The organism is Pseudomonas rhodesiae, assembly GCF_007858255.1.
GTDB classification, from domain to species: domain Bacteria; phylum Pseudomonadota; class Gammaproteobacteria; order Pseudomonadales; family Pseudomonadaceae; genus Aquipseudomonas; species Aquipseudomonas rhodesiae.
In genome coordinates this window covers 169,837-224,715 of the sequence record NZ_VFEU01000007.1, presented here as the reverse complement: position 1 = coordinate 224,715, position 54,879 = coordinate 169,837, and the positions used below count along the sequence as shown (strand labels likewise).

Annotated in this window: 60 protein-coding genes (2 of these 60 cut by a window edge); 37 read left to right on the top strand and 23 right to left on the bottom strand. The window is 65.3% G+C overall.

The window, feature by feature from the left end:
* The 8 genes in view from FIV35_RS13400 to FIV35_RS13365 are tightly spaced (at most 38 nt apart) and all read right to left on the bottom strand, a layout consistent with a single transcriptional unit that may run on beyond the window.
* Positions 1-421 carry the 5' portion of an AAA family ATPase gene (locus FIV35_RS13400; RefSeq protein WP_003116812.1) on the bottom strand. It extends 2,204 nt beyond the left edge of the window, so 421 of the gene's 2,625 nt are visible here — the first part of the coding sequence; it begins with the start codon at positions 419-421; its stop codon lies beyond the left edge, outside the window.
* Between the two features lie 9 nt (positions 422-430).
* On the bottom strand, positions 431-1,156 hold the full coding sequence (gene nucC / locus FIV35_RS13395; protein ID WP_003050273.1) for a CBASS effector endonuclease NucC: 726 nt from the start codon (positions 1,154-1,156) through the stop codon (positions 431-433).
* A 38-nt stretch (positions 1,157-1,194) separates the two neighbouring features.
* Positions 1,195-2,097 carry a CBASS oligonucleotide cyclase gene (locus FIV35_RS13390; RefSeq protein ID WP_003105624.1) on the bottom strand — a complete coding sequence of 301 codons (903 nt, stop codon included), beginning with the start codon at positions 2,095-2,097 and terminating at the stop codon, positions 1,195-1,197.
* The gene (gene cap7, locus FIV35_RS13385; protein WP_003090159.1) at positions 2,097-2,597 is read right to left on the bottom strand and encodes a type III CBASS phage resistance system CD-NTase-associated protein Cap7; all 501 of its coding nucleotides are present in this window, start codon (positions 2,595-2,597) and stop codon (positions 2,097-2,099) included. The genes FIV35_RS13390 and cap7 overlap by 1 nt, the downstream gene beginning before the upstream one ends.
* Positions 2,594-3,064 (bottom strand): type III CBASS phage resistance system CD-NTase-associated protein Cap8, encoded by a 471-nt coding sequence (gene cap8, locus FIV35_RS13380; RefSeq protein WP_003105626.1) that lies wholly within the window; start codon positions 3,062-3,064, stop codon positions 2,594-2,596. Before cap8 ends, cap7 begins: the two co-directional genes overlap by 4 nt.
* Positions 3,061-3,975, bottom strand: a complete 915-nt coding sequence (gene cap6, locus FIV35_RS13375) for a CBASS system CD-NTase-associated protein Cap6 (RefSeq protein WP_003105629.1) — start codon at positions 3,973-3,975, stop codon at positions 3,061-3,063. The genes cap8 and cap6 overlap by 4 nt, the downstream gene beginning before the upstream one ends.
* Positions 3,976-3,992: 17 nt before the next feature.
* The gene (locus FIV35_RS13370) at positions 3,993-4,568 is read right to left on the bottom strand and encodes a PIN domain-containing protein (RefSeq protein ID WP_003109777.1); all 576 of its coding nucleotides are present in this window, start codon (positions 4,566-4,568) and stop codon (positions 3,993-3,995) included.
* Positions 4,565-5,035 (bottom strand): helix-turn-helix domain-containing protein, encoded by a 471-nt coding sequence (locus FIV35_RS13365; RefSeq protein WP_003050245.1) that lies wholly within the window; start codon positions 5,033-5,035, stop codon positions 4,565-4,567. Before FIV35_RS13365 ends, FIV35_RS13370 begins: the two co-directional genes overlap by 4 nt.
* A gap of 203 nt (positions 5,036-5,238) precedes the next feature.
* On the opposite strand from FIV35_RS13365, the gene FIV35_RS13360 reads away from it, so the two are divergent.
* The 16 genes from FIV35_RS13360 to FIV35_RS13285 all read left to right on the top strand — a co-directional run bounded on the left by FIV35_RS13360 (position 5,239) and on the right by FIV35_RS13285 (position 19,278).
* Positions 5,239-5,622, top strand: coding sequence for an integrative conjugative element protein, RAQPRD family (locus FIV35_RS13360; RefSeq protein ID WP_003120001.1), 384 nt, complete (start codon positions 5,239-5,241; stop codon positions 5,620-5,622).
* Positions 5,619-5,852 (top strand): TIGR03758 family integrating conjugative element protein, encoded by a 234-nt coding sequence (locus FIV35_RS13355; RefSeq protein ID WP_003050225.1) that lies wholly within the window; start codon positions 5,619-5,621, stop codon positions 5,850-5,852. The genes FIV35_RS13360 and FIV35_RS13355 overlap by 4 nt, the downstream gene beginning before the upstream one ends.
* A 16-nt stretch (positions 5,853-5,868) precedes the next feature.
* Entirely contained in the window at positions 5,869-6,228 is a 360-nt protein-coding gene (locus FIV35_RS13350) for a TIGR03745 family integrating conjugative element membrane protein (RefSeq protein WP_003090173.1), read from the top strand.
* Positions 6,229-6,239: 11 nt separating this feature from the next.
* Complete coding sequence (locus FIV35_RS13345) at positions 6,240-6,638, top strand: TIGR03750 family conjugal transfer protein (protein WP_003105639.1); 399 nt, start codon at positions 6,240-6,242, stop codon at positions 6,636-6,638.
* The gene (locus tag FIV35_RS13340) at positions 6,635-7,327 is read left to right on the top strand and encodes a PFL_4703 family integrating conjugative element protein (protein ID WP_003105641.1); all 693 of its coding nucleotides are present in this window, start codon (positions 6,635-6,637) and stop codon (positions 7,325-7,327) included. Before FIV35_RS13345 ends, FIV35_RS13340 begins: the two co-directional genes overlap by 4 nt.
* Positions 7,324-8,235 carry a TIGR03749 family integrating conjugative element protein gene (locus FIV35_RS13335; protein WP_003105643.1) on the top strand — a complete coding sequence of 304 codons (912 nt, stop codon included), beginning with the start codon at positions 7,324-7,326 and terminating at the stop codon, positions 8,233-8,235. The genes FIV35_RS13340 and FIV35_RS13335 overlap by 4 nt, the downstream gene beginning before the upstream one ends.
* Positions 8,225-9,643: a TIGR03752 family integrating conjugative element protein gene (locus FIV35_RS13330; protein ID WP_003109776.1), complete on the top strand. Its 1,419-nt coding sequence runs from the start codon at positions 8,225-8,227 to the stop codon at positions 9,641-9,643. The genes FIV35_RS13335 and FIV35_RS13330 overlap by 11 nt, the downstream gene beginning before the upstream one ends.
* The gene (locus tag FIV35_RS13325) at positions 9,624-10,073 is read left to right on the top strand and encodes a TIGR03751 family conjugal transfer lipoprotein (RefSeq protein ID WP_003109775.1); all 450 of its coding nucleotides are present in this window, start codon (positions 9,624-9,626) and stop codon (positions 10,071-10,073) included. Before FIV35_RS13330 ends, FIV35_RS13325 begins: the two co-directional genes overlap by 20 nt.
* Positions 10,073-12,964, top strand: coding sequence for a conjugative transfer ATPase (locus FIV35_RS13320; protein ID WP_003105079.1), 2,892 nt, complete (start codon positions 10,073-10,075; stop codon positions 12,962-12,964). Before FIV35_RS13325 ends, FIV35_RS13320 begins: the two co-directional genes overlap by 1 nt.
* Positions 12,965-12,988: 24 nt before the next feature.
* The gene (locus FIV35_RS13315; RefSeq protein WP_003090202.1) at positions 12,989-13,756 is read left to right on the top strand and encodes a DsbA family protein; all 768 of its coding nucleotides are present in this window, start codon (positions 12,989-12,991) and stop codon (positions 13,754-13,756) included.
* A gap of 175 nt (positions 13,757-13,931) precedes the next feature.
* On the top strand, positions 13,932-14,426 hold the full coding sequence (locus FIV35_RS13310; RefSeq protein WP_003090203.1) for a JAB domain-containing protein: 495 nt from the start codon (positions 13,932-13,934) through the stop codon (positions 14,424-14,426).
* Positions 14,427-14,590: 164 nt separating this feature from the next.
* The gene (locus tag FIV35_RS13305) at positions 14,591-15,037 is read left to right on the top strand and encodes a TIGR03757 family integrating conjugative element protein (RefSeq protein WP_003109772.1); all 447 of its coding nucleotides are present in this window, start codon (positions 14,591-14,593) and stop codon (positions 15,035-15,037) included.
* On the top strand, positions 15,034-15,984 hold the full coding sequence (locus FIV35_RS13300; protein WP_034137615.1) for a TIGR03756 family integrating conjugative element protein: 951 nt from the start codon (positions 15,034-15,036) through the stop codon (positions 15,982-15,984). Before FIV35_RS13305 ends, FIV35_RS13300 begins: the two co-directional genes overlap by 4 nt.
* 9 nt (positions 15,985-15,993) lie before the next feature.
* Positions 15,994-17,388 (top strand): integrating conjugative element protein, encoded by a 1,395-nt coding sequence (locus FIV35_RS13295; protein WP_003109770.1) that lies wholly within the window; start codon positions 15,994-15,996, stop codon positions 17,386-17,388.
* Positions 17,385-17,744: a hypothetical protein gene (locus tag FIV35_RS13290; protein ID WP_003090212.1), complete on the top strand. Its 360-nt coding sequence runs from the start codon at positions 17,385-17,387 to the stop codon at positions 17,742-17,744. The genes FIV35_RS13295 and FIV35_RS13290 overlap by 4 nt, the downstream gene beginning before the upstream one ends.
* 13 nt (positions 17,745-17,757) lie before the next feature.
* Complete coding sequence (locus FIV35_RS13285; protein WP_003090214.1) at positions 17,758-19,278, top strand: conjugal transfer protein TraG N-terminal domain-containing protein; 1,521 nt, start codon at positions 17,758-17,760, stop codon at positions 19,276-19,278.
* A gap of 11 nt (positions 19,279-19,289) precedes the next feature.
* Here the strand turns inward: FIV35_RS13285 and FIV35_RS13280 are convergent, their stop codons facing one another.
* The 3 genes from FIV35_RS13280 to FIV35_RS13270 form a co-directional block, all read right to left on the bottom strand.
* On the bottom strand, positions 19,290-19,655 hold the full coding sequence (locus FIV35_RS13280; protein ID WP_003090216.1) for a DUF3742 family protein: 366 nt from the start codon (positions 19,653-19,655) through the stop codon (positions 19,290-19,292).
* An 84-nt stretch (positions 19,656-19,739) separates the two neighbouring features.
* On the bottom strand, positions 19,740-20,372 hold the full coding sequence (locus FIV35_RS13275) for an RES family NAD+ phosphorylase (RefSeq protein WP_003090219.1): 633 nt from the start codon (positions 20,370-20,372) through the stop codon (positions 19,740-19,742).
* A 12-nt stretch (positions 20,373-20,384) separates the two neighbouring features.
* Positions 20,385-21,011 carry a hypothetical protein gene (locus FIV35_RS13270; RefSeq protein WP_003109769.1) on the bottom strand — a complete coding sequence of 209 codons (627 nt, stop codon included), beginning with the start codon at positions 21,009-21,011 and terminating at the stop codon, positions 20,385-20,387.
* Positions 21,012-21,326: 315 nt separating this feature from the next.
* Between FIV35_RS13270 and mobH the strand changes: the two genes are divergently transcribed.
* The gene (mobH, locus tag FIV35_RS13260) at positions 21,327-23,189 is read left to right on the top strand and encodes a MobH family relaxase (protein ID WP_034137614.1); all 1,863 of its coding nucleotides are present in this window, start codon (positions 21,327-21,329) and stop codon (positions 23,187-23,189) included.
* A gap of 55 nt (positions 23,190-23,244) precedes the next feature.
* Here the strand turns inward: mobH and FIV35_RS13255 are convergent, their stop codons facing one another.
* Together FIV35_RS13255 and FIV35_RS13250 are read right to left on the bottom strand one after the other, a co-directional pair.
* On the bottom strand, positions 23,245-23,667 hold the full coding sequence (locus tag FIV35_RS13255; protein WP_034137613.1) for a MerR family transcriptional regulator: 423 nt from the start codon (positions 23,665-23,667) through the stop codon (positions 23,245-23,247).
* Positions 23,664-24,188, bottom strand: a complete 525-nt coding sequence (locus FIV35_RS13250) for a hypothetical protein (protein WP_034137663.1) — start codon at positions 24,186-24,188, stop codon at positions 23,664-23,666. The genes FIV35_RS13255 and FIV35_RS13250 overlap by 4 nt, the downstream gene beginning before the upstream one ends.
* Before the next feature lie 212 nt (positions 24,189-24,400).
* On the opposite strand from FIV35_RS13250, the gene FIV35_RS13245 reads away from it, so the two are divergent.
* From FIV35_RS13245 to FIV35_RS13160, 19 genes are read left to right on the top strand one after another with little or no spacing between them, the layout of a single operon-like run.
* On the top strand, positions 24,401-24,802 hold the full coding sequence (locus FIV35_RS13245; RefSeq protein WP_034137612.1) for a hypothetical protein: 402 nt from the start codon (positions 24,401-24,403) through the stop codon (positions 24,800-24,802).
* Positions 24,803-24,813: 11 nt separating this feature from the next.
* A complete protein-coding gene (locus tag FIV35_RS13240; RefSeq protein WP_034137611.1) occupies positions 24,814-25,053 on the top strand; it encodes a DUF2933 domain-containing protein in 240 nt (79 codons plus the stop codon).
* Positions 25,050-25,700: a methyltransferase family protein gene (locus tag FIV35_RS13235; RefSeq protein WP_003090238.1), complete on the top strand. Its 651-nt coding sequence runs from the start codon at positions 25,050-25,052 to the stop codon at positions 25,698-25,700. The genes FIV35_RS13240 and FIV35_RS13235 overlap by 4 nt, the downstream gene beginning before the upstream one ends.
* Position 25,701: 1 nt before the next feature.
* Positions 25,702-25,860, top strand: coding sequence for a hypothetical protein (locus FIV35_RS29590; protein ID WP_170245403.1), 159 nt, complete (start codon positions 25,702-25,704; stop codon positions 25,858-25,860).
* A gap of 10 nt (positions 25,861-25,870) precedes the next feature.
* On the top strand, positions 25,871-26,734 hold the full coding sequence (ppk2, locus tag FIV35_RS13230) for a polyphosphate kinase 2 (protein WP_003090242.1): 864 nt from the start codon (positions 25,871-25,873) through the stop codon (positions 26,732-26,734).
* Positions 26,735-26,766: 32 nt separating this feature from the next.
* Positions 26,767-29,232 (top strand): heavy metal translocating P-type ATPase, encoded by a 2,466-nt coding sequence (locus FIV35_RS13225; RefSeq protein ID WP_023098532.1) that lies wholly within the window; start codon positions 26,767-26,769, stop codon positions 29,230-29,232.
* Positions 29,233-29,263: 31 nt separating this feature from the next.
* On the top strand, positions 29,264-30,571 hold the full coding sequence (locus FIV35_RS13220; RefSeq protein WP_080761414.1) for an MFS transporter: 1,308 nt from the start codon (positions 29,264-29,266) through the stop codon (positions 30,569-30,571).
* Entirely contained in the window at positions 30,568-31,179 is a 612-nt protein-coding gene (locus FIV35_RS13215) for a LemA family protein (protein WP_023087277.1), read from the top strand. The genes FIV35_RS13220 and FIV35_RS13215 overlap by 4 nt, the downstream gene beginning before the upstream one ends.
* A gap of 1 nt (position 31,180) precedes the next feature.
* On the top strand, positions 31,181-32,086 hold the full coding sequence (locus tag FIV35_RS13210; RefSeq protein WP_034137609.1) for a TPM domain-containing protein: 906 nt from the start codon (positions 31,181-31,183) through the stop codon (positions 32,084-32,086).
* On the top strand, positions 32,022-32,585 hold the full coding sequence (locus tag FIV35_RS13205) for a TPM domain-containing protein (protein WP_249040635.1): 564 nt from the start codon (positions 32,022-32,024) through the stop codon (positions 32,583-32,585). Before FIV35_RS13210 ends, FIV35_RS13205 begins: the two co-directional genes overlap by 65 nt.
* A gap of 25 nt (positions 32,586-32,610) precedes the next feature.
* A complete protein-coding gene (locus FIV35_RS13200; RefSeq protein ID WP_034137608.1) occupies positions 32,611-33,972 on the top strand; it encodes an MBL fold metallo-hydrolase in 1,362 nt (453 codons plus the stop codon).
* Complete coding sequence (locus tag FIV35_RS13195; protein WP_034137607.1) at positions 33,969-35,510, top strand: thymidine phosphorylase family protein; 1,542 nt, start codon at positions 33,969-33,971, stop codon at positions 35,508-35,510. Before FIV35_RS13200 ends, FIV35_RS13195 begins: the two co-directional genes overlap by 4 nt.
* Positions 35,507-36,406, top strand: a complete 900-nt coding sequence (locus FIV35_RS13190; protein ID WP_034137606.1) for a ribose-phosphate pyrophosphokinase — start codon at positions 35,507-35,509, stop codon at positions 36,404-36,406. The genes FIV35_RS13195 and FIV35_RS13190 overlap by 4 nt, the downstream gene beginning before the upstream one ends.
* Before the next feature lie 53 nt (positions 36,407-36,459).
* The gene (locus FIV35_RS13185) at positions 36,460-37,104 is read left to right on the top strand and encodes a DUF6629 family protein (RefSeq protein WP_034137605.1); all 645 of its coding nucleotides are present in this window, start codon (positions 36,460-36,462) and stop codon (positions 37,102-37,104) included.
* A complete protein-coding gene (locus FIV35_RS13180; protein ID WP_009516033.1) occupies positions 37,101-37,355 on the top strand; it encodes a hypothetical protein in 255 nt (84 codons plus the stop codon). Before FIV35_RS13185 ends, FIV35_RS13180 begins: the two co-directional genes overlap by 4 nt.
* Positions 37,352-38,383, top strand: a complete 1,032-nt coding sequence (locus FIV35_RS13175) for a hydroxyacid dehydrogenase (RefSeq protein WP_034137604.1) — start codon at positions 37,352-37,354, stop codon at positions 38,381-38,383. Before FIV35_RS13180 ends, FIV35_RS13175 begins: the two co-directional genes overlap by 4 nt.
* Complete coding sequence (locus FIV35_RS13170) at positions 38,380-40,002, top strand: ABC1 kinase family protein (RefSeq protein WP_034137603.1); 1,623 nt, start codon at positions 38,380-38,382, stop codon at positions 40,000-40,002. Before FIV35_RS13175 ends, FIV35_RS13170 begins: the two co-directional genes overlap by 4 nt.
* Positions 40,003-40,029: 27 nt before the next feature.
* Positions 40,030-41,085: a type II glyceraldehyde-3-phosphate dehydrogenase gene (locus tag FIV35_RS13165; RefSeq protein ID WP_023098524.1), complete on the top strand. Its 1,056-nt coding sequence runs from the start codon at positions 40,030-40,032 to the stop codon at positions 41,083-41,085.
* Positions 41,082-42,344, top strand: a complete 1,263-nt coding sequence (locus tag FIV35_RS13160; RefSeq protein ID WP_023098523.1) for an MgtC/SapB family protein — start codon at positions 41,082-41,084, stop codon at positions 42,342-42,344. The genes FIV35_RS13165 and FIV35_RS13160 overlap by 4 nt, the downstream gene beginning before the upstream one ends.
* Before the next feature lie 8 nt (positions 42,345-42,352).
* On the opposite strand, the gene FIV35_RS13155 is transcribed toward FIV35_RS13160, so the two are convergent.
* A complete protein-coding gene (locus FIV35_RS13155) occupies positions 42,353-43,183 on the bottom strand; it encodes an SDR family oxidoreductase (RefSeq protein ID WP_003090276.1) in 831 nt (276 codons plus the stop codon).
* 105 nt (positions 43,184-43,288) lie between these two features.
* Between FIV35_RS13155 and FIV35_RS13150 the strand changes: the two genes are divergently transcribed.
* A complete protein-coding gene (locus tag FIV35_RS13150) occupies positions 43,289-43,891 on the top strand; it encodes a TetR/AcrR family transcriptional regulator (protein WP_034137602.1) in 603 nt (200 codons plus the stop codon).
* Between the two features lie 175 nt (positions 43,892-44,066).
* Here the strand turns inward: FIV35_RS13150 and FIV35_RS13145 are convergent, their stop codons facing one another.
* The 9 genes from FIV35_RS13145 to FIV35_RS13105 form a co-directional block, all read right to left on the bottom strand.
* Positions 44,067-46,496 (bottom strand): phosphoketolase family protein, encoded by a 2,430-nt coding sequence (locus FIV35_RS13145; protein ID WP_034137601.1) that lies wholly within the window; start codon positions 46,494-46,496, stop codon positions 44,067-44,069.
* 106 nt (positions 46,497-46,602) lie between these two features.
* Positions 46,603-47,931 (bottom strand): SAM-dependent methyltransferase, encoded by a 1,329-nt coding sequence (locus FIV35_RS13140; protein ID WP_034137600.1) that lies wholly within the window; start codon positions 47,929-47,931, stop codon positions 46,603-46,605.
* Positions 47,932-48,085: 154 nt separating this feature from the next.
* Positions 48,086-48,538, bottom strand: coding sequence for a MerR family transcriptional regulator (locus tag FIV35_RS13135; RefSeq protein WP_009516039.1), 453 nt, complete (start codon positions 48,536-48,538; stop codon positions 48,086-48,088).
* 217 nt (positions 48,539-48,755) lie between these two features.
* Positions 48,756-49,985 (bottom strand): acetate/propionate family kinase, encoded by a 1,230-nt coding sequence (locus FIV35_RS13130; protein ID WP_231980862.1) that lies wholly within the window; start codon positions 49,983-49,985, stop codon positions 48,756-48,758.
* 83 nt (positions 49,986-50,068) lie between these two features.
* The gene (locus FIV35_RS13125) at positions 50,069-51,736 is read right to left on the bottom strand and encodes a DUF3141 domain-containing protein (RefSeq protein WP_034137599.1); all 1,668 of its coding nucleotides are present in this window, start codon (positions 51,734-51,736) and stop codon (positions 50,069-50,071) included.
* Between the two features lie 8 nt (positions 51,737-51,744).
* The gene (locus FIV35_RS13120; protein WP_034137598.1) at positions 51,745-52,044 is read right to left on the bottom strand and encodes a heavy-metal-associated domain-containing protein; all 300 of its coding nucleotides are present in this window, start codon (positions 52,042-52,044) and stop codon (positions 51,745-51,747) included.
* Between the two features lie 18 nt (positions 52,045-52,062).
* Positions 52,063-52,389 (bottom strand): DUF2933 domain-containing protein, encoded by a 327-nt coding sequence (locus tag FIV35_RS13115; protein ID WP_034137597.1) that lies wholly within the window; start codon positions 52,387-52,389, stop codon positions 52,063-52,065.
* A gap of 637 nt (positions 52,390-53,026) precedes the next feature.
* Positions 53,027-54,463 carry a heavy metal sensor histidine kinase gene (locus tag FIV35_RS13110; protein ID WP_052198941.1) on the bottom strand — a complete coding sequence of 479 codons (1,437 nt, stop codon included), beginning with the start codon at positions 54,461-54,463 and terminating at the stop codon, positions 53,027-53,029.
* Positions 54,435-54,879 carry the 3' portion of a heavy metal response regulator transcription factor gene (locus FIV35_RS13105; RefSeq protein ID WP_034137596.1) on the bottom strand. It continues 248 nt past the right edge of the window, so the window shows 445 of its 693 coding nt (coding positions 249-693); the start codon falls outside the window, past its right edge; its stop codon occupies positions 54,435-54,437. Before FIV35_RS13105 ends, FIV35_RS13110 begins: the two co-directional genes overlap by 29 nt.

The following is a 54,879-nucleotide window of genomic DNA, read 5'->3' as shown; positions in this document are numbered from 1 at the left end:
CGACCCGCTTGGCCTGCGCTTCGCTGATCGAACCGAGCATCGCCACTTCCAAGGCTTCGCAGAAGCTGCTCTTGCCGGTGCCGTTGGCACCGTAGACCAAGGTGATGTCATGGCTGAGGTCGAACGTCTCCTGCCGCATGAATCCTCGAAACGGCCCGACTTCGAGCTGGTGCAGTCGCCCGAGCGCCGGCCCGTTTTCGGGGCCGCGCGCGTCCCCGTCGTAGGCGACAGGCATCTGCGCCAGATGCGCGATGGCCAGCGGCGCCAAGCGCGTGGAGCGCCCCCGGCGTGCAGCACCGACCTCGGCCAGTGGCTGCAGGTGATCGAGCACCAGGTGCGCCAGCCGGCGCACGTCGTCGTGCACGTGCCGCTGCGTCAAGTGCGCCAGGAACCGGTGGTACTCCGAACGTATGCTTGCCACAGCGACCCCTCACTTGGTCAACCACTGACCGTAAGCCTCCACATCGATCATGGGGACCGTTCCACTGAACTGAAGCTGCGCGATCAGCTTGAAAAGAAACGCGGTCGCCGGCTTGTTTTCGTTGGTGTAGCTGTACGCGCCGCTGGCTTGGTCATAGAAAAAGTGCCCGTGGGCGGCAACGCATCCGATGTCCAGACGCCCCTCGGTGAGGTTTGCGTTCAGCGCCTTGTCCATGGATGGGCCCAATGCAGGACTCCATTCGCTCTCGAAGGTGAGCAAGCCACCCAGAATCGGAATCAACGGCTTCGCTGGGTAGGTCCCGCCAGCGTGCGGGATCGGCAGGCTCGTGCGGTGCAGCCTGCGCACACTGGCGACCTTCTCCTGGGCATAGGCCACAAGCCCCGCGTCAGCCGTCTGCTTGGCCTCGAACACGGCGTACACGCTTTCGGCTGGAATGATCGTCTCGTTCTCGTAGGTGAAGATAAAAGGCGAATATTGCCGATCAAACACCACCACATCGATCTGCTGGCTGAAGTTCCCCAGGCTGTCCACCACATGCGCCTTCGCCGCCTGGTACCGTTTGGGCAGATAGGTATCCAGCATGTCGATCCAGACGTTCTCGCTCGCATCCCCCTTCGTACCCGGGTGACCGAAGGTCTTGCGTACTACGGACAAGCGCTGCTGGATGTCTTCATGCAGGGACGACAGGAGCTGGGAAAGCGACCACTGGGACATGCTGTACCTCGATGGGACGTGTATGGAAGCCGATGGAATCAGGACAGTGGGAACTTGGGGCCAAACAGTGCGCGCCAGGCGCGAAGCGCTTCGATATTGCGACCACGACGCGCGTGGTCGATGGCGATGCTTGCGTCCTGGCTCGCCTGGAACAGCAGCTGCTGCGCGCGCTGCTTGCGCGCGGCATCCATATCGTTGCTGATCGCCGGGCCAAGTCCGGCGGGATCCGGCCACTCGTCATGAACACGATCGGCAAGCGTGGCAAAGAACGACTGGATCTCGCGATCGAACGATCCTCCCCAGCCGCCGTAAAGACACTCAAGGGCCATTACCTCGATCAGGAACGAGGGCTTCACCGGCTTCTGATCGCCGTGCTTGGGATTGTTGTTCCAGTACTTCACCATGCGCACGAGACCTTTCCACTCATTGCCATAGGCTTGGTGCGCTGCGGTCGCCTTGTCCTTATGGATCTCCGGGTCCGTCTTGATCCACTTTCCGGACGCCGTATCGGGGATCTCATACTGGTCGCCGGTGTCGAATGCGGGCACCGCATCCACGCTGACCACCCGGTAGTCCGTGTTGTCCTCCGCGTCGATGTGAACACCGAAATCCACGTTGATCGAGCGCGCCTGTTTGCGCACGGCCGCCGAACCGTATTTCTCCACCAATGCAGAGTGGAAATCATCCAGCACTACCGATGCGGCCTTGCCGTGGTAATGCTTCTCCGAGTCCTTCAGCACGAAGAAGATGTCGATATCCTTGAGCGGCTTCGTCTTCGTGTATCGAGCATAGGACCCGGTCAGGAAGCTGCGCGCAATGCCGAACTTGGTCTGCAGGTAGTCCCGCACTTCGTTCTGGCGTTGCGAGGCATTCTTCTGTTCGCGTTCGTTGAGTTCCAGACGCGACTTGAACTTGCGAAAAGCTTCATCGATCGACAGCATCAGCGTTGCCTCCAATATCCGGCCTGACCCGCCAGGCCGCTGTGTTCGACAGTCGAGCCTAGGCTCTGCTTGACCATTCCATCCGTCGAGCGATAACTTCCTTTGCTCCACCCCTCCACATCAGGCCGCCCTGGCTTTGTATCGAGCATTAACTTGTACTTGGCCTGCGATGGCAGCAGCCCAGCTTTCTTGATCGCGTACTTCAACTGCTCGGTATCTGTCCAGAAGCTGCCGTCGCCATCGGACCACCCATACACGATGTCGATATCCCATCGGGTCACGAGTTTGTCGGTTGCCGGGTTGTAGATCTCCAGAATCACCTTGCGCAGATCACCGGTCCCGAGCCACGTCTTGATGGCTCGGGTATTGCTCTCCCAGCGATCCGCGAAGTGCTCGGGGTCCAGCCCACTGAGCAGGATGATGTCTTTCAAGCTCTTGAGGATGTTGTCGGTCACATAGGTAACCGAGTGCGTGTACGAGTAGGTGGCGACGGTGCTCATGACTTGAGGAAACCTCCGAGGTCGAGCGACAGCGCTTGTCCAGCATCGGCCTGCGCCTGCGTGGCAATTCCTTGGCTCAAGTCCCGTGCAATGATGCGAGAACTGTGCTTTTTGAGCGCGGTTTGCACCCAGCCGAGCTGCTCCTTCGGACACGGCAGCGAGACTCCCCAGTCTCCCTTCAACGGCTCGAACCCCAAGACTTCTTCGTTGGCATCATCACCATCGATCGCGTCTTCGTCGAAGAGGCAGTAGATCCTGGTCCGTGGTCCATCGCATGTCGCAACGATGGGCGCGCTCTTGGGTGCCTGGTCGGCGATCAAGCTGGCGGCCACGCCCGCCACGGCCCTGAGTTCAGAGCGAGCCGTGCCGTCCTTGCCCTGAGTGAGCAGTTCGACAATGGCATCCCACGTCTGCAACGCATCGCGGTGCGGCGAGCTGCGAAACGTCCGGCTGACAACGGTGGTCATTTTTGCTTCCCTCCTTGAAGGCGCATTTGCGTTGCCTGTCGTATCGCACTGCGCAGGTGCTCTACGGAAAGCTTGTTCGGATCGATAGCCACTTGCGGGTCGGCCGCGAGGGCGTTGGCTACGACCTTGCGAATGGCCCGACCATCCAATCCGACGCACTCGCCAGCGCACGCGTCGAACTGGTGAGCCGAGGAAAGCTTGCCAATCCCCGGAAATGTCTTTGCCAGGCCATTCAGGCAGTCCACCAGGATCTGCTTGCAGGCATCCTTGCCGGGCAGTGGCACCTCCATCACCATGTCGCAACGAGATAGGAAGGCACTGTCGACGGCCTGTGGGAAGTTGCTGGTGGCCACGAACAGCAGATGCGGGTTGCGTTCGGCCAACATGTCCAACTGCACCAACACCGCGTCGGTGGCCCGGTGCACATCAACCGGGTTGGCTTCCAGGCTGAGCTTGGCTCGATCAGCCGCAAGCGTTTCGACCTCGTCCAGAAGGACGATCGTCGGGCCCGCCGCTGCGGATTCTGCGATCGATTGCGAGAACAGGTCTGCCACGGCGCGTTGAGTCTTTCCCATTGCAGAGCTCGTCAGCGTGTGAGGCTCTACTTCCAGCAATCGAAACTTCGCAGAAGAAAAAGATTCGGCCACACGATGCGCCAAGCCCCGTGCCAAGGAGGTCTTCCCAGTCCCCGGCGGGCCGACCAACAAGATCACGCCGTGCAGGGGGAGTACCGTGCGCTCCACCTTGGGGCGCACCGTGAAGTTGACGATCGCCTGTGACAGCAACTGCTTCTTGAGAGCTTCGTCCATGACGATGGAATCCCACAGGGCGCCCAGCGACGTGTCCGGCAGCTTCCAGCTTCGATGGATGCCTTTCGGCAAAGTGGCGTCTGATGAAGGATTCTTGGTCATCCGTGGCTCTCGGCGGGTCAGAGAATGGTGCGATAGGTCGCCAGCACCTTGGTCGTTTGCACAAGGCCCTGGCGCAGCAGGATTTCGAGATAGCGGTCCACCTCGATCGGCGGATGCTTGAGTTGGGCACGCTGGCGCTGCGCAGCCGACACCACGGCGGCCGCGTCCAGATCCAGTAGGTTGTCCACAAACTCATCGGGGTGCTGCGATTCGATGCCGTACGGAGCCAGCAGATCGTTCGGGAAATCCCGTTCGTTGAACGTCACAATCACGCTCGCACCGCAGCGAATCGCCGCAGCCAGGACGTGCCGGTCGTCCGGATCGGGCAATGTCAGGCCTGCCACGAGCGCTTCGTAGCCCTCCACCAAGCCGTCCGGAATTGCCCGGTCCATGAGATCCGACGTCCTGTCGACCTGAACCCGGGTGAGATCGGGGCGGTTGATCAACAGGTTGCGTTTCCACTCCTCATGAATGGCTTGGCTCCACCGCGCCCGGAAGCGGCCAGACAGGCCGAGCCACATCAGGAAATCCCGCAGTGGCGCGGGATATAGAACGCACGCGTCGTAGACGGCGGTGAATGGGGAATGCCTCATTCGTATCCCATTCCCAACTCTTGCGACTGCTGAGCGAGTTCGGCCATCGCCTGCTCACTGGCGCGCTCGCGCGCTTCCTTGTACTGCATCAGATCGGCGAACCTCACCCTGCGGTGCTTGCCGGTGCGATGAAATGCCAACACCCCATCTTCGAGCAGCTTGACGAAATGGGGACGGGACACGTTGAGCAAGTCCGCCGCCTCTTGGGTCGTCAGCTCTGCATGGACGGGCACCACCTTTACTGCATTGCCATCGGCCAACTCGGCCAGGATGTCGACCAGCAGGCGTAAAGCCGAGGTAGGCAGTTCCACCTGATGAGCCTGTTTGTGGTCATCAAAGATCTGGATGTGCTGCGTCTCGAACTGGGTTGCGAGGTAAGCCGCCAAGGCACGTTGACCCTGGACGGCTGCCTTCACCTCTCCCGCGGCGGGAAGGGTCATCTTGGATTGGGCAGTGGCGGTGGTCATGGGTAGCTCCTAAGCGAAAACGGTTGCAGAGCCGATCATATTCGAAATACTCGAAAAACGCAATAATCGAAGCGCGACCCGTGCTTTTGTAGGTTCGCTCGCAGCATGCCCAATCCGGTCGTCCGCCAGTTCCTATTGTTTGCGGCCTGAAACAGCCCTGATCTCCACGATCAACCCATTGCTGATCACACAGGAATGGCGCGATGGTGGCTTCGATCTGGCTGCGCGCCGCGCATCGCGGCGTGCCCACTTTTTTCGTGACGGCCCTCGTGCTGGGCCAGTCCCCGATGGCATTGGCCGAGTCCCCGGCGCAGCGCCAGGAGTTGGTCGCCGCGCTGCGCCAGCTCGACGCGCTGGAACGCACCGTCGCGGACAGCGCCGCGCATGCCCCCATCCAGCCGGGCGAGCGCTACCACTTCGATTACCCACGGCTGCTGGCTGACCTGGCGCGCGTGCGCGCCGGCATCCAGTTCCACCTGACGCCATCACGCGCTCAGCCGCGCGACCCCTCCGAACTGGCCGGCGACTACCGCACCGAGCGGGCCGCTTCGCCATCGCCGAAGACGACTGCGGAGGGCGAGCAATGAACGGCGCCCAGGTCTCGGCATTTCAAGCCAACAGCGGTATCGCGCCTTCCGCGATGGCGACCGTCCTGGTCGGCGTCGTGTTCGCGGTCCTGCTCGTGTGGGGCGTCTGGGCCATCCGAACGGCCTATGTGGGGTGGTCCGAGAGCCGCCTCAACCAGCGCCAGTTCCTCGGCGTCTGCATCCGCTTCGTCGCGATGTACCTCGTCCTGAGTTTCTTCCTCCTGTCCTGACATGAAAGGCCCGACCATGCACAACCGCAACCTCACTTCCCGTTTTGCCCAGCGCGCCGCCGTGGCCCTGGGCGCCGCCGCGCTGCCCGCACTGTCGTTCGCGCAAGGTCTGCCGCAGTTGGAGAACCCGACGCGCGGCACCGGCAACGGCATCATGGAGACCATCCGCAACTACGGCTACGACATCATCATGCTCGTGGCCCTGCTGGTGGTGGCGTCGATGTTCATCGGCGTCTGCTACCACGCCTACGGCACCTACGCGGAGATCCACACCGGCCGCAAGACGTGGGGCCAATTCGGCCTCACGGTCGCCATCGGCGCCGTGCTGCTCGTGATCGGCATCTGGCTGCTCACCGAAGCCACCGGCATCCTGTAAGCGAGGCCGGTATGTCCGAGCAGCAGCACGTCCGTGCGGACGGGACGGTCACGTTCCTTCCGCACCGGCTCAACCGCCATCCCGTGGTCGTGCGCGGCCTCACCGCCGACGAGCTGTGGATCTGCTGCGGCCTGTCCGGCGCGGCCGGCCTGCTGGTCGGCGCGCCGCTTTCGTGGGTGTTCCGCACGATCGCCATCGCACCGACGTTCGTTGTCCTGGGCGTGGCCTTGGGCGTGTTCATCGGCGGCGGCATCCTGCGCCGCCTCAAGCGTGGGCGCCCCGACACCTGGCTGTATCGACAGTTGCAGTGGCGCATCGCAACGCGCCATCCGCTGATGGCCGGCTGGGTGGGCGGCCACGTGCTGATCTCGCGCTCGGGCTTCTGGTCCACCCGCAGGAGCATGCGATGAGCCGCTTCAAGAACGAGATCGCCCACCTGCAGGCGCACATCAAGACCTTGCGCCTGGGCGCGGGCGCGCTGGTCATTGTCGCCCTGGTCATGGGCGGCGGCTGGTGGAGCGCGCCGCGCGACCTGACCATCCACGTCCCGCCCGACCTGCGCTCTGGCAGTACCCGCAAGTGGTGGGAAGTGCCGCCCGAATCGGTCTATGCGTTCACGTTCTACGTGTTCCAGACGCTGAACCGCTGGCCGACCAATGGCGAAGAAGACTACTCGCGCAACCTCCATACGCTCTCGCCGTACCTCACCCCGTCCTGCCAGGCCTTCCTGCGGGCGGACTATGACTACCGCCGCTCCACGGGCGAGCTGCGTCAGCGCGTGCGCGGCATCTACGAGATTCCCGGCCGCGGCTATGGCGACGACCCCACGGCGCGCGTGCGCACCGTATCCGATCGCGACTGGGTGGTGACGCTGGACATCACGGCGGACGAGTACTACGGCGCCGAGCAGGTCAAACGCGCCCTGGTGCGCTATCCGATCAAGGTCACGCGGGTGGACGTCGATCCCGCCCGCAACCCGTTCGGCCTGGCGCTGGACTGCTACGAAGGCGCGCCCCAGCGCATCAGTGCACCGGAGCCGGCGCGCCCGGCGCCGAGTGACCTGAATCCGCAAGCGCCTCAAGGAGGAAACACCCCATGAAGCATCCTGTACTCGCGCTGCTGGGGCTACTGGCCGTGGCCGCGGCACCCGTCGCCCAGGCGGTGGAGATCCTGCGTTGGGAACGCATGCCACTGGCAGTGCCGCTGAAGGTCGGTCAGGAACGCATCGTATTCATCGACCGGAACGTGCGCGTGGGCGTGCCCGCAGGCGTGGGCAAACGCCTGCGCGTGCAGAGTGCGGGCGGCGCGGTGTACCTGCGTGCCAGCGAGCCGATCGAGCCCACGCGGTTGCAACTGCAGGACGCCGACACGGGCGCGCTGATCCTGCTGGACATCGCAGCCGAACCGCCCAAGGACGGGGAAGCCGAGCTGGAGCCGGTGCGCATCGTCGAGGGTGACAGCGCACCGGGACGCTATGGCGAGCAGGCCGACAGTGCCGAGGCCCCGGCACGCGCCCAGGGCCAGGCAGGTGCGCGGACCGCGCGGCGCGAAACTCCGGTCCCTGTCGTGCTGACGCGCTTCGCCGCGCAGAACCTCTACGCACCGCTGCGCACCGTCGAGCCGCTTCCGGGCGTCATGCGGGTCAACCTTCCCCGCGACCTCGACCTGGACACACTGATGCCAACGCTGCCGGTGCGCGCGGCCGTGCTCGCGTCGTGGCGCCTGGAAGACCAATGGGTGACTGCCGTGCGCCTCACCAACACCGGCGCCGACTGGGTCGCGCTCGACCCGCGCGTGCTGCAAGGCGATTTCCTCACCGCCACCTTCCAGCACGAGGCGCTGGGCCCGCGCGGCACGACCGAGGACACGACCGTGCTGTACCTGGTCACGCGCGGCCGCGGCCTCGCGCAGTCGCTGCTGCCGGCGATTCACCGCTTCGACCCTGCCGTGCATCTGCCGCAGCCGGACGGCGACGAGAACGCCAAGGAGGCCCGCCATGCGCAGTAACGGCCTGCTCAAGTGGCTGATGATCCCTGTCGCCATCCTGGTGCTGTTCGCCGGTATCCGGCTGTTCTCGGGTGGAGGCGGCACGGCGCCACCCGCGGCGGACAACGGCGCCCAGCTCACGCCCGAGGAAATGAAGGCGCTGGGCATCGAAGGCGACACCCCGCGCGACACCGTGGCGACGCTCGTTGCCCAAGTGAAGCAGTTGCGCACCGAGCTTCAGACCGCGCTCTCGGACAACAAGTCGCAGCGTGAAGAGAACCAGCGGCTGCGCCAGCGCGAGAACTCCATCGACCAGCGCATCAACTCGGCGCTCGAATCCGAGCGGTCCAACCTGCGCCGCGACCAAGAGCAGGCGGCCAGCGCGCGCCAGCAGACCGAAGGGCTGCTCGCCGACCTGCAGCGGCGCCTGGACAGCATCGGCGGGCGCGGCGGCGGCCATGCGGACCTGCCCGTGGGCCTGGGGCTGCAGGGCGGCGACGAGGCCGGCATGGAGGGCGGCGTGCGGTGGGTCGAGCCGGACGACGCAAAGCCCGCCGAGGGGCGCAACGGGGGGCGTGGCGCGAGCGGCGGCATGAGCTTCCCCACGAGCTTCGGCCCGGCGCAGAGCACGCTCGAAACCACCGCTGAAACCGTGGCCAACGCGGGCGCCCGCGCCGCCGGGGTCAAGAATGCCAAGCCGGTCTATACCGTGCCGACCAACTCGACGCTAATGGGATCGGTGGCGATGACGGCCCTGATCGGCCGCGTGCCGATCGACGGCACGGTCAACGATCCCTATCCGTTCAAAGTTCTGGTCGGGCCGGACAACCTGACCGCCAATGGCATCGACATTCCCGACGTGGCCGGCGCCGTGTTCAGCGGCACCGCCTCGGGCGACTGGACGCTCTCGTGCGTGCGAGGTCAGGTGCGCAGCATCACGTTCGTCTTCAACGACGGCACGATTCGCACGATCCCCGAAGACCGCGAGGGCAACCAGCAGAACAACCAACAGCGCGACGGCTTGGGCTGGATCAGCGATCCCCACGGCATTCCTTGCGTCAGCGGCGAGCGGCGCAGCAACGCCCAGCAATACCTCGGCTCGCAGGCCCTGATCACCGCGGCCGGTGCCGGTGTGGCCTCGCTCATCGAGAGTGGCAGCGGCCGCATGTCCTATGTCGGCTCGGACGGCTCCATCGGCACCGTGGGCATCACCGGCCAAGAAGCGGTCGGCCAGATTCTCGCGGGCGGTGTCCGGGACATGTCGGCCTGGGTCAACAAGCTCTACGGCCAAGCCTTCGCCGCCGTCTATGTCCAACCCGGCGCCAAGGTTGCCGTCCACCTCGAAAAGCCGCTCGCCATCGACTTCGATCCCGAAGGCCGCAAGGTCGATCACCGCGCAGGAGAAAGCCATGCCCTTGAACTTGACTAACCTGGCCCGTGGCCTAGCACTGGCCCTCGCCGTCGCGGTGCTCGCCGGCTGCGCCACCAGCAAGGAAAAGCTGTTGACCCACGGTGACCGCACGATGATGGACATCTGGCAGCAGGAGGCCGGCGACGGCGGTGGCGCAGCCGGACGGAACGCCGGCCGCCAGTTGCTCGATGCGCGCCAGAGCCTGCGTCGGCCCCTGACCGACGCCGACGTGCAGGCCGCACCTGTCGAGCAGATGCGCTACACGCGCACCGCGCGCAATGAGGTTCACCGCCAGTTCCAGCGTCTGCCCAATCCCGATCTCGTGATGTACGTGTACCCGCACCTGGCCGGCACCGACCCCGTTCCCGTGCCGGGCTACACGACGGTTTTCCCCTTGTACCAGCGCGTGCAGTACGCGATGCCTGGCGAGAGGACGGAGGACTACTGATGCGGTGGAAACTTCCATGGCCGAAGCTGGCTGCCGTCAGCGCCGAAGACACCGCCGCCGACGAGCAGCCGGACGGCTGGCAGCGCCACGTCGAGGCCTTGCAGCAAGCCGGCATCCCCGAACCCGGCGCCGCGGTCCAGGGCCGCAAGCCGGCGACCGTGGCCGACGAGCAGGCGCTGTACGACGTCGCACCGTCCTTCGTGGAACTGCTGCCCTGGGTGGAGTTCTTGCCCGAGTCGAAATCGATGCTCCTGGAGGACGGCCAATCGGTGGCCGCCTTCTACGAGCTGGTGCCGCTGGGCACCGAAGGCCGGGAACCCGGCTGGCTCGCGCATGCCCGCGACGCCCTGGAAAACGCGCTTCAGGACAGCTTCGATGAACTGGACGAGAACCCGTGGGTGCTCCAGCTCTATGCCCAGGACGAACCGAGCTTCGACCAGTACATGCAGACCTTGCGCGATTACGTGCAGCCACGTGCGCGCGGCTCGGCGTTCACCGAGTTCTACCTGCGCTTCTTCGGCCACCACCTGCGCGCTGTGGCCAAGCCCGGCGGCCTGTTCGAGGACACGGTGGTCACGCGGCTGCGCTGGCGCGGCCAGACGCGGCGCGTGCGCATGGTGGTGTACCGCCGCGCGAGCGGACAGGGACAGGCAAACCGCCGCGGCCAGACACCCGAGCAGATGCTGGGCATCGTCTGCGACCGCCTGTGCGGCGGCCTGGCGAACGCCGGCATCCAGGCCCGGCGCATGGTCGCGGCCGACGTCCACGACTGGCTGCTGCGGTGGTTCAACCCGCGCCCCACGCTGCTCGGGCCTGGGGTGGAGGACCGGGAGCGCTTCTACGCGTTGGCGCGCTATCCGGACAGTACCGAGGAAAGCGAGGCCGGCGAGATCGAGCTGGCGAGCGGGCGGGATTTCAGCCAGCGGCTGTTCTTTGGGCAGCCGCGCTCGGACGTGGCGCAAGGGGCCTGGTACTTCGACGGCATGCCGCACCGCGTGCTGATCACCGACCGGCTGCGCATGCCGCCCGGCACCGGGCACCTGACCGGCGAGACCCGCAAGGGGGACGCGATCAACACGCTGTTCGACCAGATGCCCGAGGACACCTTGATGTGTCTCACCATGGTGGCCACGCCGCAGGACGTCCTCGAATCGGACCTCAACCATCTGGCGAAGAAAGCTGTGGGCGAGACGCTGGCGTCGGAGCAGACGCTCAAGGACGTGCATGAAGCCCGCTCCCTGATCGGCAGCGCGCACAAGCTCTACCGGGGCACTCTGGCGTTCTACCTACGCGGGCGCGACGAGGCGGAACTGGATCGGCGCGGCCTGGACCTCGCGAACGTGATGCTCAACGCCGGCCTGCAGCCGGTGCGCGAGGACGACGAGGTGGCGCCGCTCAACAGCTACCTGCGCTGGCTGCCGTGCTGCTACAACCCCGGCAAGGACCGGCGCCGGTGGTACACGCAACTGATGTTCGCCCAGCACGCGGCGAACCTGTCGCCAGTATGGGGCCGCGCCCAGGGCACGGGGCATCCCGGCATCACGATGTTCAATCGCGGCGGCGGCCCGATTACGTTCGACCCCTTGAACAGGTTGGATCGGCAGATGAATGCCCATCTGTTTCTATTTGGCCCCACCGGCTCGGGGAAGTCCGCCACGCTCAACAACCTGCTGAACCAGGTGACGGCCATCTACCGGCCGCGGCTTTTCATCGTGGAAGCCGGCAACAGCTTCGGCCTGTTCAGCGACTTCGCCAGGCGCCTGGGCCTGACCGTGAACCGGGTCAAGCTGGCCCCCGGATCGGGCATCAGCCTGGCGCCGTTCGCCGACGCACGCCGGCTGATCGAAACGCCCAGCGACGTACAGACGCTCGATGCCGACGCGCTGGACGAAGACCTGCCCCCCGATGCCTCGGCCATGGAAGCGGACGAGCAGCGCGACGTGCTGGGCGAACTGGAGATCACAGCGCGGCTGATGATCACGGGCGGCGAAGACAAGGAAGAAGCGCGGATGACGCGGGCCGACCGCTCGCTGATCCGCCAGTGCATCCTCGACGCCGCCGAACATTGCGTGGCCGAAAAGCGCACCGTGCTCACGCGCGACGTGCGCAACGCGCTGCGCGCCCGTGGCCAGGACCCGACGCTGCCCGAGATGCGGCGCGTGCGGCTGCTGGAGATGGCGGACGCGATGGACATGTTCTGCCAAGGCACGGACGGCGAGATGTTCGACCGTGACGGCACGCCGTGGCCCGAGGCCGACATCACGCTGGTCGATCTGGCGACCTATGCCCGCGAGGGCTACAACGCGCAGCTCTCCATCGCCTACATCAGCCTGATCAGCACGGTGAACAACATCGCCGAGCGCGACCAGTACCTGGGCCGGCCGATCGTCAACGTGACCGACGAAGGTCACATCATCACCAAGAACCCGCTGCTCGCGCCCTATGTCGTGAAAATTACAAAAATGTGGCGCAAGTTGGGCGCCTGGTTCTGGCTGGCGACGCAAAACATCGACGATCTGCCGCGCGCCGCAGAGCCCATGCTCAACATGATCGAGTGGTGGGTGTGCCTGTCGATGCCGCCGGACGAAGTGGAGAAGATCGCCAGGTTCCGCGAACTCTCGCCGGCGCAGAAGGCGCTGATGCTCTCCGCACGCAAGGAAGCGGGCAAGTTCACCGAGGGCGTCATCCTCTCCAAGAGCATGGAAGTGCTGTTCCGCGCCGTGCCGCCAAGTCTCTACCTCGCGCTCGCGCAAACCGAGCCCGAGGAGAAGGCAGAACGCTACCAGCTCATGCAGCAGCACGGCGTCAGCGAGCTGGATGCCGCCTTCAAGGTGGCTGAGAAGATCGACCGGGCACGTGGCATCGAGTCGCCGACCCTGGACCTGCCCTGAATCTGCCGTACACCGGAGAACGCCATGGAACAGAAACGCCCATCCATTCCGATGCAGGTACAGGCGTTCCGCCGTCGGCGCTGGAGGCTCAGCTGGCCCTGGGTGTTGGCCGCCGTGCTGGTAGCGCTGCTGCTGATCTGGCTCGTGTCCCGCTATTCTGGCAAGTCCACTCCCCAGACTTCAACGCCGGTCAGCGTGACGCAGGTGGCCGGGCCTCCGTGGCAGATGGGAAATCCGGAAGGGCGTTTCACGCTGACGCTCTACGCGGACCTCGAATGCCCGTTCTGCCGATCCTATTTCCCAGTGCTCAAGCGTTGGGTGGCCGGCAACGCGGACGTGGCCTTGCAATGGCACCACCTCCCGTTGGCCGCGCATGAGCCGGCCGCGTCTGCCGAAGCGAGCCTGGCGGAGTGCGCCGGCGAATCTGGCGGCCATGCCGCCTTCTGGCAGGCTGTCGAGTGGGTCTATGCCCACACGCGCAGCGACGGCCAGGGCTTGCCCGAGGACCTGCGGTACCCCGACCTTACGCCAGCCATCGAGCAGTGTCTGGCGAGCGAACGGCCCGAGGCGCCGATCCGCACCCAGACGGCGGAAGCCACGAGCAGCGGCGTGACCGCCACGCCGTCGCTGCGGCTGCACGATCGCGAAACCGGCAAGGCGATCCTACTGCAGGGTCCGATCGAGGGCGATGCCTTGCTGTCGGCCATGGACATGCTCGCGGCCGGCGATCCCGCCGCCACACCTACTACATCGGAAATGCCTGCCGACGTCGTCGGCGACATGCCCAGGTAGCCCCGGTCTTCAAGGCTACGGCGCAGTCCACTGCGCTGACCGAAACCCGTTCGCCTCGCATCCTGGCCGCGAACGATCACCGCTGCCGCGGTGATGGATGCACCTTGTTCGTTCCCCAGGAGGGCTTGCCCTCCCAGGGCGCGCGCCCTCCGATCTCACCGTCTGGAGGTTCGCCATGTCTTTCGTCGTCAATGACTCCTGCCTGGAGTCGCTTTCCGCCATCGCTGCCCAACACGAGGACTGGATCATCCAGCAAGCCATTGCACTGCTGGAGAAGCGGGTTTTCAAAGCGGGTGCGAAACTCCTCGACCCCACGGCCGTGCGCGACTACCTGCGCGTGAAGCTGGTCGCCGAGCCCAATGAGATATTCGCCGCGGTGTTCCTGGACAGCATGCACCAGGTGCTGGCCTACGAGCCGTTGTTCAGGGGCACGATCAACTCGACTTCGGTCTATCCGCGTGTCGTCGTGCAGCGTGTGCTGGAGTTGAAGGCCGCCGCGGTGGTCTTCGCGCACCAGCACCCCTCGGGCATTTCCGAGCCGTCGAGCGCGGATCGCATGCTGACCCAGCAACTGCAGGCCGCGCTGGCGCTCATCGATGTGCGGGTACTGGACCACATCATCGTCGGCCAGGGTGCCCCGTTCTCCTTTGCGGAGTCCGGCCTGCTGTAAGGGTTGCACTGCTTCGTTGATCAGCGCGGAGGCTTCGGCCTCCGCTTTTTTCTTTGCGGCGACGCAAGCAGGTATGCGGGGTGGCCGCGATGCGCATTGTTTGTTGGGGCCGCCTGGGGTTCGGCGTTTGACTATGGCCCTGATCAACTTCCGGGGCACATGACATGCCAGCAGCTTTTACCCGGTTCGCACCAGGCTGGCGAACCCTTGGCCTGGCCGTGGCGCTGCCGACGTCTCTGGCGGTGTTCAGCCCGGCCACCTTCGCCGCCGACGTGGTGGTCGTCACCGACAGCCGCCACCCGGTCAAGACCATGGGCGGCGAGCGACTGATCGAGTTGGGCGAAACGCCCCGGATCGAGGCCGAGCTTTCCGCGAATCTTCCAGCCGACCCTGAGCGGGCAGCAGCCATCGTCCGGCAACGCCTGAAGCAAGGCGGCACCGATCTTCAGCGCCGCATCGGCACCGCCTACCAGGGCGTCACCGACGCATGGAGTTTGGGTGTCACGACCATCCCGGCCGTCGTGGTGGATCAACGCTTTGTGGTCTATGGCGAGCCGGACGTGGCCCGGGCCGTCGCGCGCATCGAGCAACACCGGAGGACGCAGCCGTGACCCATCGCCCATTCGACCTGCTGCGCCGCCTGCGCGTCGCCGTGGCCTCGCTGCTGCTGATCAGCGCCACGGGCAGCTACGCCTTGAACACCGCCACCATCGTGTCCTCCGTCATGTCGCCGGACTGCCTGGAGTACCGGGTGGTGGGCATCTGCTACTGGCTCTACTGCACCTGGACGGGCTGCACGGTGCGCACATCCACCAAGGTCCGGCACTACGTGCCCGATGCGGTCGTCTCCAGCTACAGCAACACCGGAGAGAACCCCTGGGTCGAGGTGCAGGCGATGAGCACGCCCAACCCATCCGCACAGGCAGGTGGGGATGGGACCACGAACGAAGACCACGAAAACAACCTCGCCAAATTCAAGAACAGCGATGTCATCGGCCATCCTGGCGGCGAGGTATTCAACCAGTTCGCATCGTCGTCGGGCTATTTCTGCCAAGGCGCGGGCACGGCCTTCATGCCGTATCTACTCAGCACCCTGGACACGCTGGCTTGGCGCTACAACGTGCCTGAAATGGCCTACCCGGAGGCGTTGATTCCGGGCATGCGCGAGGTCGGTGCGCGCACCACGATGAACCTCTGGGGCAATGTCTATCCGCGCGGCGGCTTCCTGCATCAGACCGATGACTACAAATCCGGGGCCGTCGTGGCCCAGCGCGCCGGTGATGTCGTCACGCGCCGCGGGCAGATCCACGTGTACCAGCCGCTGCTTGTCAACGCCCGCGACGGCTACTGGCCGGCCGGCGCGCTGATGGAGGGTGATGCCTCTACGGGCAAGTGGCAGGAGCTGACGCCGCGCCTGTCCAACACCTGCGTGGTGTTCCCGCACAGCGGCACGCTGACCCAGGCCCAACAAGGCGACTACGCCTGGGCGCTGTGGCGTCCCTATGCGTGCTGCGAACGCCGCGGGCAGGTGTTCCTGGGCAGCGTCGATTTCCTCTGAGGTGCCACGATGAAGCGTCCTGAATCGATGAACCTTTCCGCCAAGGCGTGCCGCCTGCTGCGCCCGAAGGCGCTGGCCGGCCCGCTCGCTCTGGTCTGCGGCCTGGCGTGGGCGCAGGTCGGATACCAGAACAGCGGCCCCGTCCTCGGCGATGACGTCATGTACTCGATCGGCGGTGGCAGTGCGGTGTCCATGGGCCGCGCGGCCGGCATGCGCTCCATCGGGGTCGGCGTGGGGTGGAACAGCAACCTGATCTGCGGCGACATGAGCATCCAGACCACGCTGCGCAATCAGCTCAACGGCATCACGAACGGCTTTCAGCAGATCATGAGCAACGTGATCCAGAGCGCGACCAGCGCGGTTGCATCGCTGCCGGCGCTGATCATTCAGCGCGCCGATCCGGGCCTGTACAACCTGCTGACCAACGGCGTGCTGCAGGCGCGGCTGGACTTCGACCGCTCCAAGCTGACGTGCCGCGCCATGGCGGAGAAGATGGCCGAGACTGCGGGTGGCCAGCTTGGCTGGAGCCAGATGGCCGAAGGCATGGCCTTGCGTGACGCGGTTGGCAGCAACGATGCCGTGTCGGCCGTCGAGCAGGCCGAGACGCGCCGCGGCAACGACGGCCTTCCCTGGGTGGGCGGCAGCAATGCCGGTGGCGCAGGCCAGTCCGCCATCCGCGTGGTCGGCGACGTCACCCGCGCGGGCTACAACCTGGTCAACGGGCGCGGCGTGACGGACACATCCTCCATCGCGTCCACCAGTTGCGCGAGCCTGTCCTGCCAGACCTGGACGTCGCCGCAGCAGGCGACCGAATGGGCCACCCGGGTCCTCGGGGAACAGGTGCAGCGCACGTGCGATTCCTGCACCAAGACCGAGACGGTGCCCGGCGTCGGGCTGACGCCGCTGATCCAGGAGGAGTACGAAGCCAAGCTGGAAGTCTTGCAGGAACTGGTTTCCGGCGTGCGCAACACCACCTTCGAGAACTTGCGCGAGGCCGGCAGCACGTCGCTGCCGATCACGCGCGGCGTCATCGAGGCGCTGCGCGACGAGCCGGACCAGGACCTGCTGGCGCGGCGCCTCGCGTCCGAGGTGGCGCTTTCGTCGGTGCTGGAGAAGGCACTGCTGCTCCAGCGCACGCTGCTCACCGGCAAGAAAGAGCCCAACGTGGCAGCCAACGAGTTGGCAGTCGAGGCCGTGAACCACGAGAGCGACACGCTCGACCGGGAGATCCGCAACCTCAAGACCGAACTTGAACTGCGGCGCGAGCTGGCGAACAACTCGCCGATGGCCATCATCCAGCGCCATGGCACGCGCGCGGCAGGCTCGCGCGGCATCTATGAGGGCGATCCGGTGCCCGACCGCCTCGACCAGTTGCAGAAGGGCAATCCGGGAGGCCGGCCATGAGCGCGGAGCGCATGGCCTGGCGCCCCTTGCGCTGGCTCATCAGCCGGCGTGCGGCGAAAGCACTGCTGTGGGCGGCCGTGATCGTCGCCGCTGCGGTGGGCGCCAACATCGCCGGCATCTATCTCGTTGGCAGCGTGGCCGGCTGGGAGCGGTGGCTCGCGGCCGCATCGGGCTACTTCTTCGTGTGGCGGTTGTTCCTGTACGGGGCGACGGCCTGCGGCTGGGTCTGGATGCGGCGGCGGCTGCTGGCGCGCGAGGACAGCACGCTGGCCCGACGCCGGCTGATTCGCGCTGAGGTCGCCGGCATTGTTGCCATCGTGGCGCTGGAAGCCAGCCTGTTGATGCAGGCCGCTTGAGGGGATCGAGGCCATGACGCTTTTCACGACCGACTACCTGGAGTACTACCTAACCCTCGTGTCCTGGATCGTCAACAACGGCATCTGGGCGGTCCTCGTATCCAGCGGGGTATTCGCGCTGCCTTTCGTCGCCATCATCGTGCAGGAGTGGTTGAAGGCCCGTGCGGAAGGCGCCGACGAGGGCAACAAAGGCGTGCTGAGCGCCGCCCGCATCGAGAACCGGGTCTTCGTCGCCATCGTGGTGGTGATGTTCGCCGGCATTCCGTTCATCGACGTGGACCTGAACACCATCCAGTACGACAGCTCGCGCTCGGCCCAGTGCCAGGTCAGCGTGGCGCAGCCCGGGGATACCGGCTGGTCGCAGTCCTTCAGCACCATCAACAACCAGTCGGCGAAGGTGCCGGTGTGGTGGGCGTTCATGCACGCGCTCTCGCGCGCCGTCACGGGCGCTTCGGTGGCAGCGATCCCGTGCGGCACGGACCTGCGGCAGATGCGCATGGAGATCGACGCTACGCGCATCGATGACCCGGTGCTGGCTCAGGAAGTAGCGGATTTCTCGCGGGATTGCTATGGGCCTGCACGGGCCAAATTGTTCATGCAGCGCCCTCAGCTCGATGAGCAGCAGATGCACGACGTGACCTGGATCGGATCGCGGTTCTTCACCGACACGAACGGCTACTACGACACATACCGTTCCAGCACCCCACGCGAGGACTGGCCCTATGACAGCACCCGCGACGCAGGGCTTGCGCAGGTGGCCAGCGGTGGCGGCTACCCGACCTGCCGCCAGTGGTGGAGCGATGGAAGTAACGGCCTGCGGGCACGCCTGCTGGGTCAGGTGGACCCGAGCCTGTTGAGTCGCCTGGCGGGCTGGGCCGGGTTCCTGAGCCGGGCCGAGGTGGACGACTCGGTGATCCGAGCCATCGCGTCACCGCGGCAGCAGAAGTTGAACCAGGGCAGCGTCTATACGGACTACGGAGGCCAGATCGACAAGACCTTGCCGAACATCGTGACACGGGCCACGGGAGACGTTGGGATGGCCGTCGGCGCGATTGCCGCGTTTCCCGCCATGGACGTCGTGAGACAGTCTCTACCCATGGTCCTCGCCTTGCTCAAGATGGCGCTGGTCATCTGCATCCCGCTCGTGCTGGTCGTGGGCACCTATGACCTGAAGACGGTCGTCACGGTCAGCGTCGTGCAATTCGCGCTGTTCTTCGTGGATTTCTGGTTCCAGCTCGCTCGCTGGATCGACAGCACTATCCTCGATGCGCTCTATGGCTGGGGCTTTGGCTGGAACCGGCCACACACGAACTTCGACCCGCTGGTGGGGCTGAACAATGCGTTCGGCGACATGCTCTTGATGTTCGTCGCGGGCACGATGTTCCTGGTGCTGCCAGGATTCTGGCTGGCAAGCCTGACCTGGGTTGGAATTCGGGCGGGACATGCCATTCAGGGGTTGTCGGACGGCAGCAAGAGCGCCGGCCAAGCCGGGGGCAAGGGGGCTGGGGCACTCACGGGAGGCAAGCTGAAGTAGCCCGGAGTCCGTCAGTCGTCGGTGTACAACTCGTGCGACGTATCGTTGTACAGATTGGGATCGTAGCCCGGTGTCTTGCGCAGTTCTGTGAGATCGGTGAAAGGCCACTCGTCCTCGTCAGAGGTATTGGCAGCAGCAGCCCACGCCGCCGCCACGACGCCCAACAACACGAGTGCGAACCAAAAAGCAACGTAGAGCAGCAATCCCACCACAGACAGCTTGACCACCCACACGAGCGCGGTGGCAACGGCCGCCGGCACCCCCTTGGACACCAACCAGTTCGACGCCCGACGTTCGCCGCGCGCGTAGGCGCGCCATCCGCGGCCAAAGGTGCGGCCGAGGCGTTCTGCGGTGCTGATGCGGGTCGTGGTGTTCATGGTCGTCTCCTGCTACAGAGGGATGCCTATTCCAGTTTGGTCCATTTCATTCTGTTTGGGGCTTCAATGTGCTCTCTTGCCGCTTCAGGACGCTTCGTCATCCGGTTCCACCGGCCCGGGATCAGGCTCCACGCCGACGCGATACGTGGCAACGAAGCGCGGCCAGTCCACATGGTCCACCAGGTCGATGTCATCGACAACGCCGACTCTTGCTGCCGCACGCTCGAACAGGGCGATGCTCTTGGCGGGATAGTTGTTGCGCGACGGATAGAGCACCCCGTCGAACAGCGGCTGGCCATCATCGCCGAGCATCGCATGCACCTGGGCGGACACCTGCTGCGTGTGCGTGTAGTCGCGGCTGGCCAACTGTTCCAGGTTCAGGCCGAAGTAACCCGCCATGACACCCTCGGCCGTGAGATCGGCCAAGCGCACGTCGTCCAGGACCCCCACGGCCCGCACGAGCCGGCTCTCGACTTCCTTCAGCGCAATCGAGCGCTTCTCGTCCGCCAGCCACTGGTGCTTGTGAAACACCGACTCCATCAGCGCCGTGGACAGGTCGCGGCCCAGGTAGAGCACGCCGTAGGTCCGCGCCGGGTCGTCGTAGCGATTGGTGCCGCTGCGGCCATAGTACAGCGGGCTGCCCCGATAGACGACGCGGCTCACATGCTGGAGCAGTTCACCCGCATCGATCAAGAACAAGGGCAGTTCGCGGCTCATGGCGGTCTTGCCTCAATGCACCTGGACGCCCAGCACGTTGAACACCGCTTCGGCCACGTCATCGATTGTGCCATGCGTCACCGCATCCACCGGCGAGCGTCCGCCCAAGCCTTCGAGCGGTTCGGATAGTGCGCGGTAGATCGTCCAGTGGTCGATGCCCTCGACCTCTTGAAGCACGGTTTGGGTCAACTGCTGCTTCACCGGGTCGAGCTGCCAGTCGGGCAGCTTCTGGCCGCGCGGCCCCACATTCAGCGCCAGCAGCCGGCGCGCGAGGATGTCCTTGTAGATCTGCTGGCGCGACTTGTCCGCCAGCTTGGCGTACTCGGGGATCGGCAGGTTGTGCGGCTGGTTGAAGGATTCCAGCAACACGGCGCGGCCTCGCTGGACGTCGGTTTCAGTCGGGGTCCAGCGCGTTTCGGTGCGCAGCGCGGCCGCCTTGCGCGCCAGGGCCTGCTCCACCGTTTCGCCTTCGAGGTTGGCTGGCAGTTTTACCGCCTCCACGCGCTCGTGAATGAACGCCTGCAACTCGGCCGCGAAAGCCGGCGCATCCCGGATTTCAACGGTATCCGCGAAACGGCGCACGTCCTCCACGGTGACGCGCGGCAGACGATCGGCAATGAATTCAATGGCGGTGGGCATGGTCATCTCCCAAGCAGGTTTGAGACAGGATTCACTCTAGTCGCCCTTGTCGCATTTGTCAACTTAGTCTCCTGAGCGAGAGCCTACCTGCCGGGGGTAGCGTCCCCGCAGCATAGGCAGGGGCCAGCGCCAGGTCTCCGTCCAATCCATTCGTGCGGGTTCCACATTGACGCTGGAGACGCAACCCAGGCCCGGCTATACCGAAACGGTTAAAGGCCAAAGGGCCGAAACGGCAAGGGAATGGGGTGCAAGGGGAAAGGCCCTACCTCGAAAAGGCGAAAAGGCCTCCCGGCCGGCCCCCCAGAGGACACCCGCATGCTCTCCCTGTTCCAGCGAAAACGGCCCCCGGTCGCTGCCCCGTCGCCAGCGCCCGCCACCGACCTCCCGAAAGGGTTGCTGCGGCCCGAATCGGCCGCATCGCTGCTGGCAACACCGCGCCGGCAGAAGCTGCTGGAACACATCTGGCAGCGCACGTCGCTGTCGCGGCGGCAGTTCGCCACCCTATACCGCACGCCGCTGGAGCACTACGCCGAGTTGGTCCAACAATTCCCCGCATCGGAAAGCCATCACCACGCTTACCCCGGCGGCATGCTGGATCACGGGTTGGAGATCGTCGCCTATGCGCTCAAGCTGCGGCAGTCCCATCTGCTGCCCATTGGCGGCAGTCCCGAAGACCAGGCGGCGCAGTCTGAAGCCTGGACTGCCGCAGTCGCTTATGCCGCGCTGCTGCACGACATCGGCAAGATCGCCGTCGATCTGCACGTCGAACTGTCCGACGGCTCGCTGTGGCACCCCTGGCACGGCCCGCTGCACCAGCCATACCGCTTCCGCTACCGCGACGATCGGGAATATCGGCTCCACAGCGCCGCGACAGGTTTACTCTACCGTCAACTGCTCGACCGTGATGCCCTGGACTGGCTCAGTGGCTATCCCGACCTGTGGGGACCGCTGCTCTACGTCCTGGCCGGCCAGTACGAGCACGCCGGTGTGCTGGGCGAACTGGTCGTACAGGCCGACCGCGCTTCCGTGGCCCAGGAACTGGGCGGCGATCCCGCGCGCGCCATGGCCGCGCCTAAGCACTCGCTGCAACGCAAGCTGGTCAACGGACTGCGCTACCTGCTCAAGGAAGAGCTGAAGCTGAACCAGCCCGAAGCCTCCGATGGCTGGCTCACCGAGGACACGCTGTGGCTGGTGAGCAAGACGGTATCGGACAAATTGCGTGCGCATCTGTTGTCCCAAGGTGTCGATGGCATCCCCGCGAACAACACCGCGGTGTTCAACGTCCTGCAGGATCACGGCATGCTGTGGCCCACGCCCGACGGCAAGGCGATCTGGCGTGCGACCGTGACCAGTTCCACCGGCTGGTCCCACTCGTTCACCTTGTTGCGCCTCGCGCCCGCGCTGATCTGGGAGCCACGCGAGAGGCCGGCGCCGTTTACCGGCACGGTGTCGATCGACGCGGCGGCCACGGCCAAAGAGGCCGATGTGTCCGCCACCATTCCGCCGGCAGAAGCGCAGTCCGCTTCGGAGGGCCAAGAGGTTCCGCCATGGGAGAAAGGTAACTCCTCTCCTTCAACGGAAGGTGAGCCGCTGCCCGACGCGATGGAAGACATGCTTTCGATGGTGGGCATGGGGGATTCACCCGCGACCCGGCAGGATGCTGAAGCACTTTCTGAGCTGGTGTCTGCCGCGCGTACCGAAGCGCCACCCTTGACCACCCCTCAGCGTTCGTCCCCAGCGCCGACGCCCAGGACAACGCAGCCATCCGGAGAGCACTTCATAGCGTGGCTGAAACAGGGCATCGCTTCCCGCCGGCTCATCATCAACGACGCGAAGGCGCTCGTGCATACCGTGAGCGGCACCGCCTATCTCGTCAGCCCAGGCGTCTTCCAACGCTATGCGCAGGAGCATCCGCAAGTGGACGCACTGGCCAGGCAAGAAGAGCAACAGGATTGGCAGTGGGTGCAGAAGCGCTTTGAAAAGCTCCAACTACACGTCAAGCACCCCAATGGCCTGAACATTTGGACGTGCGAAGTCACCGGGCCAAGAAAGTCCCGCCGCCTGCACGGATACCTTCTGGAAGATTCGAGCCTGCTTTTCCCGGAAACGCCTCCGAGCAATCCCTATCTATGCCTGTTGGGTGACACCAAACACGGCGACGAGACTTCAGGAAGGTGACGAGGGTCAACATGAACTTCTCAACTTCGCCGGGACTGGCTCCCACGCCATACCTTCATTCGGAGGGAGTCAAAGGCGCCATCAGCGCAGCGATGATGGGACAAGGCAGCGCCTCTCCCGTCTCTTCGCACCTCACCAGCATGTCCCGCAGAGCGCCTCGCATGCGCTCAAGATCGCCGACCTTCTCATCGATCTGGTCAAGGCGCCGCCGTGTCACCGTCTGAATAGCACGGCGATTCCGCCCATCCTCCAGGTCCAAGAGCGATTTCACCTCGTCCAGCGAGAACCCAAGGCTCTGAGCGCGCTTGATGAAGCCGATCCGCTGGATCATCGAACCGGGGTAGCGCCGGAAGCTGCCGGCGTTTTTCGGAATCGGCAAAAGGCCACGTCCCTGGTAGTAGCGGATTGTCTCCACGCCGACGCCAGCGACCTTCGCCAGCCTGCCGACCGTCATCCAATCACCCAAACCTTCGTTCATCGAGCGATCCACTGTCTATTCACGAGCAACACAGGATAACGCAGTACCGCGTAGTTGACCCTTGCCTCCATTTGATCCAAATCAATTTCCCGCAGCTCAGTTGGGAATATGATCACAGGTGTCAATGGGTCAATAGGCCGCACATGCGCACACTTCTCAACCACCGCAGGATTCGCGCCATCGCGTGGATGGTGCTCGGGGTATGGCTGTTTGCGCTCGGGGCCGGGGTGGCCAATGCCTGCCTTCTGGAGTCTCCGCAGCAACATCGGCATGCTGTCGGATATGAGCATGTCCCATCGTCCGGGCATGGAAATCATGAAGGCCTCCATGGTGAGCACGAAGAAGGTTCCCACGACCCGTCGAAGGCCCCGTGCCTGAAGCTCTGCGGCGACGTCAACCAGTCCGCCATTCAGAAAGCACCAACCTTCGCGTTCGACCTCGTCGGTTTGGCGCCTCCCGCCTATGGAGACCAGCTGCTGGCTCCGACGTTGGCTCTGCGAGCCATCCCATCGAGGGGTCACGAGCGGCCTCCTCCAAAGCAGCCTTCCTGGCTGCTGTTTGAGCGTCTCGCGCTGTAGCGCCTCCTTTTGAGTTGCCGTGTCGGTCACAGCCGGCGCACAACTCATAAGCCTTGACTCTGTACCCGACTACGGAGTTTTCATAGGGCTTTGTCCGCTTGCGGCGACATCGGTTTCGCCCCAATGGCAGGCACCCGCGGCTAAAGGAGAGAGAAATGAAATTCACGCATTCGATCGCGGCCATCGTTGGCGCCGCACTGGTCACCTTGTCTGCGTTCGCGCAGGACAACCATCAGGCCCATCACCCCGCAGGTGCGAGTCCGACTGCGGCCGAGACGCCAAGGGCGCCGACCACCGAGGGCATGGATGCGCAACTGAAGTCGATGCAGGCCATGCACGAACGGATGGTGGCTGCGAAGACGCCTGCGCAGCGCAAGGCGCTCATGGCCGAACACATGCAGGCCATGCGGGCTGGCATGGCGATGATGGGCGCAATGAAGGATGGAGCCGAGTCGGCGCCGACAGCTGAGCGGCAGCAAATGCTCGAAATGCGCATGGACATGTGCCAATCTATGATGCAGATGATGATGGACCGGATGCCTGAGCCGGCGATGTGAGGAGGACAACCATGACAACTTCTCACCGCACCGGTCCAAGGTTTTCGCGCTCGCGATGGTTCCTGGGCTTTCTGGTCTTCCTGGCCGTGAGCATCTACATGCTGCTGACGGAACACCGCGGGCACTACCTGGCCGCGCTGCCACTGGTCCTCTTGGCGACTTGCGTCATCGCTCATGTGCTGATGCATCGCCATGCCGTACCAGGCGACGGTAGCAAGGCGAATTCACCGTACCCGGGAGAGCGCAAATGAACCACGATGCGCCCGCTTATGGGCTTTGGCTGCTCGTCCTCGTGAACTCGGCGGTCTTCATCATGTTCGCCTTCAGCTTCTTCAAACCGCAGACCTCGCGCGACTGGAGAACCTTCGGGACATTCGCAGCGTTCATTGTTGCCTTGTTCGTCGAGATGTACGGCTTTCCGCTGACGCTGTACGTGCTGTCCGGCTGGCTTCAGACCAAGTATCCCAGTCTGGACTTGCTGTCGCACAACAGCGGCCATCTCTGGTCGACCCTGCTGGGCGAGAGCGGCGACCCTCACTTCAGCCCGCTTCATATCGCAAGCTACATCTTCATCGGGGGCGGCTTCTGGCTTCTGTCGAGCGCCTGGACGGTGCTCTACCACGCGCAACGGCACGCCCAACTTGCCGTGAGCGGCCCATACGCCAGGATTCGGCACCCGCAGTATGTGGCCTTCGTGGCGATCCTTTTCGGCTTTCTGCTGCAGTGGCCGACGCTGTTGACGCTGCTGATGTTCCCCTTCCTCGTCGTGATGTATTCGAGGCTGGCAGTCAACGAGGAGAAGGACATGCGCAAGCAGTTCGGCGCCGAGTTCGACGCCTATGCCGCGCGCACGCCGCGCTTCCTTCCCTCCCTCTCGGACACGCGCCAGCGAGGCTGACATGAAGAAGACCCGCTGGCGTCAGCGCATCAATCGACCGTACCTGGCTGCAGCCTACGGACTAGGCGATGGCTGCGGCTCCCGCTCGGATGCGGACATGAGCGCCGCGCCCCGCCGGGCGTCGACACACGCAATGCTGATCGCCTGCGACCAGACCTAACGGAGAACCCATGGCAAAGAACAAGAAGGGTGCCAAAGGCGCCAAGCACAAGGCCGATGTGGACGGCACCGGCACTGCCCACGGCTCAGCGCGCGACGAGACAGCGACACGCTCGATCGGCCGCGAGGACTACGAAGCACAGTTGCACATGCTGCAGATCGAACTGGTGAAACTGCAGCGGCATTTCATCAAATGCAACGACCGTATCCTGATCCTCTTGGAGGGAAGGGACGGCGCAGGCAAGGACGGCAGCATCAAGCGGCTGGTCGAACACCTGAGTCCTCGGGAAACACGGGTCGTCGCGCTAGGAAAGCCCTCCGACCGGGATCGCACGGGCTGGTACTTCCAGCGCTACGTCCCGCACCTGCCAGTTGGCGAAGAGCTCGTGGTGTTCAACCGCAGTTGGTACAACCGTGCGGGCGTGGAACCGGTGATGGGCTTCTGTACCGCCGAGGAGCACGAGGAATTCATGAACTCAGTGCCCAAGTTCGAGGAGATGCTGGTCAACTCCGGCATCAAGCTGCTGAAGTATTACCTCGACATCGGCAAGAAGGAGCAGAGCCGCCGGCTCGGGGAACGCCGCCGTGATCCCCTCAAACAGTGGAAGTCGAGCCCGGTGGATGCCGTCGCGCTGAAGCACTGGGACGGCTATACACGGGCGCGCGACGAGATGTTCATGCGCACCCATACGGCCGCGGCGCCCTGGTCTGTCGTGCACGCCGACAACAAACGGTTGGCGAGGCTCAACCTGATCAGAGACATCCTCTCCCGGCTGCACTACGCCGGCAAGAAGCACAAGGTCATCGCTCCCGACCGGGAGATCGTCTTCGAGTTCTCGCAGGACTGCCTGGACTCGGGCCGACTCGCTCGTTGAGACCACGAACACAGCGAACAGGAAGAACAGCCATGAAGTCGATCAACGTTGAAGTCGGAGGGCTCGTATCGAGCCTGAGCGCGGAGGGAGTACGCCGCAAGCTGCTGCAGCTTCCCGGCGTCCATCATGCAGATGTCAACTATGTTGCGGGAAGCGCAACGGTCCATCTCGATGAGGGACAACTCAGTGTCGAGGATCTGCGCCAGCGCATCGCCGAATGCGGCTATCACTGCCGTGGCGAGCAGACGCCCAAGCACGTGTGCGCGCCCGCCGCTGGCGTCTCTGCCGACCCCAGCCATGCGGTGCACGGCCATCACGGCGCACCCGCACGTCAGGCGCAAGAGATGGGGCATGAGGGGCACCACGCGCATGCCCCCGCCACGGCCGCACGCGCGAAGGCTGCGGCCACGACGCCCGCCGCCCATGCTGCGCACCAGGCCCACGCAGGCGACCCTGCGATGGCCGACATGATGCACGACATGGGCCACGGGTCGGGCTCGATGCAGGACATGGCTCGGGACATGCGCAATCGCTTCTTCGTGGCCCTGGTCTTCGCCATTCCCGTGTTCTTCTATTCCCCGATGGGGAAGATGTTCGGCGACTTCCAGACGCCGTTCGGGCTGGACGACAAGCTCTTTCTTTTCTTCCTCGCAAGTGCCGCGATCATCTATCCAGGTTGGCCTTTCTACGTGGCGGCGTGGCGCGCGCTGCGCAACGGCGTCGCCAACATGGCCACGTTGGTCGTGCTGTCGGTGGGCACCGGCTACCTGTTCAGCATCGGCGCGACCTTCTTCTACGAGGGTGAGGTGTTCTATGAAGCGGCATCGGTGCTGCTGGTCTTCATCCTGCTGGGGCACTGGCTGGAGATGCGCGCCCGCGCGGGCGCATCCGACGCGATTCGCGCGTTGATGGATCTCGCCCCACCCATGGCCACGGTCGTGCGCAACGGGGTGGAGACCAAGGTACCGACCGCCGAGGTTGCAGCCGGGGAACTGGTCGTGATCAAGCCCGGCGACAAGATCCCGGTGGATGGCGAGATCGTCGAGGGCGCGTCGCAAGTGGACGAGTCGATGCTGACGGGCGAGTCCATGCCGGTCAAGAAGGGCGTGGGCAGCACCGTCGTAGGCGCCAGCATCAACAAGAGCGGGAGCTTTCGCTACAAGGCCACGAAGGTCGGCGCGGACACGGCCTTGGCGCAGATTGTCAAGCTGGTCCAGGAGGCCCAGAACTCGAAGGCCCCCGGCCAGCTGCTGGCCGACCACGCATCCCAGTGGCTGGTGCTGGCGGCGATCGTGATTGGCCTGCTGACCTTCAGCGTCTGGTACTGGGTGATGGGACAGACATTACTGTTCGCACTCACCCTGACCATCACCGTGTTCGTGATCGCATGCCCTGATGCGCTGGGGCTGGCCACCCCGATGGCCATCATGGTCGGGACCGGGCTGGGCGCAATGAACGGCATTCTCTTCAAGAATGCGGCCGCATTGGAGAACGCCACCAAGTTGACGGTCGTGGTGTTCGACAAGACCGGCACCTTGACACTGGGGCAGCCCGATGTCGTCGAGATGGTGGCCGCGCCCGGTGTCGAGGAGACGCGGCTTCTGGCGACGGCCGCCGCAGTGGAGAAGTTCTCCGAGCACCCCCTCGCGCTCGCAGTGCTCAAGCGTGCGGGAGACATGCCGACGGAGGTCACCGAGAACTTCACCAACATCGATGGGCAAGGCGCACGGGCCACTATCGGGGGCGAGACGGTGCTCCTGGGCAACCGGCTGCTGATGCAGTCGGAACAGGTGGATCTGGCCCCCCTTGCCAGCGAGGCGGCGCGGCTGCAAGGCGGGGGGCGCACTGTGGTCCACGTCGCGCGCGGTGGCCGGCTGATCGGCCTCATCGCGATCGCCGATGCCGTGCGGCCGACCTCGCGCGAGACGATCGCCAAGCTGCAGGCACGCGGCGTGAAGGTCGCGATGCTGACCGGGGACAACCAGGCGACCGCCGAGCGCATCGGCAAGGAACTGGGTATCGACATCGTGCTTGCGGATGTGTTGCCCGGGCAGAAGGCTTCCAAGATCAAGGAACTGCAGCAGCAGGGTCACAAGGTCGGCATGGTCGGCGACGGCATCAACGACGCTCCGGCGCTGACGCAGGCCGACGTGGGCTTTGCGATTGGCGCGGGGACGGACGTTGCGATGGAAAGCGCCCAGGTGGTGTTGATGAAGAGTGACCCCTACGACGTGGTCGGGGCCATCGAACTGTCCCGGGCGACGCTGCGCAAGATGCACCAGAACCTCTGGTGGGCCGTGGCCTACAACGTGATCGCCTTCCCGCTGGCCGCCGGGGTGCTGTATCCGTTCACCTTGTCGCCCGAGGTCGCTGCATTGTCCATGTCGGGCAGTTCCGCGATCGTCGCGATCAATGCGCTGATGCTCAAGCGCACGCGCCTGCCGGGGATCAAGCGCGTGACGTCGCGTGCCAGTGTCCCAGCGGCCGCGTCAGCCTGAGCGGCGGGCCACCATGGTAGAGAGCCGCGCCATGCGATCACCGCGCGAATCCGGGCCCACCCGCCAGCAAGACCTCGGCGTCGCGCAGCTGGGTTGGCTCGCTGCGGCCGTATTCGTCGTCTCGGCCGGATATGGGGCACTGATGCCCTTGATCCCCGACTGGCTGCGGCCCTTGATGGGCGACGCGGATCCTGCGACGCTTGCGCGCCATGTCGGCTACCTCAGCGGCATCTACACGGCGGGCATACTGCTGGGTGCGCCCCTGTGGGGCATGCTGGCGGACAGGCTGGGGCGTGCCCGCGTGTTGCTGGTGGGCCTGATCGGCTACGTGGCCAGCCTGCTCCCGCTGCTGCGCCCCGAGTCCCTGGGCGTGATCGGCATCTATGCGCTGCGCGGCGCGACGGGCTTTTTTGTGGCCGCGGTCGTGCCGGTGGTGCCGGCGCTCGTCGCGCAGTACACCGCAGAATCGATTCGCGCCAGGCGCTTTGCATGGCTGGGTGCGATGTCGCTGCTCGGGTTCCTGTTCGGCCCCGGCCTGAACGCCGCTGCAGAACGGCTTGTCGGCCTGGGCTTCTTGAGCGTGCTGGTACAGGGCTCATCGACCACGCTCGTGATCGCACTCTCGGCCGCGCTCGGCGCGCTGATGATGCTGGGCCTGGCCGCAACGCTTCCCGCACCTTCCTCCCTTGGAGAGGCGGACGCAGCCGATCACGACGGAGCACCCCGGAGCCGCTCCCTGGCGCTCTGGATTCTCAACGGTGTGGTCATGTTCGTGCTTGCCGGCTTTGAACTCGGCATCGTGCTGCAGGGCCAGCGCCACCCCGATCTCTCCTCCCGAGAGGTGTCGTTGATGTTCGCCGAGTGCAGTCTGGTGATGCTGGGCGTCAACGCGGTGCTGTTCTTCACCGGCCTGCTGGAGCGCGCCGACCCACGCCGCGTACTGGCCTGCGGCATGGTCCTGGGCATCGCCGGGCTCCTGATGCTGGCCCGCCATGGCAGCGAGATGTGGCTGTACGTCGGCGTGAGTTTCACGGCTGCGGGCACGGGTCTTGTGCTCCCCACCCTGGCCTACCTCGCTGCCGGCACCTCGGCGCGGCGGCTCGGTATCGCGATGGGAGGGCTCGCCGCGGCAGCCGGCCTCGGACAAACACTGGGATCGGCCGCCACCGGATGGCTCTTCGGCGCTGTGATGCAGAGCACCTTTGCGTGGCTGTCGATTCCACTGGCCGCCACACTCGCGCTGCTGCTCATTCCGCGGCATTGGTGGCCAGCCAACCCCGTCCTGGTGAGCGCTTCACCGTCCCGCACTTTTCTCACTTCCACGGAAACCGAACCATGAGACTGATCCTGATGTCCCTGCTTGCAGCGCTTGCCCTGTCGCTGAGCGGATGCGGCTACAACGACTTCCAGCGGCTGGACGAGCAGACCAAGTCCGCCTGGTCCGAGGTGCTGAACCAGTACCAGCGGCGCGCCGACCTGATCCCGAACATCGTCGCGACCGTCAAGGGCGAGACCAACTTCGAGCAGGAGACGCTGACCAGGGTGGTCGAGGCCCGCGCGAAGGCGACCTCGATCCAGGCCACGCCGGAACTCGTCAACAACCCCGAGGCGTTCCAGAAGTTCCAGGCGGCACAGGGCGAACTGTCCGGCGCGCTGAGCCGGCTGCTGGTGGTGAGCGAGAACTACCCGCAACTCAAGGCGAACCAGGCTTTTCAAGACCTGCGTGCCCAACTTGAGGGCACGGAGAACCGCATCACCGTGGCGCGTGGGCGCTACGTGAAGGCGGTGCAGGATTACAACGTGCTCACGCGCAGCTTCCCGACCAACATCACGGCCAAGCTGTTCAGCTACGACGTCAAGCCCAATTTCTCGGTCGCCGACGAGAAGGCCATGGCGGCGCCGCCACAGGTCGATTTCGGCGCCTCGGCGCCGGCGGCGCGCCCCTGACATGAGAACGCCCAGAACAGCGGTGCTCTCTCCGGCGGCCCCTCTTCGGCTGGCCCACGCTCTGGCCTGGCTGCTGCTGAGCCTGTTCCTTTCGGTCGCGTCCGCGCAGGAGTTGGTCGCCGTTCCCCCGCTGCAGGCGCGCGTCACCGATCTCACGGGAACGCTCGCCGCCGATCGTGTCGCCGCGCTGGATGCGCAGCTTCGGGCCTTCGAGCAACGCAAGGGCGTGCAGATCGCCGTGCTGATGGTCCGCTCGACGCGGCCCGAACCCGTCGAGCAGTACGCCCTGCGGGTGGTAGAGCAATGGAAGCTCGGCCGTCGCAAGGTGGACGACGGCGCGTTGCTCCTGGTGGCCAAGGACGACCGCACCCTGCGCATCGAAGTCGGATACGGCATCGAGGGTGCGCTGAGCGACGTGGTATCGCGGCGCATCATCGACGAGGTGATCACGCCGCGCTTTCGCCAGGGCGATTTCGACGGCGGCATCGCCGCAGGCGCCGAACAGATCATGCGGGTGATCGATGGCGAGGCCCTGCCTGCGGCGGACCCACGGCGCCAGGGGCAGACCAACGACATCGGGCAGGCCTGGCCCTTCCTGTTCGTCGCGGCCCTGATGCTGGGCGGAGTGCTGCGCAACGCCCTCGGCCGCCTTCCAGGCTCCCTGGTCACGGCTGGCGTGCTGGGTGCCGCTGCGTGGCTGTTGGTGGGCACCTTCGCGGTGGCCGCGGTGGCTGGACTGGCGGGATTCCTCGTCACGCTGCTGGGCATCGGCATGGGTGGCCACGGCGGCCTGCACGGGCGCCACCGGGGAGGCGGCTGGCCGGGCGGAGGATTGGGCGGTGGTGGCGGTGGATTCCGCGGCGGCGGCGGCGGCTTCGGTGGCGGCGGCGCGTCAGGACGGTGGTGAGATGAACATGCAACGACTTCTTCGCCACCTTGCGACCACGGATCGCGCAGTCCGCCGCGCCTTCCCCCCGCGTGCCCTGGATGCGATCGAGCAGGCCATCCGCACGGGAGAGTTCCAGCATGGGGGCCAACTGCGCTTCGTGGTCGAGGGTGCGCTGGACGGATCGCCACTGTGGCGCAACCAATCGCCGGGCGAGCGGGCGCTGGACCTGTTCGCACGCCTGGGTGTGTGGGATACGGCGCACAACAGCGGCGTCCTGATCTACGTGCTGCTGGCCGACCGGGCCGTGGAGATCGTGGCCGATCGCGGCATCCATGCCTGTTGCGGTGCCGAAAGGTGGTCGTCTGTGTGCCAGCGCATGGAAGCCCAGTTTGCGCAGGGACGCTTCGAGGCCGGAGCCCTGGAAGGCATCGTGGCCGTCAGCCACCTGCTGGTGCAGCACTTTCCGCGGGGCGCGGACCACGGCAACGAGTTGCCGGATCGGCCGGTCCTTCTTTGAACGACAACATCCTTGGAGACCTACCATGCAACTTCAGTTTCTGGGTGCCACCGGCACCGTGACCGGTTCCAAATACCTGCTGCGCCATGGCGACGCGACCATTCTGGTGGACTGCGGTCTGTTCCAGGGATTCAAGCAGCTGCGCCTGCGCAACTGGGAGCCGCTGCCGGTCGCGCCCAAGACCGTCGACGCGGTCGTGCTCACCCACGCCCACATCGACCACAGCGGCTACCTGCCACTGCTGGCGCGACAAGGCTTTCGCGGCCGGGTTTACTGCACGTCCGCGACGCACGAGCTGTGCAAGATCCTGCTCACCGACAGCGGCCATCTGCAGGAGGAAGAGGCGAAGTTCGCCAACCGGCACGGTTTCTCCAAACACCAGCCCGCGCTGCCGCTGTACACCCGTGAGGACGCCGAGCGCTGCCTGAAGCTGTTCGCGCCACGTCCGTTCTCTCAGGACTTCGAGGCGCTGCCCGGACTCACCGCGCGGTTGACGCCTTCCGGGCACATGCTCGGCTCGGCCTTCGTGCACCTCAACGACGGCCGGCGATCCGTGCTCTTCTCCGGCGACATCGGCCGGCCTAACGACCCGGTGCTGCGCTCGCCGGTGCAGGTCCCCGGCGCCGACTACCTGCTGGTGGAATCCACCTACGGCAACCGCAAGCATGAAGCGTCCGACGCACTGGCGCAGCTGGAGACTGTCATCAACAAGACGGCCGCCCGTGGAGGGGTCGTGGTCATCCCCGCGTTCGCTGTCGGCCGAGCGCAGAGCCTGATGTACGGCATCTACCAGCTCAAGAAGCAAGGGCGCATCCACCAGCACCTGCCCGTGTACCTGGACAGCCCGATGGCCATCGATGCCACACGGCTGTACCACGCCCATCGCGACGAGCACCGGCTCTCGCCCGAGGAATGCGAGGGCATGTGCCATGCCGCGAAGATCGTCAACAAGGTCGAGGATTCCAAGGCGCTCAGCGCCGGTCGTGGACCGATGGTCATCATCTCCGCCAGTGGCATGGCCACGGGAGGACGCGTGGTGCACCACCTCAAGTCATTCGCGCCCGACCATCGCAACACCATCCTGTTCGCCGGCTACCAGGCGGGCGGCACCCGTGGCGCCGCGATCGTGCACGGCGCGTCCACCGTCCGCATCCATGGCCAGGACGTGCCGATCCGCGCCGAGGTGGCCTCGCTCGACAACCTTTCCGCCCACGCCGATGCCGACGAGATCCTCGCGTGGATGCGCGGCTTCACGCAAACACCGCGCCGAACCTTCGTGACCCACGGCGAGCCGGAGGCGGCCGATGCGCTGCGCGCGCGGATCGACCATGAACTGGGCTGGTCGGTTGCCGTGCCCGAGTACCTGCAGACGGTGGATCTGGTATGACGGCGCACCTGCACGAGACCGGCACCGGAGAGGATGGCGTGAACACGCTGCAGGCGTGGCGCACCGGCATCGACACCCATCAGGAGCCGGTGGTCTACATGCGGCGCGACTGCCCTGTCTGCCGGTCGGAGGGTTTCACGACCCAGGCGCGCGTGCAGCTGACGGCCGGCCGCCGCAGCATCGTGGCGACGCTCAGCGTCGTCGATGGGAATTGGCTGGCCGAGAACGTCGCTGGCCTGTCCGAATCGGCATGGGCGTCGCTGGGGGCGCAGCCGGGCCAGCTGGTCACGGTGACCCATGCACCGCCGCTGGATTCGCTCAGCCATGTCCGGGCCAAGGTCTACGGCAATGCCCTGGGCGATGCCGAGTTCAGCGCCATCATCTCCGACGTCGCGGCGGGCCATTACTCGGACCTGCATCTGGCCACCTTCATCACCGCCTGCGCCGGCGATCGCCTGGACCTCGCGGAGACAGTCTCGCTCACGAAAGCCATGATTGGCGTCGGTGACCGCATCGATTGGGGGCGCCCGCTGGTGGTGGACAAGCATTGCGTCGGCGGCCTGCCCGGCAACCGCACGACCCTGCTCGTGGTGCCCATCGTGGCCGCCTGCGGCCTCACGATGCCCAAGACCTCCTCGCGCGCCATCACCTCGCCGGCCGGGACGGCCGACACGATGGAGGTGCTGGCGCCGGTGAACCTGGATGTGCCGAGCATGCGGCGCGTGGTCGAACGCACGGGCGGCTGCATCGTCTGGGGCGGCTCGGTACGGCTCAGCCCCGCCGACGACATCCTCATCCGCGTCGAGCGGCCGCTGGACCTCGACAGCGAGGGCCAGCTCGTCGCCTCGGTCCTGTCCAAGAAGGCCGCCGCGGGCTCGACCCATGTGCTGATCGACCTGCCCGTGGGTGCCACCGCCAAAGTGCGCAGCGCGCAGGCCGCGGCGGCGCTCGGTCGGCGCCTGCAGGAGGTGGGCAGCGCCATCGGCCTGCACGTGGCCTTGCGCGTCACCGATGGTGAGCAGCCGGTCGGCCGCGGGATCGGCCCGGCACTGGAGGCCCGCGACGTGCTGGCCGTCCTACAAGGGACGCCCGAGGCCCCGGCCGACCTGCGGGAGCGAGCGTTGCGGCTGGCGGCGGACATCCTCGAAATGGGCGGTGCAGCGCCCGCCGGCGGCGGCCTGACGCTCGCCGCGCAGGTGCTGGCCGACGGCCGCGCCTGGGCCACGTTCCAGGCGATCTGCGCTGAGCAGGGCGGCCTGCGCAGCATCCCGGTGGCAACGCATCGGCACACCGTCGCATCGCCGTCCACGGGACGGGTCTCCCGAATCGACAACCGGCTGCTCGCGCGGGCGGCCAAGCTCGCCGGAGCACCGACCGCCGCTGCCGCCGGCATCGACGTGCATGCGCGCCTGGGCGACCAGGTCGAAGCGGGACAGCCGCTCTTCACGCTGCACGCCCAGGCGCCGGGCGAACTGGCCTATGCGCTGCAGTTCGTCCGCTCGCGCCCACCGATCTTCCAGATTTCGGAGAACCTATGAAACCTCTCGTTTTTCACCTGCCGGGCGACGAAGACTTCGCCGATGGACTGATCCGGGCGTTGGGCGCGCAGCGGGCTGCCCTGCAACTGCACCGGTTCCCGGACGGCGAGTCGCTGGTGCGGCTGGACGCCGACGTCACCGGCCGCACCGTCGTGATCGTGGCCAGCCTGGCCCAGCCGGACGCCAAGGCGCTGCCCTTGTTGTTCGCCGCGGACGCAGCGCGCGACCTCGGCGCCACCCGCGTGTTGCTGGCTGCCCCGTACCTGGCGTACCTGCGTCAGGACCGGCGCTTCAACACGGGCGAAGCCATCACGTCCCGCACGTTCGCTGCGCTGGTGTCGACGGTGTTCGACGGTATCGTCACCGTCGATCCCCATCTGCACCGCTACCGCTCGCTCGGCGAGGTCTACCGGGTGCCGACCCGTGTGGTCCAGTCCGCGCCCGCCATCGCGGCCTGGGTCGCAGCCCATGTGGACCGTCCCGTGTTGATCGGACCCGATGCGGAAAGCGAGCAATGGGTCCAGGAAGTCGCGCGCTTGGCTGGCGCGCCGTTCACGGTGTTGCAGAAGATCCGCCGGGGCGACAAGGACGTGGAGGTCAGCCTTCCCGACACCGCGGCCCTGGCAGACCGCCAGCCCGTGCTCATCGATGACATCGTGTCCAGCGCGCGCACGATGATCCAGACAATCGCCAGTGTGCGCAGCGTGGGATTGCCGCCACCGGTGTGCATCGGGGTGCACGCCCTATTCGCCGCCGACGCGTACCACGCACTTCTTGCGGCAGGACCCCAGCGGGTGGTGACCTGCGACACCGTGCCGCATGTCTCCAACGGCATCAGCGTGGTGGCACCGCTGGCGACAGCGGTGCAGGAACTGATGGAAGCCGGCGCGCCATGAGCCGCTGCGCCGCGCTCGCCATGACGCTCACGATCGAGGGGAGATGACTGCCCATGTGCTTTTCCGCACCCGCCAGTTTCACGTCCGCAGCGGTTCTGCTGGGCCTGGGGACCGTCACCATGCGCCGGGCCCGCTCACGGCGCGAACTGCCGTATGCCGCCATCCCGCTGCTGTTCGGGGTCCAGCAACTGCTCGAAGGCATGCTGTGGCTGACGTTCCCCGACCGCGCGCCCTTGCTGAACGTGGCGCTAACGCATCTCTACTCGTTCTTCTCGCACGTCCTGTGGCCGATCTACGTCCCGCTGGCTGCGCTGGCGCTGGAGAGCGTCCGTTGGCGCCGTCGGGTTCTGGTGGCCATTGCAGTCGCGGGCGCGCTCGTCGGTCTGTACCTGCTGGCGATGCTGGTGAAGCTGCCCATCACGGCCCGCGTGGTCGGCCAGCACATCCTCTACGACTCTCCGCACTTCTACGTGATGACCACGATGGCCCTGTATCTGATCGGCACCTGCGCAAGCCTGATGGTTTCTAGCCACCGGCGCGTGGCGGCTTTTGGGGTGGCCGCCTTTGTCTCCGCAATCGCCGCCTACATGTTCTATGCAACCTGGTTCATCTCGGTGTGGTGCTTCTTTGCCGCTGTGCTCAGCTTCATCGTGCTGTGGCAGTTCCGTGAGCCCCGAGCGAGGCTGGCCGTGCCATGACGAATCCTCCGGCCAGATTCAAGCCCGCACTGGCCTACGCGGACTGCGGCCGCACGCAGGGCCCGATGCGCCGCGCGGCGTTCTTCACGGTTCAGTTGCTCGACGGATTCGAGACCATGCGCGATGCGGTCGCCGGCCGGCTGCCGACGGTATTCGCGCAAGCGGAACTCGCGCAAGGCACCAAGACCGGGCACTTCATCGCCGCGTTCTGCATCCTGTCCCTGCACCGGGTAATCGAGGAGGGCTCATGACCGCACAAAACCGTCTGTCCGTTCTGTTCTCCGACATCGCACCGGCGGACCAGGCCGCGCTGCAGCAAAGGCTTCCGACCCACTGGCACGCGCACTTCGTCCAGAACGAACGCCTGGTGGTATCCGATGTCGGCGATGAAGACACCGAGGTGCTGTGCGTCTTCGTGCGCACGCGCGTTGACGAATCAGTGCTCCGGTTGCTGCCGCGCGTGCGGCTCGTGGCAACGCGCTCCGCGGGCTTCGATCACATCGACCTGCAGGCTTGCCGCCGACGCGGCATTGCCGTGTGCCACGTGCCGGACTATGGGTCTGCCAGCGTCGCCGAACATGCCTTCGCGCTGCTGCTGGGCGTGGCTCGCCATCTGACACAAGCCCACGAGCGGGCGCGCCAAGGTTCTTTCGCTTACCGCGGCCTCACCGGCTTCGAGCTGGAAGGCAAGACGCTGGGCATCGTCGGGCTGGGCCGGATCGGGCGCCACGTGGCCCGTATCGCCCTGGGCTTCGGCATGGAAGTTCTCGCGTACGACCCGGCCCTCGCCCCATCGCTCGACATCACGGCAGCACCCATCGCCGGCGTCCGCGTGGTGACGTGGGAGCAGATGCTGCAAAGCAGCGATGTTCTGAGCCTTCATGTTCCGGCCACGCAGGCCACGCACCACCTTCTCGATGGCCAGGCCTTCGCGCGCATGAAACCGGGCATGGTACTGATCAACACGGCACGGGGTGCGCTCATCGACGAGGCCGCCCTGCTGCACGCACTGGAGGCAGGTACCGTCGCCGCAGCAGGACTGGACGTGCTGGAACAGGAAGGGGATCTGTCTCCCGAAGTGCCCACGGGCTGCGGCGGACTGGGTTGCGATACCGGCTGGTCGGCATCCAGCCCACTGCTGACGCATCCGCGTGTGCTCGTGACACCGCATGTCGGGTTCAACACGTCGGAGGCGATCGCGCGCATCCTCGACGAGACCATCTCGAACATCGCAGCCTGGCATGCGGGCCGCCTGCGCAACAGGTTGGATGAGCCATGACGCGACCGAACCGCCCCGTTTCCACCGTGCGTCTTGCGGGCCGCCCAACGCAACGCTCGGCGCTGCGCCGGGCCACGCAGATCGCTATGGCCCTGAGCGGGTTCCTGCTCTGGGTGGCCTGGCACCGGGGCCTGATGCGCTGCGATACCCACCGGGCGGCCGACCGCTTCGCCGAAGTGCTGCAGCGATTGGGCACGACCTTCGTGAAGCTGGGCCAGCATCTCAGCCTGCGGGCCGACATTCTGGCGCCCGATGCGCAAGAGGCTCTGGCCAGCCTGCAGGCCAATGTGGCGCCGTTTCCTCCCGAGCAGGCGGTCCAGGAGGTCGAGGCGGCGCTCGGCCGCCCATGGCAGCAGGTCTTCGCACGCTTCGACATGCACGCGCTCGCCGCGGCCTCGATCGCCCAGATTCATCGTGCAGCCCTGCCGGACGGGACGGAAGTGGTGGTGAAGATCCGCCGCCCTGGCGCGGCCGAGCAGGCCGAGACCGACATGCGCATCCTGCGCCGCATCGTCCTGGTCATGCAGGGGCTCGTGCCCTCGCTGCGTCGCTGGGGGCTGGCAGCCATCGTGGACGAGGTTGCGGCCAACTTCCGCTACGAGATGGATTTGTCGCGCGAGGCAGCTTCCGTGCGACGTTTCGCCGACGCCTGGCGCGGCTCTGCCGACATCGTGATCCCCGACGTGGTGGACGGCCTGTGCACGCCGACCGTCATGGTCCAGCAGTTCAGCCACGGAGCTCACCTGCACGGTCTGCCTTCGTCCACCGCGGTGGCGGCCGCGGGCAAACTCGTGGACAGCTACGTCGCCCAGATCTTCCGCGATGGCTTCTTCCACGGCGACCCCCATCCCGGCAACGTCTTCGTGATGGACGATGGCCGCATATGCCTGCACGACTTCGGCATCGTGGGCCGGGTCGACGGCAACATGCGGCGGGCGCTGGTGGCGTTCGCCCTGGCCTTCGTCGAGCAGGATGCCGAATGGGTGGTCGATGCCTGGCTCGACCTGGGCCTGCTCGGCGACGGCACCGATCGGGCCGTGTTCGTGCCTGTCGTGCGTGCCCTGGTCGCAGACTGCGCACAGAGGCCGCTGAAGGACTGGTCGCTCTCAGGTGCTCTCGCGCAGCTCGTGGCGGCGGGCCGGACCCAGGAAGTCCGGCTGCCCAGGGACCTCCTCGTGCTCACGCGTACCCTGTTGTTGCTCGAAGGGACGGTGCGCCTGCTGGCACCCGAGTTTTCCATCATCGAAGCCATCTCTCGCCACACGACCACGGGCGTCTTCGACGAGCCCAAGTCTGCGGCATCGCAGCGTCTGCCCTATGAACTGGGGAACGCGGCCCACGCCCTGCCCTCCCTGCTGGCGCGGCGTCTGCACAGCGTCTTGCGGCAGGGTGACCTGCTGCAACTGTCGATCAAGCCGGATGCCAGGATGCTGAGCGGGATCGACCGCCTCGGCCGTCGCGTCGCGCTGGCGCTCGTGACGCTCGGCCTGTACATCGCATCGAGCTTGTTGATGCAGCACGGCGTGGGCCCGCGCTGGGGCGACATGCCGGTACTCGCGCTGCTGGGCTATGCGCTGGCGATCCGGTTCACGTTTTCCATCGCGCGCAGCCGCGGCTGAGGCGCCTCATCAAGCAAGGAGTCAGGCATGAACAAGGTCAGAGTGGCGGTGAACGGATACGGTGTGATCGGCAAGCGGGTGGCGGATGCGGTCGCACTCCAGGAGGACATGGCGCTAGCCGGCGTCGCGGATGTGGTGCACGACTATCGCCTGCAGGTGGCCGCGCAGCGCGCTTTCCCGATTTACGCGGCGACCGCTGAAGCCGCACAATCGATGCGTGCTGCGGGGCTTCCTGTCGCGGGCGATCTGGCCGACCTGCTCGCCAACGCGGACGTCGTGGTCGATTGCACACCCAAGAAAGTCGCCGCGGTCAACAAGAGGGCGTACGACGCTGCCGGTGTGAAGTCCATCTTCCATGGCGGCGAGTCCCACGCGTTGACCGGTCATTCGTTCGTCGCGCAGGAGAACTACGCAACCGCGATCGGCCGCACCTCCACCCGGGTGGTGTCCTGCAACACGACGTCGATCGTGCGCACCCTCGGGGCGCTTCGGACAGCGGGCCTGCTCAAGCGAGCCCGCGGGACGCTGATCCGCCGGGCTTCCGACCCGTGGGAGGCGCATGCGGAGGGCATCATCAACACGCTCGTGCCGGAGAAGACGATCCCCAGCCATCAGGGACCGGACGCGCGCACTGTGATCCCGGACCTGGACGTCGTCACGATCGCGGTCAAGGCGCCGCACAACAGCAGCCACCTGCACACCTGGTGGGTCGAACTGACGAGGCCGGCCACGCGCGACGAGGTGCTGGCGGCCTTTCGCGCTGCGCCACGGATCGCGTTCGTGCGATCCTCGGATGGTCTCGTGGCCCTCAACAGCACGGTGGAACTGATGGCCGATCTCGGCCGCCCGCGCGGCGACCTGTGGGAGGTCGCGTTGTGGGAGGACGTGCTTTCGGTCGAAGGCGATCAGGCGTACTACACCTACCAGGTCTTCAACCAGGCGATCGTGATTCCCGAAACCATCGATGCCATTCGCGCCTTGAGCGGCATCGAGACCGATCCCCAGGTGTCGATGGCGCGCACCGATGCTTCGCTGGGACTGCAGCGTGATTTCATCCGCGACCGCGTCCAGGTTCGACGATGAGTGAATTCGATGATCCCGCGCTGGTCGGGCTCGGGCTGGCACTCGCTTCGGGACTTCTGATCGGCCTGGAACGGGGATGGCAGCAACGCGAGCGGCCCGAGGGACATCGCGTCGCGGGCGTTCGCACCTTTGCGCTGATCGGCCTGCTCGGCGGCCTTGGCGGGCTGCTGGCCCAGCGCTGGGGAGCCGGCATGCTCATCGCGCTGCTCGTACTCGTCGGGGTGTATCTGGTGGTGGGCTACCTGGTGACGGCGCATATGCATGCCGTGATGGGACTGACCACGTCCGTCGCCGCCCTTGCGACTTTCGCCATCGGGGCGCTGGCGACCAGTGGCGCTTGGCGCGTTTCGGCGGTCGCCGCCGTGGTCGTGCTGGCGCTGCTGCGTTTCAAGCAGCTCTTGCACGCCGGCGTCGGCAAGCTGTCCGAGGCGGAGATCAGCAGCGGCACGCAGTTGCTGTTGATCAGCGTGGTCGTACTGCCCGTACTCCCTGATCGTGGCTTTGGCCCCTATGAGGCGTTGAATCCCTATCGCCTTTGGTGGGCCGTTGTCCTGCTGGCAGTGCTGTCGTTCGCTGGGTTCGTCCTGATGCGCTCGCTCGGCAGGAAACGAGGGCTGGTATTCACAGCGCTGCTCGGCGGGATCGTGTCGAGCACCGCCACCACGGCCACGTTGGCGCGCTGGGCCGGGCAGACGCCAGGCTGGCGTCCACTGGCAGCGGCGGGGGCGGCGCTCGCCTGCGCAGCCATGTTTGCGCGCATGGCGGCTCTCGTCGCCATCGCAGCCCCCGGCATCGGCTGGGACCCGGTGGTCATCTTCGTGGCCATGGCCGTGGCTGGCGGTGTTCTGGGGACGTTCCTGGCGGCGCGGTCGCCCGCCGACGACTTGCCCGAACTTCAGCTTGGCAACCCATTGCAGCTGCGCTCCGCGCTCCAGTTCGCAGCCTTCCTGGCCGCGGTGATGCTGGCAGGCCGCTTTCTTGCCGATCGCTTCGGGGATGCCGGCGTCATGCTGACCGCCGCTGCCTCGGGTCTGGTGGACGTCGATGCGATCACGCTCTCGATTGGCCGCCTGGTGACCGAGGGCGCCGTCACCGCCGCTTCGGCCACCCTGGCCTTGTTCATCGCCGCATCCGTCAATCAGGTCACCAAACTTGTCCTGTTGATGTCGCTGGCCGGTAGGGCGCTCGCATGGAGAGTGCTGCCGTCGTACGCGGCCATGGCTGCTGCTGGCTTTGCCGTCGCCCTGGGCTTGACCTGAAACAGCGATCAGCTATCGAAGGCCACCGATCGCGCCAGACTCTCCTGCGCTTCAAGAGCAGACAGCCTGCCCTTGAGCGCCGCCTGGATGACGCCGAAGGCGTCACCGCCCAGCGCCACCCGAAGCGGTGGCTTCTCGCTCGTGGCCGTGTCGAAGATCCGGTGCGCGATCTTCTGCGGATCGAGCGTGTACAACTCGTCACCCGCGTTCTCGAACATCGCGCGAATCTGTCCAGCAGGCGTGTCCTGATAGGCGGGGTTCGCCAGCGCGTACTGCAAATTGCGGCTGAAGCTCGTGCGTGCGCCGCCCGGTTCAATGAGTGTGACGAAGACCCCAAACCCCTCCAGTTCCTGGCGAAGGCATTCGCTGAAGCCTTCCAGACCCCATTTTGCGGCGTGGTAAAGACTGCTGGTCGGCAGGGAGCCTTGGCCACTGGCGCTGGAGATTTGGATGATCCGACCGGCTCGCCGTGTGCGCATGGCGGGAATGAAAGCCCGCGTGACGTGCACCGGCGCCAGCAGGTTGAGGCTGATCTGCCCTTCGATGTCCGCGTCGGAAAACTCTTCGGTGGCGCCGATGATGCCACCGCCGGCGTTGTTGACCAGGACATCGACCGGGCGGCGGGCCTCGGCGCGCTGGACCACGGGTGCGATGTCCCCCTTTACGGTCACGTCGAGCCGTTCGACAACGAGCTGGTCACCGTAGCGTGCTGCCAGGTCGTCGAGCGTCTCGGGACGCCTGACGGTGGCCGTGAGGTCATCCCCCGAAGCCAGGATGATTTCAGCAAGATGGCGACCGATGCCGCTGGATGCGCCGGTGAGGAACCAATGTCTGGACATAAATGCACTCCTGTGGTTTACTTACCAACTAGTTTGTAAGTTAATGGCGCCCGTGTCAAGCGATGATGGGTGCTCGGATGAAATGTTGTTGAGGAGTAACGGCCCATGGCCAAGAGACGTCCCGCCGAGACCCAGCAAATGCTGCTGGACGCTGCGCTGGGGGAATTTGCCGAGAACGGGCTGGCGGGGGCACGAATTGACCGGATCGCGGCGGCTGCAGGCATCAGCAAGCCGATGCTTTATGTCCATTTCGGGGACAAGGAGGCTCTCTTCGACGCCGTGCTCAGCCGGGAAATCCTCGCCGCGGCGCAGGACGAGCGCTTCGATGCGGACGATCTTCCCGGCTATGCAGGGCGCACCTACGATTTGCTCACCGAGCGGCCGCACCTATGGCGGCTCATGACCTGGTTCCACCTGGAGCGAGGCCAAGAAGTGCTCCTGCTTCCCGCCGGTCACAGCGTACTGGAAGCCAAACATGCGGCCATCACCGCTGCCCAGGCGGAAGGACGCATCACCGCGGATTTCACGCCTGATGAGATCGTGCGACTGGTAGCGACGGTCGTGCAAACGTGGTGCATGGCACCGGCGGCGAGGGATTCGCAGGAGCACGAGGCGCGCAGACGGGCGATTCAGTTGGCGATTGCGCGGATGCTGTCGCCTGGCGAATCCCCCCTCCAGCGCGGGAAAATGGTTGACGCCTCGCGCTGAACCCGGACAAGGAAGTGCTACTTGGCACGGGAGGACGACATTCAGGCGCGACGTGGCCATCGGTCCCACAGCCATTCGTCAGACATCCGAACCCAGTGCGACCTGGCAACGCACATGCAGGAGCAGAGTGCGTCGGCGCAATCAGCGCATGGTCGTGGGTCGTGCTGGAAGGGGGTTAAGCCGAGACCGTGATGACGCGCGGGTCGCCACGCCCCTGCACGGCCGCCCACTCCTCGGCGCTCAGCAAGCTCTGCGGATCGACACCGAGCCCTTGAGCGGCCTCCGCCGCGACGTGCGCCCACGTGCAACGGTTCGCGAACAGCATGCCGGCCACATCGAGTGTTCCGCCGCGCGCCTGGTAGCCCAAGGCACGGGTCTGCCGCGCCCCTGTATCGATCCGGCGCATCAGGCCCAGCGTCGGCTCGGGTCGCATGTGCGAGACGATGACGCGCACGGCGGCAGTCTCCGGGAACAGGGCGCGCAAGGCCTGGTCGCCGGCCACAAAGTCCTGCTCGCGTTCGTCGCGGGGTGCTCTGAAGCGGCCCGGCTCGATGACGCAGGTCACTGCGGTCCGATGTCCAGCGGCTTCGAGGCGCCGCCCCGCAAGCAGGGCCTGCTGTAGCTGGTATGCGCCGATGGCAACCAGCAACACCTCGGGGGCGTCGCAGGGCTTCACCACCCAACCACCCTGATCGACCAAGCGTTCGGCCTGCTCGGCACTCAACTGGCTGGCGACGGCCCGCTTGGGAACGACCAGCGTCCAGAACTGGCCATGCGAGGCGTAGGCCGCGCGCAGCGCCGCAACGGCACTGTTGGCATCGACCGGGAACAACACGCGCGAGGTGTCGGACATTTCGCCCAACAGCGCTTCGGCCAGCGTCGGATCCTGGTGCGACTGCTCGTTCTTGCCGTTCTCCCAGGTGTGGGACGTCGCAACCGTGACCACCGACAGCCATCCGGGTGGTGTGCCTGCCTGCGCCTGATGTCGCGCGAACAGGATTTCCTGGCGCAGCGCGCCCAGCATCTTGACGGCAAATGCCTCGTAAGAGACGACCAAGTTGATGCCGCCCTTGTTGCCCAGCGCCGCGCTGACCACCGCTTCTTCGTTGAGCGCCGTGATCACGGCGCCATCGACGGCCTCCGCCAGGCCCGGTTCGGGCGTGAAGACGCGGTGTTTGAGCAGGTCCAATGTCTGGCCCATGCGGTTGCTGCGCAGCTCGTCCGGATTGCCCACCCGCGGACGCAGCTGTGGGTTGGCTTGGACGAGGGCCGCGAAGGCTCCGTCGAGTGCCGCCATTGGCGAGACCTCGCCCTGGCCCGCAACATGCCACTGCGGAACCGGAAGTCTGGGGGCCGCCACCTGGCGGTGCGCCAGGGCATGGTCCCGCTCCAGGGGACGATGCTGCACTTCGTGCTGGCACAGTAGTGCCACCGCTTCGTCGAGTTCGTGCGACGGCACGAAGAGAGCGCGAGCACCCTCGTTGAATTGCTGAAGCGCTATCTGGTCGACCCGGGGGTTCCCCTCCAGCGGGAGGTTGTGCGCGGCATTGGTTCCAGCACCGGGGAAGCCGAATCCCTTGGGCGCTTCGGCGATGGTGTAGTGGAGGGGTACCGGGTACTGAACGGTGCCCTGCGAAACTCCAGCCGCGCAGGCCGACAACCGCTCCTCCATCGCGTGAACGGCCCAGGCGAACGCGGCGGGGTCGGTGCCGTCGATCTCCATCGGGTCGAAGCCGTTCAGCCGCAGATGCTGGTGGAACCATTCTCGGCCCCCCTGCTGCTGCATGGTGCTGCGCTGTTCGATGCGGCGACCGTTGAGGATCATGAACGGAGCCACGAAGCCGCTGTCTTCTGCCCGCCACCAGCGCGGCGCCCAGTCACTGCCACGCTGCTCCTCGAAAGCGCCGTCGCTGAGGAACACCACCAGCCGCTCGCCGGGCAAGGGCATGTGCACGTACTGCAGTTCGGCAAAGCCGAGATAGCCGCCCTCGGACAGACCGCCTGCCGTATTCGGGCCGACGTGGCTGCCCAGCGGCGAGGCGGGACGCCCCTGTGCGTCGATCGCGTAGCTATAGAAATCCCGGGCAAAGCGCGTGAGGCCGCTTTCGCTGCGGTCGTATCTCTCGGCGTGGCGCGGCGTCATGTTGCCCACCAGAAGGTTGCAGGCATCGATGCCCGCGACGCAATGGCCCTGGCCCATCAACCAGCCACGCGTCAACCCACTGAGCGCGTTCGCGGCCAGGTAGCCGACATAGGCCGGCACGATGTTCAGCGACCCACCGGTATGCCCCTCCGGCGTCTCCTTGAAATCCTCGGCTCTCATCCCCCGGCCATCGGGATAGACCCGGTCGGCATAGGTCATGTGAACCGTCAACCACATGCCTGCCACGGCCAGGCGGTCCGCCGCCCACAGCGTGCGATACACCGCGGTTGTGTCGCTCGCCTTGCCTTCGGCAACCAGCACCTGTGCGAGATCGTGGACTCGCAGTTGCGTGAGATCGTTGTGGGTGATGGGGCCGTGGCCGCGCGCCCAGCGGGCGAACTCGGGATCAGACTCGCGGAACACGCGGACGCGCTCGGCGACCCAGGGAAGCTCGTGGTTCATGTGGAAAGTCCTTGAGAGCCGGCACGCAGGTAAGCGCGACGGCGAGATTGGGAAGGCTGGCGTCTGCGATCGTCTTTCGCGCGCCAGCGGCACGGCCATCTAGCGTTCATGGCTGGTGTTCTCCATAAAGATCAGAGCGGGTCAAGGGCACGGGCCAGCTTCCGCCGTCGCGTTTGGACGCGACGATCTGGTAGATCCCAGTTCCCCCGGCCTCGAATTCCAGTGCACACGCCGCCATGTACAAGCGCCAGATGCGGAAGGTCACCTCATCGACCTCCCGCAAGGCCTCCTCCCGGCGCGCTTCGAGCCGCTGGACCCAATGACGCAAGGTCAGCGCGTAGTGGGGTCGAAGACCTTCGACGTCATGGATCTCGAAGCCGGAGCGCTCCATCCCTAGCTGGATATTGCTGACGCAGTCCAATTCGCCGTCGGGGAAGACGTAGCGGTTGATGAACTCGGTCGCGACGGTTCGGTTCCAGCCCTCCTCGTCATGGGTGATCCCATGGTTGAGGAAGAGTCCTCCTGGCCGCAAAACCCGCTGGACCACGGCGTAGTAGGCCGCTAGGTTCGCGAGTCCCACGTGCTCGAACATGCCAATGCTTGACACCTTGTCGAAAACGGCCGTGCCTTCGAGGTCACGGTAGTCGCGCAGTTCAACAGTGACGAGATCCTGCAGGCCCTCCGAGCGGATGCGCTCGCGCGCGTATTCGAGTTGCTGTTGGCTGAGCGTGATGCCGTGCGCACGGACGCCATGTTCTCTTGCCGCCCAGCATACGAGCGCGCCCCAGCCGCAGCCGATGTCGAGCAGGCGTTCGCCTCGCTGCAGACGCAGCTTGCGGCAGATGTGCTCCAGCTTGTTGCACTGAGCCTGGTCCAGCGTGTCATCCGTCGCCTTGAAATAGCCACATGAGTAGACCCTCTCGGCATCGAGCCAGAGGCCATAGAACGCGTTGGACACATCGTAGTGAAAGGAGATCGCGGCCTGATCGGTTTGACGCGAATGGCGATGGGAGAAGCGACGTGCGACGCGCGAGGCCAGACTCCGCGAGGGCTTCAACCCGTCCTGGTCGGACACGCGCAGCAGCAGTGCGTCGCGCAACAGGGCCAGTTTGTCGCGCCAAGAGAGCGAAAACTTCTCGAAATGCGCCTTGAGCCCGAGCGCGGTGTACAGGTCTCCCTCAATGTCGATGGTGCCGCGGAAATAGGCTTCCGCCAGCAGCAGCGGATCCGGGCGCAGGACCAAGCGACGCAGCAGGCCCGGGTCACGGATGATCAGGGTGTATTCCGGGTGCGATTCGAGCTCGTGCAAGAGCATATCGCCCAGACGCAACGCCGGCGGGCGCTCGATGCCGGCCAGCAGCCGGCGCAAGATCCGTAGCGCGGCGGCATATCCGTCGGGCGATACGGTTCGATCCCGTGTCGTGAGGTGGCTCATCGGGGGCGCCTCGCTCGCTCGTGTGCAGCGGATGCTGCGAAGTGGATAGACGACTCACACTTGGCGCTGGCGTGATCGGCACGACCACAACCGCTGCACCGCATGTACGTAGAGCGTCGTGATGCCGGGGAATGTCGACGATGATCAGAGCGATTCATGCGCGTACACGACGGGACTTCGCGCGCACCGAATTGCGCTGAACGTCCGCATCCGCTCCTTCGATCAAGCCGCAGACGGAATGGCCATCCGGGACGCCGTCCGGCAGCCGCTTCCAGTCGCGCTCTGCCTGCTGCATGCGGCGATGCAAATCCGTCGCCTCCTTCAGCCGCCGGGCCTGCTCGTCAAGCCGTTCGCTCAGCAGCGCCCGCGCGCGCGGACAAGGCGATGCACCCCGCTGGCTCATCTCGACAAACTCTGCAGCGTCCTTGAGCGTGAAGCCGAGGGCCAATGCATTGCGTATGAAACGCACCCGGGCGACGCTTCGATCCGAGAATGCGCGGTAGCCGTTCGTGCCCCGGCCATCGGGCACCACAAGCCCCACCCGAAGGTAGTGACGCAACGTGTCCGGTGTGACGCCTGCCGCCTTGGCGCATTCAATGAGTTGCATCACCATCCTCCAGCAAGGTTGTCTTGAATCCCTTCACTTTCGAGCGAGTTTGAACCCAGGTGCTGCACATGGGTCAAGGGCCCGGTGTCTGAACCGCTCCGTTTCTTCCTTCAACGTGCGGTTGGATGGGCAACTGGACCATCTTCGGCGCGAGCATCAACGGGCGTGGCTCCCGGCCCGGAGGAAGACTTATCGTGGTCTTGTCCCAGTTCATTGCCTATACCAAACCACTTGCCTGGTCATTCAGCGTTCGGAACGTCTCACGCGCGATCGCTAACTGCTCGCGTGCTTGAACCACCAGCACGGCGACGGCGGATCGGGATGACTGCAACTGGGCGACTTCAGTGTTGGGCGAGTAGGCGCGATTGCGCTCTTCGTCTAGTTCCAGGCCGATGAACTCCAGGCCATCAACGATGCGCCGACGCAACGCGGCCGAATTTTCTCCAGCTCCGCCAGTGAAGGCCACAGCATCGCAACCGCCTATCGCGGCGGCGTAGGCGCCGATGTACTTGCGCACGCGGTACGCGTGTACCTGCAATGCCAGTTGGGCGGCTGCGACTCCTTCTCCCGCGCGCTTCTCCACAATCCGCAGGTCCGAACTCTCACCCGACAATCCTTTGAGTCCACTGTCGCTGTAAAGCGCCGCCTCGATCTGCGCCAACGTCAAACCCAGTGCGCGTGCGACGAAGCCGGGTACGCCAGGGTCGAGGTCTCCACAGCGCGTGCCCATCACAAGACCTTCAAGCGCGGTCATTCCCATCGATGTATCGATCGACCTTCCTCGATCGATCGCGCAGACGCTGGCGCCGCTTCCAATGTGGCAGCTCACGATACGAAGTTCTGACGGCGGCCGTTTCAGCTCGGTGCTGACGGCGGCCAGTACACCCTGGTGGGACAGGCCATGGAAGCCGTATCTCCGTACCCCTGCCGCGCGCCACGATGGCGGAACAGCATAGGAATGGGCGTATTCGGGCATGTCGTCATGGAAAGCGGTGTCGAAGACCGCGACGTGGCGCACGCCGGGCCAACGCTCGCGCGCGAGCCGTATGCCAGCCAGTGCGACGGGATTGTGCTGCGGAGCCAGAACCGCAGCCTGGCCAATCTCGTGCTCGACCTGCTCATCCACAAGAGCTGCGTCGCTCAACAGGGGGCCACCGTGTGCGACACGGTGGCCGATACCATCGAGCGATGTCACGCCAGCCCTGCGCAGCTGGCGCTCGATCTTCTCGAACGCGGCAGCATCAACTGCGGGATGATCGATCGCCGGCTCGATCACGGAGACAGTGGAGTCCGATACGAAGACCCCGAACTTGAGCGTCGCGCTACCGGCATTGATGGCGAGGACGCGCATGTCAGCCCCGGTCAGCGCAGTCGGCGCCAACGCCACCACCATTGGCTGCGTGCGTGCGCTGGAAAGGCAGGACAGCACCCAGCGAGAACGGGACAATGGTCCACCAGCCCAGTCCATCGGCCTGGCGATGGGGCACCGCCGCTGGCGGGGCAGGCGTCAGAACGACGCAACGCGATCGTTCAATTCGCATAGGTCTGCTCGAACACAAGCTCCGCCCACAGATCGCGGACCCGGCGCCACGACTGCATCGCCTGTTCAACCACGTCTGCACCCGCGCGTTCCAACTGATACCAGGGATTGACCGTCCGATGGGGATCCTGCGCCCCCCACTGCTCAAGCCATCGCTGCATCCAAGGTAGCAGCGCGAGAGCTGGCGTCATCTGTTCAGACCAGACCTTGCGGCTGACGCGCATCGGATGCAGCGCACGAAGAGCACGGGCCGATTCGGGGGTGACGACGAAGCGGACCCACGGTGACACCCACTGCGCATAGAAGCGCTCGGTAGCCTCCGAAAGCGCCTCGACCTTGTCGAACCCAGCGGGGATGGCGTCGAAGGGCAGGTCTTCCAGCCGCCGGGGCTCGAACCGCGCGCCGGCGGCCGACTCCGCAGAGGTGCTGTCATCCAGAACCATCTCGTAGAAACCGGGATCGAGCGCCTGGATCGAATCGGCATGATGCAAGATGGCACGATGCTCCCGTCGCGCCACTGCGGCGGAGACGAATATCCCGAGGTGGCCCACGTGCTGGTGCATCAGGTAGACGACGCGCTGGCCTGCAGCGACCAGGTCCGCGGTCGTTGGATAGACTGCCTTGAGCCAGCCAAGCGCCTGATGGGGGGGCGTGATGTTGTCCCCGTTGGAGCAGAAGATCATCAGGGGCGCGCCAACGCGTCTCAGATCCGCGCGGCAGTGGCCATCGACGACGACCTCGCCCTGCTCCAGATGATTGCCGACGAAAAGATCGCCTGCAATCGACAGCATTTCCTCGCGGGCAAGTTGGTAGAAGCCATTCCACCAGCGCTCGAACTCCAGGAAGCGATCGCGCTCGATCTCCGGTTGCGCGAACAGCGTGTCGTATTTATTGAACACGCCCTCGGGCCGCAACGCCTCGAAGTTCTGGACCAGCCAGGCGCCATCGAAGCGCCCGGCACCGAGGTCCGAGACCCAGTGCGCTGGCCAGATGCCGCCCGTGAACCCACCGAGCAGTCGCATGGGGTTGATGCCTCTCTCGCCTGCCCAGTACGACAACGGCGAGCCGTTCAACACCGCCAACGCGGCGCGGTGCTCGCAATGTGACAGTGCCAGTGTGATCGCCCAACCGCCTTGGCAGTTGCCATAGACGATCGGGGCCTTTCCTCGGTGGCGCTTGGCCACGATGTCGATGAACGCAGCCAGTGTCTGCACCACCGCGCCCATCGTCTGTCCCTCGACGGGCTCTGGATCGAACACCACGAAGTACACCGGATGGCCTTCGAGCAGTGCCATGCCAACTTCAGAATCGCGTTTGAAGCCGCCAATGCCAGGGCCATGGCCGGCGCGTGGATCGACGACCAGCACCGGCGCGGCGCCTTTGCGCACATGCTTCTCCAAGGCGTCAGTGCCACAGCGAGTGACGCGCAGGAGCCGGTAGTTGCTCGCCGGTTGCAAGTCGTGGCCGTCAGCCACCTGCTCTGACTCGAAGTGGAGCAGCGGCGGCATACCCGCCGCTTCGTGTTCGGTCATGTTGTTGGCGCGCTGTCTCAGCGCTTCGCCGGACGCGACGGTCCGCCACAGCATGTCGCCCCAGTAGGCAGCAAAGAGCCCAAGCGGTGCGGCGGCGATACCCTGGGAGTTCGTGCGTGCGTCCATGGCGTCGATCAGCGGCAGCAGCAGCCGCCATGCCCCTTTGAACGGGCAGCGGCCGGCGCATGGGAGGCACCGGCACCCGCCGCAATGCCCGGCGAGGAATCAGCGGATGCCTCGTAGCCCGCGGCAGCTAAGGCCGCGATCAGCTCAGGCGTCTTCTGGGCCGTCTGGTCGCCGGTGACACTCGCTGTGCCGCGAGCGAGATCGACATGCACGTCTTGCACACCAGCTACGCGCTTGAGCGCCTTGCTGACCGAGTTCGCGCAGGAGGCGCAGGTCATGCCGGCAACCTTGAGTTCGATGGTTTCCATGATGATGCTCCGGTGGTTTCAGTGGTGGTGCCCGGACTGGCCGACGGATTTCGGGCGGCTCCGGTCGTCTGATTGGCGCGCAGGCGAACCCTCTTCATCGCCCCGAGGCGGCTGATCTTGATGGTCATGACCACCATGTGCGCCGTGACTGCCATGGCCGAAGATGTGCATCAACGGACAGGCGAGGATGAAGAGGAAGGGAAGCAGTTGCAGAAGATGGGCGTTGTGGCGGTAGAACATCCAGGCAACGGCGGCGGCGAGGCCGAGCCACAGCAGCCACTGGTTGATACGAGACCAGTTCGGGCTGTTTCCTGTGCTCTTACTTCGATCGGGCGGAATATTCATGGCGATGCTCCTTCGTGAAGTTGACCCTTGTCGATTGGCGAGATTCCCGCATTCGAGTGCCGTGCAGGGCGCTGATCAGGCCCATCCATGAGACATGGTATGCCAGAAGAATGGGGCTGAACACCGGAGATTTCCATGGCCCCGGGCTAGAAAGTCCTCGATAGTTTCTGAGCATGATCGACCCGTGCCAAATGTGGCTTGTTAAGCTCAGCATAGAGCTGAGGTAAAGGCAGTACCTTGATCTTGATCAAAAAGACTCTCTGTACCCAGCTACGGGGTACATACCCCGCGCAGCGAACTAGCAGACCAGCTCACCTCAGGGGCTCAGCGCACACCGCCAAGTGAGCGCGCGACAGATGTGCCGAGCAGGCAGACGTTCGGCACCGATCGGAGGCTATCTACGAACGGTGTCCGGAACTGTGACCGGATCGCGGCCGAGCAAAGGCCCTCGCGTGCGGTGTGGACGTAGCGATGGGATACACAAGCGCATGATGTCGGCGCTTGCCGCTAGGACTGGGCACGTGGCAGTCACGGAGAAAAAATGTCCCGCTCGCGTAGCAACGTGGCCGGCCGGGTAGATCCCAGAATCAGGCAAAGAGATACGCCAGTTGGCTGGACGGACCGCAGCGCCCTCGGACTACTGCCGCAGATGGGGCAATACCAAGTCAAACCTGGTGACAAGCTCACTGGAGGTCACGGCAACGGAGCCACCATGTGCCTCCGCAATCGATTTCACGATGGCAAGGCCAAGACCGGCGCCCGCCGTATTTCGTTGCCGTGCCGGATCAACTCGGTAGAAGCGGTTGAAGAGCTTTGGTAGATCGGGCTCAGGAATTCTCTCACCCGGATTGACCACACTGATCGTTGTCCACTGCTCATCCTGCGAAAGCAAGACCGTGATGCTCTTGCCGCGAGGCGTGTGTCGAATTGCATTCGAGAGAAGATTGTTCAGCGCCCGGGTGAGCATTTCCCGATCCGCCGCTATGCTGCCGATCGCCCCTTTAACACCAAGCGTAATGCCGCTATCTTCTGCCAGCGCCTCGAAATAGTCGAACAGACTCCGCACCAATTCGGACAGATCAATGGTAGACAGACGCAAGTTGCGGGGATCATTTTCCGTTTGGGCAAGAAACAGCATGTCCCCAATCATGCGTCCCATCCGATCAAACTCTTCCAAATTTGAATAGAGGATTTCTCTGTATTCCTCGTTGCTGCGCGGCTGGCCAAGCGCCACGTGAGTCTGCGTGACCAGGTTGGTGACGGGCGTGCGCAACTCGTGCGCGATGTCTGCGGAAAAGTGTGATAGCCGGGTGAAGCCTTCCTCGATTCTCGCCAACATATCGTTGAAGGCGAATACCAGTTCCGCCAGTTCGATCGGCACATCCCGAGGATCCAGCCTCACATCCAGCTTTGAAGAGCGAATCGCCCGAATCTCTTCATTGACCTTGCGAATCGGCAGGTGGCCCCACTGCACCGCCAGCCAAGCCACACCGAGCGCCAGACACATGACCAAGCCGGTTGCCCACCAGAGCATGCGCTTGAACTCCGCCAGGAAGTCGAGATGAAAGCCGATGTCCATGGCGGCGACGATGCGGTAGCCGGACGCCGCTGAATCGTCAGCAGGCAGTTGTACCACCACACCTCGATAGGACCTCTGATCCTCCTGCCACACGATCAAATCGTCAGCGGTGATGCGGTTGACCAACTTTTTGCTACTGGCAAGTTTCGACAGGTCAGGGCCGGGCGTGGCATAGATGCTATTGCCAGACCCATCGTAGACGCCGTACGTCATCCCATGATGCCCTGCGACTGCGTTGGCCAAGTGTTGCTTCAGTTCGTCGCTTGCGATGTCACTTGCAAGCTGGTGCAAGGGCTGAGCCAAAGCGGTTGTCACTGCCTCCAGTTCGTGGGCATCCTGTTGAGCAAAGTGGTGCTCCAACGACCGGAGAATGACCCAGTTGAACACAAGAAACACCAAGGTCGTGGCAATACCAACCAGGGCCGTGACCCTTAATGCAAGCGACGCTGGACGGCTTTGCCGCGGCTTATGGCGAAGGGGCATCATCGGGCGCATCGAGCGTGTATCCCATTCCACGCACGGTGTGGATGAGCTTCGGATTGAACGCATCGTCGATCTTCGCGCGTAGACGGCGGATGGCTACATCGATGACGTTGCTGTCGCTGTCGAAATTCATGTCCCATACCTGCGACGCGATCAGAGAACGTGGAAGGACCTCCCCCTGGCGACGGGCCAGGAGCTCAAGCAACGCGAACTCCTTGCTGGTGAGATTGATGCGTTGGCCAGCGCGCGTTGCGCGCCGGCGCGCCAAGTCCAGTACCAAATCGGCAACCTGGATGCGATCAGGCTGGCTCGGAGCGCTTCCGCGTCGCAGCAGCGTCCGCACCCGCGCCAGCAACTCAGAGAACGCGAATGGCTTGACGAGGTAGTCGTCCGCTCCCAGTTCCAATCCCTTGACACGGTCGTCTACA

Coding starts and splice junctions, on each gene's coding strand:
- cap8 (WP_003105626.1), bottom strand. CDS start 3,064: ATGACCACCGTTGTCAGCCGGACGTTTCGCAGCTCGCCGCACCGCGAT.
- FIV35_RS13185 (WP_034137605.1), top strand. CDS start 36,460: ATGTGCTTTTCCGCACCCGCCAGTTTCACGTCCGCAGCGGTTCTGCTG.
- FIV35_RS13160 (WP_023098523.1), top strand. CDS start 41,082: ATGAGTGAATTCGATGATCCCGCGCTGGTCGGGCTCGGGCTGGCACTC.
- FIV35_RS13295 (WP_003109770.1), top strand. CDS start 15,994: ATGAAGCGTCCTGAATCGATGAACCTTTCCGCCAAGGCGTGCCGCCTG.
- FIV35_RS13350 (WP_003090173.1), top strand. CDS start 5,869: ATGCACAACCGCAACCTCACTTCCCGTTTTGCCCAGCGCGCCGCCGTG.
- FIV35_RS13325 (WP_003109775.1), top strand. CDS start 9,624: ATGCCCTTGAACTTGACTAACCTGGCCCGTGGCCTAGCACTGGCCCTC.
- FIV35_RS13340 (WP_003105641.1), top strand. CDS start 6,635: ATGAGCCGCTTCAAGAACGAGATCGCCCACCTGCAGGCGCACATCAAG.
- FIV35_RS13345 (WP_003105639.1), top strand. CDS start 6,240: ATGTCCGAGCAGCAGCACGTCCGTGCGGACGGGACGGTCACGTTCCTT.
- FIV35_RS13175 (WP_034137604.1), top strand. CDS start 37,352: ATGACCGCACAAAACCGTCTGTCCGTTCTGTTCTCCGACATCGCACCG.
- FIV35_RS13245 (WP_034137612.1), top strand. CDS start 24,401: ATGAAATTCACGCATTCGATCGCGGCCATCGTTGGCGCCGCACTGGTC.
- FIV35_RS13370 (WP_003109777.1), bottom strand. CDS start 4,568: ATGAGGCATTCCCCATTCACCGCCGTCTACGACGCGTGCGTTCTATAT.
- FIV35_RS13120 (WP_034137598.1), bottom strand. CDS start 52,044: ATGGAAACCATCGAACTCAAGGTTGCCGGCATGACCTGCGCCTCCTGC.
- FIV35_RS13270 (WP_003109769.1), bottom strand. CDS start 21,011: ATGCCCACCGCCATTGAATTCATTGCCGATCGTCTGCCGCGCGTCACC.
- FIV35_RS13200 (WP_034137608.1), top strand. CDS start 32,611: ATGCAACTTCAGTTTCTGGGTGCCACCGGCACCGTGACCGGTTCCAAA.
- FIV35_RS13360 (WP_003120001.1), top strand. CDS start 5,239: ATGGTGGCTTCGATCTGGCTGCGCGCCGCGCATCGCGGCGTGCCCACT.
- FIV35_RS13195 (WP_034137607.1), top strand. CDS start 33,969: ATGACGGCGCACCTGCACGAGACCGGCACCGGAGAGGATGGCGTGAAC.
- FIV35_RS13150 (WP_034137602.1), top strand. CDS start 43,289: ATGGCCAAGAGACGTCCCGCCGAGACCCAGCAAATGCTGCTGGACGCT.
- FIV35_RS13280 (WP_003090216.1), bottom strand. CDS start 19,655: ATGAACACCACGACCCGCATCAGCACCGCAGAACGCCTCGGCCGCACC.
- FIV35_RS13170 (WP_034137603.1), top strand. CDS start 38,380: ATGACGCGACCGAACCGCCCCGTTTCCACCGTGCGTCTTGCGGGCCGC.
- FIV35_RS13215 (WP_023087277.1), top strand. CDS start 30,568: ATGAGACTGATCCTGATGTCCCTGCTTGCAGCGCTTGCCCTGTCGCTG.
- FIV35_RS13365 (WP_003050245.1), bottom strand. CDS start 5,035: ATGACCACCGCCACTGCCCAATCCAAGATGACCCTTCCCGCCGCGGGA.
- FIV35_RS13210 (WP_034137609.1), top strand. CDS start 31,181: ATGAGAACGCCCAGAACAGCGGTGCTCTCTCCGGCGGCCCCTCTTCGG.
- FIV35_RS13225 (WP_023098532.1), top strand. CDS start 26,767: ATGAAGTCGATCAACGTTGAAGTCGGAGGGCTCGTATCGAGCCTGAGC.
- FIV35_RS13125 (WP_034137599.1), bottom strand. CDS start 51,736: ATGGACGCACGCACGAACTCCCAGGGTATCGCCGCCGCACCGCTTGGG.
- FIV35_RS13335 (WP_003105643.1), top strand. CDS start 7,324: ATGAAGCATCCTGTACTCGCGCTGCTGGGGCTACTGGCCGTGGCCGCG.
- FIV35_RS13145 (WP_034137601.1), bottom strand. CDS start 46,496: ATGAACCACGAGCTTCCCTGGGTCGCCGAGCGCGTCCGCGTGTTCCGC.
- FIV35_RS13135 (WP_009516039.1), bottom strand. CDS start 48,538: ATGCAACTCATTGAATGCGCCAAGGCGGCAGGCGTCACACCGGACACG.
- FIV35_RS13320 (WP_003105079.1), top strand. CDS start 10,073: ATGCGGTGGAAACTTCCATGGCCGAAGCTGGCTGCCGTCAGCGCCGAA.
- FIV35_RS13110 (WP_052198941.1), bottom strand. CDS start 54,463: ATGCGCCCGATGATGCCCCTTCGCCATAAGCCGCGGCAAAGCCGTCCA.
- cap7 (WP_003090159.1), bottom strand. CDS start 2,597: ATGAGCACCGTCGCCACCTACTCGTACACGCACTCGGTTACCTATGTG.
- ppk2 (WP_003090242.1), top strand. CDS start 25,871: ATGGCAAAGAACAAGAAGGGTGCCAAAGGCGCCAAGCACAAGGCCGAT.
- FIV35_RS13390 (WP_003105624.1), bottom strand. CDS start 2,097: ATGCTGTCGATCGATGAAGCTTTTCGCAAGTTCAAGTCGCGTCTGGAA.
- FIV35_RS13115 (WP_034137597.1), bottom strand. CDS start 52,389: ATGAATATTCCGCCCGATCGAAGTAAGAGCACAGGAAACAGCCCGAAC.
- FIV35_RS13180 (WP_009516033.1), top strand. CDS start 37,101: ATGACGAATCCTCCGGCCAGATTCAAGCCCGCACTGGCCTACGCGGAC.
- FIV35_RS13285 (WP_003090214.1), top strand. CDS start 17,758: ATGACGCTTTTCACGACCGACTACCTGGAGTACTACCTAACCCTCGTG.
- FIV35_RS13330 (WP_003109776.1), top strand. CDS start 8,225: ATGCGCAGTAACGGCCTGCTCAAGTGGCTGATGATCCCTGTCGCCATC.
- FIV35_RS13155 (WP_003090276.1), bottom strand. CDS start 43,183: ATGTCCAGACATTGGTTCCTCACCGGCGCATCCAGCGGCATCGGTCGC.
- FIV35_RS13355 (WP_003050225.1), top strand. CDS start 5,619: ATGAACGGCGCCCAGGTCTCGGCATTTCAAGCCAACAGCGGTATCGCG.
- FIV35_RS13290 (WP_003090212.1), top strand. CDS start 17,385: ATGAGCGCGGAGCGCATGGCCTGGCGCCCCTTGCGCTGGCTCATCAGC.
- nucC (WP_003050273.1), bottom strand. CDS start 1,156: ATGTCCCAGTGGTCGCTTTCCCAGCTCCTGTCGTCCCTGCATGAAGAC.
- cap6 (WP_003105629.1), bottom strand. CDS start 3,975: ATGACCAAGAATCCTTCATCAGACGCCACTTTGCCGAAAGGCATCCAT.
- FIV35_RS13165 (WP_023098524.1), top strand. CDS start 40,030: ATGAACAAGGTCAGAGTGGCGGTGAACGGATACGGTGTGATCGGCAAG.
- FIV35_RS13255 (WP_034137613.1), bottom strand. CDS start 23,667: ATGAACGAAGGTTTGGGTGATTGGATGACGGTCGGCAGGCTGGCGAAG.
- FIV35_RS13305 (WP_003109772.1), top strand. CDS start 14,591: ATGCCAGCAGCTTTTACCCGGTTCGCACCAGGCTGGCGAACCCTTGGC.
- mobH (WP_034137614.1), top strand. CDS start 21,327: ATGCTCTCCCTGTTCCAGCGAAAACGGCCCCCGGTCGCTGCCCCGTCG.
- FIV35_RS13220 (WP_080761414.1), top strand. CDS start 29,264: ATGCGATCACCGCGCGAATCCGGGCCCACCCGCCAGCAAGACCTCGGC.
- FIV35_RS13310 (WP_003090203.1), top strand. CDS start 13,932: ATGTCTTTCGTCGTCAATGACTCCTGCCTGGAGTCGCTTTCCGCCATC.
- FIV35_RS13140 (WP_034137600.1), bottom strand. CDS start 47,931: ATGAGCCACCTCACGACACGGGATCGAACCGTATCGCCCGACGGATAT.
- FIV35_RS29590 (WP_170245403.1), top strand. CDS start 25,702: ATGAAGAAGACCCGCTGGCGTCAGCGCATCAATCGACCGTACCTGGCT.
- FIV35_RS13235 (WP_003090238.1), top strand. CDS start 25,050: ATGAACCACGATGCGCCCGCTTATGGGCTTTGGCTGCTCGTCCTCGTG.
- FIV35_RS13190 (WP_034137606.1), top strand. CDS start 35,507: ATGAAACCTCTCGTTTTTCACCTGCCGGGCGACGAAGACTTCGCCGAT.
- FIV35_RS13240 (WP_034137611.1), top strand. CDS start 24,814: ATGACAACTTCTCACCGCACCGGTCCAAGGTTTTCGCGCTCGCGATGG.
- FIV35_RS13315 (WP_003090202.1), top strand. CDS start 12,989: ATGGAACAGAAACGCCCATCCATTCCGATGCAGGTACAGGCGTTCCGC.
- FIV35_RS13275 (WP_003090219.1), bottom strand. CDS start 20,372: ATGAGCCGCGAACTGCCCTTGTTCTTGATCGATGCGGGTGAACTGCTC.